General features: G+C 31.7%; 56 protein-coding genes, 1 tRNA gene and 1 riboswitch (2 of these 58 running past the window's edge). Of the genes, 42 read left to right on the top strand and 15 right to left on the bottom strand.

The window, feature by feature from the left end; all coding sequences use genetic code 11:
* Together secA and prfB are read left to right on the top strand one after the other, a co-directional pair.
* Positions 1–1,200 carry the 3' portion of a preprotein translocase subunit SecA gene (secA, locus tag JK636_RS08330; RefSeq protein ID WP_202748361.1) on the top strand. The gene continues 1,305 nt to the left of window position 1, outside the view, so the window shows 1,200 of its 2,505 coding nt (coding positions 1,306–2,505); its start codon lies off the left edge, out of view; it ends in the stop codon at positions 1,198–1,200.
* Between the two features lie 123 nt (positions 1,201–1,323).
* Positions 1,324–2,446 (top strand): peptide chain release factor 2 gene (gene prfB / locus JK636_RS08325; RefSeq protein ID WP_202748360.1). Its coding sequence is split into 2 segments (ribosomal slippage): positions 1,324–1,401 and positions 1,403–2,446, totalling 1,122 coding nucleotides; the frame shifts between segments, so codons are not numbered across the junction.
* Between the two features lie 89 nt (positions 2,447–2,535).
* Here the strand turns inward: prfB and JK636_RS08320 are convergent.
* Positions 2,536–3,885: a M28 family metallopeptidase gene (locus JK636_RS08320; protein ID WP_202748359.1), complete on the bottom strand. Its 1,350-nt coding sequence runs from the start codon at positions 3,883–3,885 to the stop codon at positions 2,536–2,538.
* Positions 3,886–4,087: 202 nt separating this feature from the next.
* On the opposite strand from JK636_RS08320, the gene JK636_RS08315 reads away from it, so the two are divergent.
* Both JK636_RS08315 and JK636_RS08310 read left to right on the top strand, forming a co-directional pair.
* The gene (locus JK636_RS08315; RefSeq protein WP_202748358.1) at positions 4,088–6,259 is read left to right on the top strand and encodes a Tex family protein; all 2,172 of its coding nucleotides are present in this window, start codon (positions 4,088–4,090) and stop codon (positions 6,257–6,259) included.
* 65 nt (positions 6,260–6,324) lie between these two features.
* Positions 6,325–6,451: riboswitch (FMN riboswitch) on the top strand.
* Between the two features lie 136 nt (positions 6,452–6,587).
* Positions 6,588–7,220 (top strand): ECF transporter S component, encoded by a 633-nt coding sequence (locus JK636_RS08310; RefSeq protein WP_202748357.1) that lies wholly within the window; start codon positions 6,588–6,590, stop codon positions 7,218–7,220.
* Positions 7,221–7,363: 143 nt separating this feature from the next.
* On the opposite strand, the gene rimI is transcribed toward JK636_RS08310, so the two are convergent.
* Genes rimI through tsaE form a run of 3 tightly spaced genes read right to left on the bottom strand, consistent with a single transcriptional unit; the run spans position 7,364 to position 8,971 of the window.
* Entirely contained in the window at positions 7,364–7,810 is a 447-nt protein-coding gene (gene rimI, locus JK636_RS08305) for a ribosomal protein S18-alanine N-acetyltransferase (RefSeq protein ID WP_202748795.1), read from the bottom strand.
* Entirely contained in the window at positions 7,803–8,516 is a 714-nt protein-coding gene (tsaB, locus tag JK636_RS08300) for a tRNA (adenosine(37)-N6)-threonylcarbamoyltransferase complex dimerization subunit type 1 TsaB (protein ID WP_202748356.1), read from the bottom strand. The genes rimI and tsaB overlap by 8 nt, the downstream gene beginning before the upstream one ends.
* Positions 8,513–8,971 (bottom strand): tRNA (adenosine(37)-N6)-threonylcarbamoyltransferase complex ATPase subunit type 1 TsaE, encoded by a 459-nt coding sequence (tsaE, locus tag JK636_RS08295; protein WP_202748355.1) that lies wholly within the window; start codon positions 8,969–8,971, stop codon positions 8,513–8,515. The genes tsaB and tsaE overlap by 4 nt, the downstream gene beginning before the upstream one ends.
* A 228-nt stretch (positions 8,972–9,199) precedes the next feature.
* On the opposite strand from tsaE, the gene JK636_RS08290 reads away from it, so the two are divergent.
* From JK636_RS08290 to JK636_RS08275, 4 genes are all read left to right on the top strand, one after another.
* Positions 9,200–10,147: a metal ABC transporter substrate-binding protein gene (locus JK636_RS08290; protein WP_202748354.1), complete on the top strand. Its 948-nt coding sequence runs from the start codon at positions 9,200–9,202 to the stop codon at positions 10,145–10,147.
* A 92-nt stretch (positions 10,148–10,239) separates the two neighbouring features.
* The gene (locus tag JK636_RS08285; RefSeq protein ID WP_202748353.1) at positions 10,240–10,860 is read left to right on the top strand and encodes a CBS domain-containing protein; all 621 of its coding nucleotides are present in this window, start codon (positions 10,240–10,242) and stop codon (positions 10,858–10,860) included.
* A 317-nt stretch (positions 10,861–11,177) separates the two neighbouring features.
* The gene (locus tag JK636_RS08280) at positions 11,178–12,149 is read left to right on the top strand and encodes a peptidoglycan recognition protein family protein (protein WP_202748352.1); all 972 of its coding nucleotides are present in this window, start codon (positions 11,178–11,180) and stop codon (positions 12,147–12,149) included.
* 96 nt (positions 12,150–12,245) lie between these two features.
* Positions 12,246–12,650, top strand: a complete 405-nt coding sequence (locus JK636_RS08275; protein WP_202748351.1) for a hypothetical protein — start codon at positions 12,246–12,248, stop codon at positions 12,648–12,650.
* 57 nt (positions 12,651–12,707) lie between these two features.
* On the opposite strand, the gene JK636_RS08270 is transcribed toward JK636_RS08275, so the two are convergent.
* Positions 12,708–12,875 carry an aspartyl-phosphate phosphatase Spo0E family protein gene (locus tag JK636_RS08270; RefSeq protein WP_202748350.1) on the bottom strand — a complete coding sequence of 56 codons (168 nt, stop codon included), beginning with the start codon at positions 12,873–12,875 and terminating at the stop codon, positions 12,708–12,710.
* 537 nt (positions 12,876–13,412) lie between these two features.
* Here JK636_RS08270 and JK636_RS08265 point away from each other — a divergent pair.
* The gene (locus tag JK636_RS08265) at positions 13,413–14,282 is read left to right on the top strand and encodes a cation diffusion facilitator family transporter (protein WP_202748349.1); all 870 of its coding nucleotides are present in this window, start codon (positions 13,413–13,415) and stop codon (positions 14,280–14,282) included.
* A 144-nt stretch (positions 14,283–14,426) separates the two neighbouring features.
* On the opposite strand, the gene JK636_RS08260 is transcribed toward JK636_RS08265, so the two are convergent.
* The gene (locus tag JK636_RS08260; protein WP_202748348.1) at positions 14,427–15,746 is read right to left on the bottom strand and encodes an APC family permease; all 1,320 of its coding nucleotides are present in this window, start codon (positions 15,744–15,746) and stop codon (positions 14,427–14,429) included.
* A 250-nt stretch (positions 15,747–15,996) separates the two neighbouring features.
* Positions 15,997–16,070, bottom strand: a tRNA-Trp gene (locus JK636_RS08255).
* Positions 16,071–16,212: 142 nt separating this feature from the next.
* Between JK636_RS08255 and JK636_RS08250 the strand changes: the two genes are divergently transcribed.
* The 3 genes from JK636_RS08250 to JK636_RS08240 all read left to right on the top strand — a co-directional run bounded on the left by JK636_RS08250 (position 16,213) and on the right by JK636_RS08240 (position 17,970).
* On the top strand, positions 16,213–16,422 hold the full coding sequence (locus tag JK636_RS08250) for a hypothetical protein (protein ID WP_202748347.1): 210 nt from the start codon (positions 16,213–16,215) through the stop codon (positions 16,420–16,422).
* Between the two features lie 104 nt (positions 16,423–16,526).
* A complete protein-coding gene (locus JK636_RS08245; RefSeq protein WP_202748346.1) occupies positions 16,527–16,853 on the top strand; it encodes a DUF4870 domain-containing protein in 327 nt (108 codons plus the stop codon).
* A gap of 136 nt (positions 16,854–16,989) precedes the next feature.
* Positions 16,990–17,970: an NAD(P)/FAD-dependent oxidoreductase gene (locus tag JK636_RS08240; protein ID WP_202748345.1), complete on the top strand. Its 981-nt coding sequence runs from the start codon at positions 16,990–16,992 to the stop codon at positions 17,968–17,970.
* A 57-nt stretch (positions 17,971–18,027) separates the two neighbouring features.
* On the opposite strand, the gene JK636_RS08235 is transcribed toward JK636_RS08240, so the two are convergent.
* Complete coding sequence (locus JK636_RS08235) at positions 18,028–18,651, bottom strand: RusA family crossover junction endodeoxyribonuclease (RefSeq protein ID WP_202748344.1); 624 nt, start codon at positions 18,649–18,651, stop codon at positions 18,028–18,030.
* Between the two features lie 263 nt (positions 18,652–18,914).
* Between JK636_RS08235 and tsaD the strand changes: the two genes are divergently transcribed.
* Positions 18,915–19,934: a tRNA (adenosine(37)-N6)-threonylcarbamoyltransferase complex transferase subunit TsaD gene (gene tsaD / locus JK636_RS08230; protein ID WP_202748343.1), complete on the top strand. Its 1,020-nt coding sequence runs from the start codon at positions 18,915–18,917 to the stop codon at positions 19,932–19,934.
* 66 nt (positions 19,935–20,000) lie between these two features.
* Here tsaD and JK636_RS08225 read toward each other — a convergent pair whose 3' ends face one another.
* Positions 20,001–21,134: an HD-GYP domain-containing protein gene (locus JK636_RS08225; protein ID WP_202748342.1), complete on the bottom strand. Its 1,134-nt coding sequence runs from the start codon at positions 21,132–21,134 to the stop codon at positions 20,001–20,003.
* A gap of 274 nt (positions 21,135–21,408) precedes the next feature.
* On the opposite strand from JK636_RS08225, the gene asnB reads away from it, so the two are divergent.
* Complete coding sequence (gene asnB, locus JK636_RS08220; protein ID WP_202748341.1) at positions 21,409–23,250, top strand: asparagine synthase (glutamine-hydrolyzing); 1,842 nt, start codon at positions 21,409–21,411, stop codon at positions 23,248–23,250.
* A 106-nt stretch (positions 23,251–23,356) separates the two neighbouring features.
* Positions 23,357–25,114 carry a MutS-related protein gene (locus JK636_RS08215; RefSeq protein ID WP_202748340.1) on the top strand — a complete coding sequence of 586 codons (1,758 nt, stop codon included), beginning with the start codon at positions 23,357–23,359 and terminating at the stop codon, positions 25,112–25,114.
* A gap of 47 nt (positions 25,115–25,161) precedes the next feature.
* Here JK636_RS08215 and lepB read toward each other — a convergent pair whose 3' ends face one another.
* On the bottom strand, positions 25,162–25,695 hold the full coding sequence (gene lepB / locus JK636_RS08210) for a signal peptidase I (RefSeq protein WP_202748339.1): 534 nt from the start codon (positions 25,693–25,695) through the stop codon (positions 25,162–25,164).
* A 211-nt stretch (positions 25,696–25,906) separates the two neighbouring features.
* Between lepB and JK636_RS08205 the strand changes: the two genes are divergently transcribed.
* The 3 genes from JK636_RS08205 (at position 25,907) to JK636_RS08195 (ending at position 29,186) form a co-directional block, all read left to right on the top strand.
* Positions 25,907–26,905 (top strand): phosphodiester glycosidase family protein, encoded by a 999-nt coding sequence (locus JK636_RS08205; protein ID WP_202748338.1) that lies wholly within the window; start codon positions 25,907–25,909, stop codon positions 26,903–26,905.
* A 140-nt stretch (positions 26,906–27,045) separates the two neighbouring features.
* On the top strand, positions 27,046–27,906 hold the full coding sequence (locus JK636_RS08200) for a zinc ribbon domain-containing protein (RefSeq protein ID WP_202748337.1): 861 nt from the start codon (positions 27,046–27,048) through the stop codon (positions 27,904–27,906).
* A 26-nt stretch (positions 27,907–27,932) separates the two neighbouring features.
* Positions 27,933–29,186 carry a DUF5050 domain-containing protein gene (locus JK636_RS08195; protein WP_202748336.1) on the top strand — a complete coding sequence of 418 codons (1,254 nt, stop codon included), beginning with the start codon at positions 27,933–27,935 and terminating at the stop codon, positions 29,184–29,186.
* Between the two features lie 11 nt (positions 29,187–29,197).
* Here JK636_RS08195 and JK636_RS08190 read toward each other — a convergent pair whose 3' ends face one another.
* Entirely contained in the window at positions 29,198–29,866 is a 669-nt protein-coding gene (locus tag JK636_RS08190; RefSeq protein ID WP_202748335.1) for a hypothetical protein, read from the bottom strand.
* A gap of 286 nt (positions 29,867–30,152) precedes the next feature.
* Here JK636_RS08190 and JK636_RS08185 point away from each other — a divergent pair, with 286 nt between their 5' ends.
* From JK636_RS08185 to JK636_RS08125, 13 genes are all read left to right on the top strand, one after another.
* Positions 30,153–30,965, top strand: coding sequence for a hypothetical protein (locus JK636_RS08185; RefSeq protein ID WP_202748334.1), 813 nt, complete (start codon positions 30,153–30,155; stop codon positions 30,963–30,965).
* 20 nt (positions 30,966–30,985) lie between these two features.
* Positions 30,986–31,768: a sugar phosphate isomerase/epimerase family protein gene (locus JK636_RS08180; RefSeq protein WP_202748333.1), complete on the top strand. Its 783-nt coding sequence runs from the start codon at positions 30,986–30,988 to the stop codon at positions 31,766–31,768.
* Positions 31,769–31,909: 141 nt separating this feature from the next.
* Positions 31,910–33,202, top strand: a complete 1,293-nt coding sequence (gene tig, locus JK636_RS08175) for a trigger factor (protein WP_202748332.1) — start codon at positions 31,910–31,912, stop codon at positions 33,200–33,202.
* Between the two features lie 75 nt (positions 33,203–33,277).
* Positions 33,278–33,862 carry an ATP-dependent Clp endopeptidase proteolytic subunit ClpP gene (clpP, locus tag JK636_RS08170; protein WP_202748331.1) on the top strand — a complete coding sequence of 195 codons (585 nt, stop codon included), beginning with the start codon at positions 33,278–33,280 and terminating at the stop codon, positions 33,860–33,862.
* 17 nt (positions 33,863–33,879) lie between these two features.
* Complete coding sequence (gene clpX, locus JK636_RS08165) at positions 33,880–35,172, top strand: ATP-dependent Clp protease ATP-binding subunit ClpX (protein WP_202748330.1); 1,293 nt, start codon at positions 33,880–33,882, stop codon at positions 35,170–35,172.
* A gap of 177 nt (positions 35,173–35,349) precedes the next feature.
* Positions 35,350–37,026, top strand: coding sequence for an ATP-dependent protease LonB (gene lonB / locus JK636_RS08160; protein ID WP_202748329.1), 1,677 nt, complete (start codon positions 35,350–35,352; stop codon positions 37,024–37,026).
* Between the two features lie 129 nt (positions 37,027–37,155).
* Entirely contained in the window at positions 37,156–39,477 is a 2,322-nt protein-coding gene (gene lon, locus JK636_RS08155; protein WP_202748328.1) for an endopeptidase La, read from the top strand.
* A 1-nt stretch (position 39,478) separates the two neighbouring features.
* The gene (gene yihA, locus JK636_RS08150) at positions 39,479–40,054 is read left to right on the top strand and encodes a ribosome biogenesis GTP-binding protein YihA/YsxC (RefSeq protein WP_202748327.1); all 576 of its coding nucleotides are present in this window, start codon (positions 39,479–39,481) and stop codon (positions 40,052–40,054) included.
* 35 nt (positions 40,055–40,089) lie between these two features.
* Positions 40,090–40,836 carry a CPBP family intramembrane glutamic endopeptidase gene (locus JK636_RS08145; protein ID WP_202748326.1) on the top strand — a complete coding sequence of 249 codons (747 nt, stop codon included), beginning with the start codon at positions 40,090–40,092 and terminating at the stop codon, positions 40,834–40,836.
* Between the two features lie 111 nt (positions 40,837–40,947).
* Positions 40,948–41,301, top strand: a complete 354-nt coding sequence (locus JK636_RS08140) for a hypothetical protein (RefSeq protein ID WP_202748325.1) — start codon at positions 40,948–40,950, stop codon at positions 41,299–41,301.
* A 70-nt stretch (positions 41,302–41,371) separates the two neighbouring features.
* The gene (locus JK636_RS08135) at positions 41,372–41,677 is read left to right on the top strand and encodes a hypothetical protein (RefSeq protein ID WP_202748324.1); all 306 of its coding nucleotides are present in this window, start codon (positions 41,372–41,374) and stop codon (positions 41,675–41,677) included.
* A gap of 94 nt (positions 41,678–41,771) precedes the next feature.
* On the top strand, positions 41,772–42,110 hold the full coding sequence (locus JK636_RS08130; RefSeq protein ID WP_202748323.1) for a hypothetical protein: 339 nt from the start codon (positions 41,772–41,774) through the stop codon (positions 42,108–42,110).
* Between the two features lie 275 nt (positions 42,111–42,385).
* A complete protein-coding gene (locus tag JK636_RS08125; RefSeq protein WP_202748821.1) occupies positions 42,386–42,646 on the top strand; it encodes a hypothetical protein in 261 nt (86 codons plus the stop codon).
* Positions 42,647–42,698: 52 nt separating this feature from the next.
* Here the strand turns inward: JK636_RS08125 and JK636_RS08120 are convergent, their stop codons facing one another.
* Complete coding sequence (locus tag JK636_RS08120) at positions 42,699–43,070, bottom strand: bactofilin family protein (protein WP_202748322.1); 372 nt, start codon at positions 43,068–43,070, stop codon at positions 42,699–42,701.
* Between the two features lie 144 nt (positions 43,071–43,214).
* Between JK636_RS08120 and JK636_RS08115 the strand changes: the two genes are divergently transcribed.
* Positions 43,215–44,147 carry a helix-turn-helix transcriptional regulator gene (locus JK636_RS08115; RefSeq protein WP_202748321.1) on the top strand — a complete coding sequence of 311 codons (933 nt, stop codon included), beginning with the start codon at positions 43,215–43,217 and terminating at the stop codon, positions 44,145–44,147.
* Positions 44,148–44,340: 193 nt separating this feature from the next.
* Here JK636_RS08115 and JK636_RS08110 read toward each other — a convergent pair whose 3' ends face one another.
* Entirely contained in the window at positions 44,341–45,291 is a 951-nt protein-coding gene (locus JK636_RS08110) for an FG-GAP repeat domain-containing protein (protein WP_202748320.1), read from the bottom strand.
* 99 nt (positions 45,292–45,390) lie between these two features.
* On the opposite strand from JK636_RS08110, the gene JK636_RS08105 reads away from it, so the two are divergent.
* Entirely contained in the window at positions 45,391–45,819 is a 429-nt protein-coding gene (locus JK636_RS08105) for a ferritin-like domain-containing protein (RefSeq protein ID WP_202748319.1), read from the top strand.
* Positions 45,820–45,833: 14 nt separating this feature from the next.
* Entirely contained in the window at positions 45,834–47,081 is a 1,248-nt protein-coding gene (locus JK636_RS08100) for an extracellular solute-binding protein (RefSeq protein ID WP_202748318.1), read from the top strand.
* Positions 47,082–47,128: 47 nt separating this feature from the next.
* On the opposite strand, the gene perR is transcribed toward JK636_RS08100, so the two are convergent.
* Positions 47,129–47,554, bottom strand: a complete 426-nt coding sequence (perR, locus tag JK636_RS08095) for a transcriptional regulator PerR (RefSeq protein WP_202748317.1) — start codon at positions 47,552–47,554, stop codon at positions 47,129–47,131.
* 223 nt (positions 47,555–47,777) lie between these two features.
* Between perR and JK636_RS08090 the strand changes: the two genes are divergently transcribed.
* The 7 genes from JK636_RS08090 to JK636_RS08060 all read left to right on the top strand — a co-directional run bounded on the left by JK636_RS08090 (position 47,778) and on the right by JK636_RS08060 (position 55,823).
* The gene (locus tag JK636_RS08090) at positions 47,778–49,154 is read left to right on the top strand and encodes a PhoH family protein (protein ID WP_202748316.1); all 1,377 of its coding nucleotides are present in this window, start codon (positions 47,778–47,780) and stop codon (positions 49,152–49,154) included.
* A 183-nt stretch (positions 49,155–49,337) separates the two neighbouring features.
* Complete coding sequence (locus JK636_RS08085; RefSeq protein WP_202748315.1) at positions 49,338–50,372, top strand: phosphodiester glycosidase family protein; 1,035 nt, start codon at positions 49,338–49,340, stop codon at positions 50,370–50,372.
* A gap of 13 nt (positions 50,373–50,385) precedes the next feature.
* Positions 50,386–51,462 carry a hypothetical protein gene (locus JK636_RS08080; RefSeq protein WP_202748314.1) on the top strand — a complete coding sequence of 359 codons (1,077 nt, stop codon included), beginning with the start codon at positions 50,386–50,388 and terminating at the stop codon, positions 51,460–51,462.
* Between the two features lie 347 nt (positions 51,463–51,809).
* On the top strand, positions 51,810–52,463 hold the full coding sequence (locus JK636_RS08075) for a site-2 protease family protein (RefSeq protein WP_202748313.1): 654 nt from the start codon (positions 51,810–51,812) through the stop codon (positions 52,461–52,463).
* A gap of 127 nt (positions 52,464–52,590) precedes the next feature.
* On the top strand, positions 52,591–53,244 hold the full coding sequence (gene trmB / locus JK636_RS08070; RefSeq protein ID WP_202748312.1) for a tRNA (guanosine(46)-N7)-methyltransferase TrmB: 654 nt from the start codon (positions 52,591–52,593) through the stop codon (positions 53,242–53,244).
* A 277-nt stretch (positions 53,245–53,521) separates the two neighbouring features.
* A complete protein-coding gene (locus JK636_RS08065; protein ID WP_202748311.1) occupies positions 53,522–54,811 on the top strand; it encodes a histidine--tRNA ligase in 1,290 nt (429 codons plus the stop codon).
* A 172-nt stretch (positions 54,812–54,983) separates the two neighbouring features.
* Positions 54,984–55,823 (top strand): methyl-accepting chemotaxis protein, encoded by an 840-nt coding sequence (locus tag JK636_RS08060; protein WP_202748310.1) that lies wholly within the window; start codon positions 54,984–54,986, stop codon positions 55,821–55,823.
* A gap of 32 nt (positions 55,824–55,855) precedes the next feature.
* Here JK636_RS08060 and JK636_RS08055 read toward each other — a convergent pair whose 3' ends face one another.
* Entirely contained in the window at positions 55,856–56,740 is an 885-nt protein-coding gene (locus JK636_RS08055) for a DUF2156 domain-containing protein (protein ID WP_202748309.1), read from the bottom strand.
* A gap of 337 nt (positions 56,741–57,077) precedes the next feature.
* On the opposite strand from JK636_RS08055, the gene JK636_RS08050 reads away from it, so the two are divergent.
* Positions 57,078–57,671, top strand: partial view of a hypothetical protein gene (locus JK636_RS08050; RefSeq protein WP_202748308.1) — the 5' portion only. It continues 159 nt past the right edge of the window; 594 of the gene's 753 nt are visible here — the first part of the coding sequence; it begins with the start codon at positions 57,078–57,080; the stop codon falls past the right edge of the window.

The raw sequence follows: 57,671 nt of genomic DNA, 5'->3' as shown, positions 1-57,671 counted from the left end.
ACTGTAAGCATAGAAAAGTCAGAAGTTGTTTCTATGCTTTTAAAGAAAAAAGGAGTACCACATCAAGTATTGAATGCTAAGTATCATGACCTTGAAGCTGAAATAATATCTCATGCTGGTGAAAAGGGTATGGTTACAATTGCTACAAATATGGCAGGTCGTGGTACTGATATAAAGCTTGGAGAAGGTGTGTCTGAAGTTGGTGGCCTCAAGATAATAGGAACTGAAAGACATGAATCAAGACGTATAGATAATCAGCTTAGAGGACGTTCTGGTCGTCAAGGAGACCCTGGAGAATCAAGATTCTATGTATCTCTTGAAGATGATTTAATGAGAATATTTGGTTCTGAAAGACTTCAAGGTATGGTTGAAAAACTAGGACTTGGCGATGATGAGGCTATTGAAAGCAAGATGGTAACTAGTGCAATTGAAAATGCACAAAAGAAGGTAGAAGGTAATAACTTTGATATAAGAAAAACACTATTAGGCTATGACGATGTAATGAACACTCAAAGAGAAATTATCTATAAGCAGCGTTCTCAGGTTCTTGAGGGAGAAAATATACAACAGGAAATAAAAGAAATGATAGAAAACGTAGTTTTCAGTGTTGTAGATTCTCACATATCGGGAATTGATGAAGAATTTGAAAATGACTTAGAAAAATTAATTGCTTATCTTGAAGATATATATTTACCAAAAGATATTATTAATTTAGAAGAGCTTGCAAAGTTATCAAATCAAGAAATTAAAGATAATCTATTAGAAATAGCAATGTCTATATACAACGCTAAGGAAGAAGACTTTGGTTCAGAGCAAATGAGAGAAATAGAAAGAGTAATACTTCTTAGAGTTGTAGATACTAAATGGATGGATCATATTGATAATATGGATCATCTAAAGCAAGGTATAGGGCTTAGAGCTTATAAACAACAGGATCCAGTTCAGGCTTATCAATTTGAAGGAAGCCAAATGTTTGATGAAATGATTTATAACATTAAAATAGATACTGTTAAGTATTTGTTCCATGTTCAAGTTGAAAAAACACCTGAAAGGGAAAAAGTAGCAGTTGAAACTTCAACAAATCAAGATGATTCGCTTCCAAAACAGCCTGTAAAAAAGGAAAATAAGGTTGGAAGAAATGATGCTTGCCCATGTGGCTCCGGAAAAAAATATAAAAATTGCTGTGGAAGAATGGCATAGAAATATAAAATGAAGAATGTAGAATGTAGAATTAATTTTTAGAAAATTCATTAATGGATTTTCTACATACATTCTAAATTCTTCTTTTTTTCATAATAATTATATGGTAAAGGAGAGTATTGTATGTTTGCACAATATGAAGAAGCTATAAACACGGTAGGTAATTTAAAATCAGTTCTATATGAAATCAGGGGGTCTCTTTGACATTGCAGCTCTTAAAAAGAGGATAGATGAGCTGGAAGGTAAAATGCAAGAAACTGGTTTTTGGAATGATTTAAAGCTTGCTCAGAGTATTACTCAGGAAGCAAAAGGCTTAAAGGATAAATATGAGAGATTTACAGACTTAGAAGCAAGAATTGAAGATGTTGAGATTTTAATAGAGCTATCATCTTCTGAAGATGATGATAGTGCAAAATTTGAAATAATTAGTGAAATACAAGCTATAAGCAAAGAAATAGAAAAGTTTAGAATTGAGACAATGCTTTCAGGTGAATATGATAGAGATAATGCAATTTTTACACTTCATGCAGGAGTTGGCGGTACTGATGCTCAAGATTGGACAGAAATGCTTCTTAGAATGTATTCAAGATGGTGTGCTGATAAAGGATATAAGATTGAAACATTAGATTATGAACCTGGAGATGAAGCTGGAATTAAAGGGGTAACAATAAGAATAATTGGGGAATTTGCTTATGGATATTTAAAAGCAGAGAAAGGAATTCACAGATTAGTGAGAATTTCTCCTTTTAATGCCAATGGTAAAAGACAAACTTCCTTTGCTTCAGTAGAAGTTTTACCTGAGCTTACAGAGGATCAAGACATAGAGATTCGGCCAGATGATTTAAAGGTGGATACATATCGTGCTGGAGGTGCAGGTGGGCAGTATGTTAATAAAACCGAATCGGCAATTAGAATAACTCATCTCCCTACAGGAATTATAGTTCAATGTCAAAATGAAAGAAGCCAGCACAGCAACCGTGAAACAGCCTTAAAAATGCTTAAGGCAAAGCTTATTGAATTAAAGGAAAGGGCTCATAAAGAAAAGATTGAAGATTTAAGTGGTGAACTTAGAGACATTGGCTGGGGAAGCCAAATCCGATCCTATGTTTTTCAGCCCTACACTATGGTAAAAGATCATAGGACAGGTGCAGAGGCAGGTAATATTCAGGCAGTAATGGATGGAGACATAGATTTATTTATTACAGAATATTTAAAGCAAAGCAGCAATGGAAAATTAGAGTTGTAAAAGTAGTTTTATATAACTTGTAATTATTATTGTTCTGAGAAATAATAAAAAGAAGGAGCAGTCAAATCACTTTCGATGCTCCTTCTTTTTTATAAGTTCTTTTTTGCGTTGATTAAATATAAAACAGAAAACAATACAATTCCAATTCCAGAAAAAATCATGATATCTTTATAATGTAAAAGCATAGGATTACTCCCAAAAGCATTTTTTATTACTTCCTTAGAAGCTACCTTAAAGCACCTGTCAATAGCTTCATTATCAATAAAATTAATTTTATCTTCGGGAGTATGAATTCTACTCATATCACTATCACAGAAGCTTAATGCATCGATATTATTTTTTCTAAAGGCTTCGTGGTCGCTTGAATCCTCAAAGATAAAATTATAATCTACCTTTTCATTTATGCAGGTTGACATTACAGAACGCAAAAATACTGTTTTGTCATTATCAGACTTGCCTCCCATAATGCTTAAAGGTACAGAAGAGCTTCCAATCATATCAAAATTGTAGACTTTTGCACCCTTAAGAAGTGAAGCGTATTTTTGGGCAAAGTGCTCAGAACCTAAGCAACCAAACTCTTCTGCATTGAAGCCTATGAACATTATTGTTCTCTCTGGAATTCCAAGAGATTTTATGTATTTACTAAATTCCAGCATAAAAGATATACCCGAGGCATTGTCTAGTGCTCCGTTATAAACAGTTCCGGATAGATCACTTCCTACATGGTCAAAGTGTGCGGAGACTATTATCGGGGCAGCACTTGCGTTTTTGCCTTTTATATAACCAACAACATTATTTATAGTTGTGCTTCTAATATCAAAGGGAATGAAGCAAGACACTTTATAACCCTTTGAAATATTTTTAGATATATCTTTCAGAGCCTCTTTTGTGAGCATTATATACATACTTTGTACTTGCGGATTCGAATTAACAAAAGAACTCCTAAAACTAAGTTTATTATCTGAAGGTGTGAAAAAAATAAAACTATCAGTACCTTTGGTTACCTGAATAACATTTTCACTCTGTTTAATGGAATCTTTACTGCTAAAATCTAAGTGATTTTTTTTGAAATTCAACATCTCTTCCTTGTAATCTATACCATACTTATACTGTTTAACTAAGGCTCCCTTTTTATCGATTATTTTAAGGTAAGGATTTTCATCAAGACGATTAGGATAATTTACATCAAATGGATCATAATAATCACCGTTAAAGGGAATAAGATCTAATTTTTGAAATTCTGTTTTTATAAAAGCAGTTACTTCATAATTTTCTGTAGTACCAGCGAGTCTTCCTTTAAAATACTCTGAAGATAAGTAATTTATGTTGTTTTTAACTGAAATATGGTTAAAATTATAGATGTTTTGATATACATTTATGCTGTATGTAAAAGATAAAAGAGATATTATAAGAAAAAAGGATGTAAAGATTTTTTTCAATGGTATACTCTCCTAATATTAATATCTTTAAATAATATGATTTTTTAGATTTTTATATAACTTTTTAATATTAGGAATTAATATTTTGCCCTTTTAATTTTCTTCATATTTCTGTAAAATAGTGTAGTATGGTTAATACTTTTTTACCAAAGGATGGATTTCAAATAAAATTTATCTAAAGAAGAAAGGTCGGATTAATTGAATGAATAATATTAGTGAAAGATTGGCACAGGAATTAAATATACGATTAAATCAAGTAAATAGTGTAGTAGAGCTTTTAGATGGAGGGAATACTGTACCTTTTATAGCTAGATATCGAAAGGAAGCAACCGGAGGACTTGACGATGTTACCTTGAGAAATTTGGCAGAGAGGCTTAATTATTTAAGAAATCTTGATGACAGGAAAGCGGCTGTAACTAAAGCTATAGAGGAGCAGGGAAAGCTCACAGAAGAATTGAAGTACTCTATAGAGTCTGCAGTAACCCTTACTGAGGTTGAGGATATATACAGACCCTTTAAGCCAAAGAAAAGAACCAGGGCAATTATTGCAGAGGAAAAAGGTCTTAAACCTCTGGCAGAAACAATTTTCTGCGGTGAATTTGCTGGAGATATAAAAGAATATTCAAAGAGTTATATAAGTGAAGAAAAAGGAGTAAATTCAGAAGAAGAAGCTCTCCAAGGAGCTATGGATATTATTGCTGAAATGATTTCAGATGAAGCAGATTATAGAAAATGGATAAGATCACTTGTTCAAAGGGAAGGATTAATAGAAACCAGCGGAAGCTCAAAGGAGCCAACTCCTTATGAAATGTATTATAACTATAGCGAGGCAGTAAAAGCTATTCCTTCACATAGAATACTAGCTATAAACAGAGGAGAAAAAGAAAAAATATTATCTGTTAAAGTAACTGTAGATAATGAAAAAATAATACAATACTTAAATGTAAAATGCTTAAAGGAAAATAAGCAAACTGATTATTATATAGCAGAAGCAATCAAAGATGCAGTTAAAAGACTTATATATCCTTCAATAGAAAGAGAAATTAGAGCTGACTTAACTGAAGTAGGAGAGCAGGGAGCAATAGACATATTTAAAGCTAACTTAAAAGCACTTCTAATGCAGGCTCCTATAAAAGGAAAGGTTGTGCTAGGCTATGACCCAGGTTTTAGAACAGGCTGCAAAATAGCTGTACTTGATGATACAGGAAAGTTTATCGAGAATGCTACAGTCTATGCTACAGCACCTCAGAACGATATAGAAGGCTCTATAAAAACCTTAAAACAGTTGGTTTACAAATATAATGTAGATGTAATTTCATTAGGAAATGGGACAGCAAGCAGAGAGTCAGAAGAAGTAATCGCAAGGCTTATTAAAGAAGTCAAGGAAGAAAGGGGTAAGGAACTTTACTATGTAGTAGTAAGTGAAGCCGGCGCTTCAGTTTACTCTGCTTCAGAACTGGCTTCAAAAGAATATCCGGATGTAAATGTATCTATTAGGGGGGCAATATCCATTGCTAGAAGGCTTCAAGACCCATTAGCTGAGCTTGTTAAAATTGATCCGAAATCAATAGGAGTTGGGCAATATCAGCATGATGTTACTCCTAAGAAGCTCGATGAATCTTTAAGAGGAGTCGTAGAAGATTGTGTGAATAGTGTCGGAGTTGATTTAAATATTGCAACACCATCTCTACTATCTTATATATCAGGGGTTAATTCTACAATAGCTCAAAATATAGTGGCATATAGAGAAGAAAACGGGAAGTTCAGAAGTAGAAAAGAGTTATTAAAGGTAAAAAGACTTGGTGATAAGGCATTTGAACAGTGTGCAGGCTTTTTGAGAGTTATGGAAAGTGATGAATCTTTAGACAATACTTCAGTACATCCAGAATCTTATAAAGCAGCTAAGGAACTTTTAAATATTTTGGGATATACCTCAGAGGATTTAAAGGCTGGAAAACTTCATGACATAGATGGAAGAGTTGCAGTAGAGGGTGTTGTAAGCTTAGTGTCAAGACTTAATATTGGAGAACCAACATTAAAAGATATTATAAAGGAAATAAAAAAACCTGGAAGAGATCCGAGAGAAGAACTGCCAAAGCCAATATTTAAGACTGGAGTAATAGATATAACTCAACTGAAACCAGGAATGCTTCTTATGGGAACAGTTAGAAACGTAGCAGACTTTGGAGCATTTGTAGATATTGGAGTTCATCAGGATGGACTTGTTCATAAAAGTCAAATGGCCGATAGATTTGTTAAGCACCCACTTGATATTGTAAAGGTTGGAGATATCGTAGAAGTTAGAGTCTTAGAGGTAGATGAAAAGAGAAAGAGAATATCCTTAAGCATGAAAAAAGAAGACTCTTCTAAGTAATTTTAAATTTAGCTTGCCAAAGTTATAAAAATATTATATAATTAAGTTGTAAAAAAATTAACAATGATAATCTTCAGGGCAGGGTGACTAAGAAATTAGGATTCCCGACCGGCGGTAAAGCCCGCGAGCCGTTATGGCAGATTCGGTGTAATTCCGAAGCCGACAGTACAGTCTGGATGGAAGAAGATGACTAGGTATAGTCTATTTGCCCTGACATTTTTTGTCGGGGCTTTTTATTATGCCGCACTACCCTGGAAGATATCAGTCCTAGGTGTTGAATTAAAATTAAAATTCAACACAAAATAAATATATTGGGAGGGTATCTATTATGAAAAACAAAAAACTTAACACATTGGTAAAGATTTCACTGCTTGGAGCTATGGCTTTTATTCTTATGTTCTTTGAATTTAGGCTTCCGCTATTTCCTGACTTTTTAAAAATTGATATAAGCGATGTTCCAGCGCTGCTTGGGGCTTTTGCTTTAGGGCCTGTAGAAGGAGTTATAATCGAGCTTTTAAAAAATATACTACATGGGGCCATAAAAGGTTCAGACTCAATGTGGGTTGGAGAATTAGCAAACTTTTTAATCGGTTCAGCTTATGTATACGCTGCAGGATTTGTATATAAGAGAAATAAATCAAGAAAAACTGCTATACAGGGAATATTATTTGGAACAATCTCAGCAATTTTAGTTGCTTCCATTTTCAACTATTACGTATTAATTCCTTTTTATGCAGTACTTTTTCACATAGATATTAATGCTATTATTTCTATGGTTACAAAGGTTAATCCAAAGGTTACAAGCTTATGGACATATATCCTTTGGGCTGTTATTCCATTTAATGCTATCAAAGGTTTTGTTATAGCTGCAATAACAGTGCCGGTATATAAAAAGGTATCACCTATATTCCACAAGGAAGCTGTGATTGAAAGAAAAGCTAAGAAGTTGAATCAAATTTAAGTTAATGTAGAATGTAAAATTTAGAATGTAGAATTATTTTTGAAAATCCCTTAGGGGATTTTCTTTGTTTTATATATTATAAAAAGTCCCCTAAGGGACTTTTATCAACAATTCTATATTTTACATTCTTAATTCTACATTCGTTAAAGGTTGTACTTCCACATTATAACACCGTCTTCCTTAGTATCAGTATAATAATTTTTTCTAATTCCTTCCTCGATGAAATCATATTTTTTGTATAAATTTTGGGCAATGGTGTTAGATTTTCTTACCTCAAGAGTCATGGAAGTAATTCGCTCTATCTTGCAGATTTCTATTAAAGCCTCTAATATTGCATTTCCAACACCGATGCCTCTGTATTCAGGATGAACAGCTATATTTGTAATATGACCTTCGTCAAGTATAAGCCAAACACCACCATAACCAACAACCAAATTATCCTTAACAGCTACAACATATCTAGCAAATTTATTTTCTAGTTCTTTTTCAATGGAGTCTCTGGTCCAAGGTGTAATAAAGCTTAATGCACTTATATATAAAACTTCATTTATATGATTTTCGTTAAAAGGAATAACTTCCATATCAATCATTTTTATCAAATCCCATCTTTTTATCATACTCTCTTTCAGCTTGAGATTTCCTTAAGTAAATAGGAGAGGATGCATACAAATCATCATAAACTCCTTCTGAAAGCATTCTATATCCAAGCTCACCTAGTGATGAAGCACGAACAATATTTAAAAATTTAGGAGCAAAGTAAATAGACGAAATATTTTCTGTAAGCTTTTCTTTAAATTTATCTGCTGCATCTCCAAGAAAAGTAACAGTTTCTTTATATTCCTCAAGAATAGTGATTAGTTCATCAATATGTAATGCCATATAGTCTGTAAGTCTGACTAAATTACTATTTTCAAATCTATACAATGCTGTATATACATTATCTCTAAGAGCATCTAGAATAGGACAAATTATTCCGCTTGTATAAGCCATATTATAAGCTAAAGCATCAAGGGAAGAAAGTGAAACAAAAGGCTTTGAACTTCCTTGGCTTAACCCTTTAATCATAGACATGCCGATTCTAAGGCCTGTAAAAGAACCAGGACCCTTGCACACAACAAAACCATCAACATCACTAATAGTAAGCTGAAGGCTATTTAGTAAGTTATCAACCATAGGCATTAGTACTACTGAATGCTGCTTTTTATTATTTAAAACGGCTTCTCCTAAAAGTTTTTCGTCATTTAAAACTGCACAAGTTGCAGATTCAGTAGAAGAATCTATACTTAAAACTATCATAATGATATCTCCTTTATATAATCATATCTTTTTCCTTTAGCCACTATATTTATTCTTCTAAAGTTTTCCCCAAGCTCAGGGAGTTTTTCAAGGCTAACTGAAATATGCTCATCTGGAATTAATTCTTCTATATAGTTTGACCATTCAATTACACTTACTCCATCTGAAAAAATATACTCATCAAAACCTATAGCATAAATTTCATCAGGATCATTTACTCTATATACATCAAAGTGATAAAGTTTAAGTCTTCCCATATATTCATTGACTATTGTGAAAGTTGGGCTTGTTATATGGTCATCAATAGAAAGACCTTTAGCAATTCCTTTTGTTATATGAGTTTTACCTGTACCTAAATCACCTATTAAACAAATTATATCTCCCGGCATAACAAGCCTTCCAAGCATTATGCCAAGCTTAGTTGTTTCCTCAACGCTATCAACAATAAACTCCATATTTTCTCCTCCCTCAAAGAAATGGGTAACTTAAGAGTATTTGCTTATGAAAAATACTTTAACATAACTTTTATAATACCTATTTTATATTAAAACACAAATATAGAAAATGCAATTCATATAATATTATTGACGGTACTAATACAATTAATTTGCATATTATATTCACATTATGTAAAATAATAGATGAGAATGCATATGCGTCATAAAAACAAGGTGGGACGAAAGATGAGAAAGATATTTATATATACTCTTATTTTTATATTCATCTTTGCAGCCACTGGTTGTAAAGGTACAGAAGGAAGTAATCCTAAAAAAATTGAACCACAGGCTGAAGAAAAGGCAATGAATGAAAAGGAGTTAAGCTTAAATATAGTTACTACAGATAAACTTCTTTATAATATGGTAAAGGATATAGTTCGTGACAGGCATTATGTAGATTATATGTTTGTCTCTAAGGAAAAGTTATGGAATTATAAATATTCTGAGGATAGCATAAATAATATAAGCAAAAAAGATTTGTATTTTTATTGGGGATCAGGTATGGAACCGTGGGTTTCGGATTTTGTAGATAAGCTTAGTAAAACTAAGATAGGACCTATTAATATTGCTAGAGGAATTAAAACAATAAGCTTTGATAGAGAACTTAAGTATCAAGATATTACACTTAAAGATAACCCTTATTTTTGGCTAAATATAGATTACTATAAGGTTGCAATGTTAAATATTAAAAATGCCATACAGGATAAGGATTCAAAAGATAGAGTTTATTACGAAGATAATTTTTCAAAGGCAATAAAGGATGTTGAGGTATATCAGAAAAAGCTGAAAGAGGCTGCAGATAAACTTAAAGAGTACACTTTCGTTGTAGATGGAGACAACTTAGATTATTTTTTAAAATATTACGGCTTTAAAACCATAAAAATATATAACTATGGTTATCAGTTAACTCAAACTGATATTGACAACAATTTAAAGCTTACAGATAAATTAAAAGATAATAACAATGTTATATTTTTATATGACAGCGAGCAGAATAAAAAGGCTAATGAAGAAATAATAAATAAATTTTCATTAAAAACAGGGCAGATAAATATTTATAGTAATGATATAAAATACACTGATATGCTTCAGAGCAATTTAATCACTTTAGAGAGCTTTATAAATGCAAAATAAAAACTTTTACAACTAGATGATTAAATTGTTTGAATTTTTGTTCGAATTTATGTATAATATCCATAAGATAGTAATGAGGGGGAGTGTAGAGTATGTTTGTTAAGAATTTAATGCTTCCAGTTGAAAAGCTTATAACAATTACACCTAATGAGACGATAAAGAAAGCACTAGAAGTAATAGAAGAAAATAACTTTTTATCTATTCCAGTAGCTGAGGGGGATAAATTTTATGGTTCTATATCAAAGGACAGAATTTATGCCTTTTACTACGAAAAATGTGTAGATAAGCAATGTCTATTATCAGACTTTAAAGTAGAAAATGTTATGAGGACTGATGTTCCATCAATTCATCCTCTAGAACAAATGGAGAAAGCAGCGCATTTCTTAGAAATTAAGAATATAGCTTTTGTAGCAGTTGTAGATGAATATGGTTCTTTCAAAGGAATTGTAACGCATCATGCTATTTTCCATGAGTTTACAGAACTTTTTGGGCTTAATAAGGGAAGAAGATTAGCTGTAATAGCTTATGATATTCCTGGACAGGTATCAAAGCTTTCAAAGATTATATCCGAAAATGGTGGAGATATAATCAGCTTTGTTGTTGTTGACCCGAGGAGTGTTACAGATGTAAAAGAAATAGTAATAAGAGTTAGAACCGAGAACTTCCAAGAGATCTTAGAAAAGGTCAAAGAATCTGGATTTAAAATACAATAGTATATAATATTTAATCCTCAAGCAAATTGCCTGGGGATTTTATTTTTTTTGATTTTGTTAAAGAAACGTGTTGAAATGCTGCATGTTATTAAAATTCATATTTAAATATAAACCTATAAAAATATTTAAATATTTACTGAAACTATGCTGATTTGCAGTAAATTTGCTTTCTACAATATCAAAGAGCATACTTATATCAAAACTATTATTATGAAGCGCCTACTTTTTATTTATTAATCACAATTATTATATTTAATATACATAAAACTAATTGAGAGCATATTATAAAATATAGTAATTTATATGAGGATGAAAATATGGAATATGAAATTAAACAAAGATTTATTAGTATGAATAGATCAAATCAGTCTCTCAATGCTATTGGTACAGTTGTGCATGAAACTGCTGACCCAGGTGCAACAGATGAAAATGAGTTTAACTACTTTGATTCAGGAAGAAGAGGGGCTTCTGCTCACGCTTTTGTAGATTATGACAGCATAACTCAAACAATACCATGGTATGAACAAGCTTGGCATGCAGGCCCTATAGCAAACAGAACAAGAATAGGTATTGAACTATGCCATTATGATGACGAAGCAAGATTCCAGGAAGTATGGAATAGAGGAGTATGGCTTTTTGCATGGGTGCATGTAAATATAATCAAGCAAACTGCAATAACAACTGAAAATCTTATGTCTCATGCAGAAGTTACCCAAAGGTGGCATGAGAGCACACATATGGATCCTATAAGTTATTTTGCACAATTTGGTAAGACGGTAGATGACTTTAGAAGAGATGTTCAGACAATGATAAATAGTATGACAGGTGATACAGAAGTAGTAACAGTACCAACAACTGATTTCCCAGCTCCGCCACAGCCTGAACCTTCACCAGGACCAAGTGTTGATAGCGGTGTGCTTAAGTTGCAGAAAGCGTTAAACAGACTTCAAATTAGGGACAACAGGGAGGGGGCGCTAGCAGAGGATGGAATACAAGGCAGGAGAACTACAGAAGCTATAAGAAGATTTCAAAGTATATGCGGCATCTCTGTAGATGGAATTGCAGGGCCTCAAACTTTTGGGGCTATAAACAGTATCTTGGCAAAACCACTTATTAGCTCAGGTTTTAGAGGAATACCAGTCAGATATGTTCAATATAGAGTTGGAGTATCAAACGATGGCATATTTGGACCCGATACAAGAAACGCAGTAATAACATATCAAAGTTCACATGGATTATCAGCAGATGGAATTGTAGGTCCAAGAACCTGGGCAAGTTTAATAGCATAGTAGAAGAAATTGAACTTGATTATATTTGTTACCGAATCTAAATCTTCATCATATCATATATTAGAGTAATATTTAATATGATAGGAGGAAGCTAGTTTGAAGGACATATTGATTAATCAAATTATCCCAGATGTTTTGTATTTAGTATTAACCACTATATTTGGCTTAATTGCTTATTATGTTAAACAATATTTAAATTCTCACAGTTCAATGATAGAAACTCAAAAACAGCAAATAGTAGAAAAAATTGGAATGGAACGCTATGAAAATGATGTGAAAATAGCTAAACAAATAATTTTAGCTGTAGAGCAAATGGGGAGAGAATTTAAATGGGAAAGTGAAATTAAGCATACGAAAGCGGTAGAAATGATATCTCAAAGAACAGGCTTAGGTACAAATGATATTTATAATATAATTAAGGCTACTGTAGCCGAGTTTAACAAAGATAGAAACACTAGTATAAATACCGTGCAGACTAATAATGAAACAGCAAATAAATAAAGTTTACTATTAGATAAAAGGGTGGTAAAGCCACTCTTTTATCTTGCAGTAATTCACTTAAATTGTATTTATAGATTTATATTTATCATACATAAATGTACTTATGAGTTTATCAAGCTCCATGCTAACTCTTAGTACTTCTTCATCTAGTAGCTTATCCTTTTTGTTAGAAAGTAAATTATTCAGTATTTCTCTTACAACTTCAATTGCTTCATTCGTGTTCATAAAAATACTCCTTTTGATAAGCATGTACACATCTGATTTAAAAAATATTAATTATAGATAAACAATATGTAAATTCAACTTACAGGTAATAGAAATAGCAAATCTTCAATAATATTATATTGTTTGTAAGTTTATAGTTGGTATTTTTTTATCTATATATATTATTTATTGTTATATTTTGGGAAAATATAACGCTTTTATACAGACACAAGTAATAATTTATCATAATTTTATTGTTACTTCAATATATTTCGTTCCCAACAAATAGATATAAATCGACTAATTTAGTATTAATATTTAAAAATAGAGTCAATTGACAATTATTATAAGGCATAGTACAATTATACTGTTAAAGAAATAACATTTAGTTAAAAGGGAGTAACTGCCTTAAAAAAGGTGATAAAGTCAACATACTGACCTTTGGTCTGGCTTTATTGTAACTAATAATAGTTAAGTGAGACTTTTAGCGCAATGGCTTCATTGTGCTAGAAGTCTTTATTTATTTTGATTAAATTAGAAATTTGGGGAGTGAAAAATATGGAGGAAAAATATAATGACTTAAGGCTGGCAGAAAGAGGTGCGCGTGTAAGTATTATTGCATACATTTCATTATCACTAATAAAGCTTGGAATTGGATATATGTCTGGATCAAAAGCTTTAACTGCTGATGGATTAAATAATACAACAGACATAATAGCTTCTGTGGCTGTTCTGATTGGACTTAAAATATCACGAAAACCTGCAGACGATGATCATCCTTATGGTCATTTTAGGGCAGAGACAGTTTCCTCACTTATTGCTTCCTTAATCATGATAGGTGTAGGTCTTGATGTATTGTATAATGCTGATCACTCCATTATCTTCTTTAAAGCTCAGGCGCCTGATTTGATAGCAGCAGCGGTTGCAGTTTTTTGTGCTTTAGTAATATATTTTGTTTATCGTTATAATAAAAAAATTGCTAGTAAAATAAACAGTTCTGGACTTATGGCTGCTGCCAAAGATAATCTTTCAGATGCTTGGGTAAGCATAGGAACAGCAGTAGGAATAACAGCATCTCAGTTTGGACTACCCTGGATAGATCCATTAGCAGCAGTAATAGTTGGCATACTAATAGTTAAGACTGGCTGGGAGATTTTTAGAGAGGCAGCACATAATTTGACGGATGGATTTGATAAGAATGAATTAGATAACATGACTAAAAGTATAAAGAAGATTTCAGGTGTGAAAAATGTTAAGGATATAAGAGCTAGAATTCACGGAAATAATATTCTTCTTGATGTAATAGTAGGTGTAAGTGCTGATTTAACGGTTCTTGAAGGACACATAATTACAGAGGAGATTGAAAATAATTTAAGAAGTGAGTTCAATATTACAGAAGCAATAGTTCATGTGGAACCCGATGTTTAGGTGATGATTTTGAATTAGATGTATTGATGAATTTTCATATGATATGGTAGATTTTAAACTTGTATAAAAATTAGTAAAAAGTACTCATGGATATATAATAGAGCGATAAGCAATTCTGCTTACCGCTTTTTTAGTATGTTTAGGTTAACGGTTTCGTTTTTTCATATAGAAATATACAGGTATTCCTAAAGCAGCTAGAAGAACCCCGTATAAAACACTTTCAAGTCCTGAACCGTATATAGCCCATAGAGAATAAATAAAAGCAATGGCTGGTATTATGGATTTTTTAATAATATATGTCTTGGAAGGTTTATTATTTATATTTATGGAAAGTCTGATCTCTGCAGCTGCTGTTGAAGCATATACTGGAAGCCCGGCCAAAGTTGCAAGTAATATCATAAAGGTAAATACCTGCTGAAGACTTTTTGTGTAATTAAGTGCTAATAGTATATTCCCAAGTATAGCTGCGATAATAAGTGATACATCAGGTGTTTTATATTTTGGATGCACATTCTCAAAAACTTTAGGAAAAATTTTATTCTCAGCAGCTGCATAAGACATTCTAGCCGTTGTAAGGATACATGCAAAGGTTGTACCTAGTATACTTACCAATTCTGTCACTATTATAACTTTAGTTAATGAGCTGCCAAAGTAAGGTGTTAATATAGCATTCCAATTTCCATCTGCATTTATTAAATCTTTTTGGGATATTGAAGTCATAGCTGTAAAGTTTAGAGTGAAATATAATAGTATTCCTATGATTATGCCGTATATGGTTCCAAGCCTAACATTACGCGCACCATTCTTCACTTCTCCTGCTGTTATTGCAGCTGTTTCAAATCCGGTGAATGCCCATAAAGTAAGAGCAGCGGCTGTTGGTACAGTATTCAAACCCTTTCCCTCGGGAAACATTGGTTTTAGATATTCCGGATTATAATGCTTTAAGGCGGCCACTATAAATATTATAAATAGAACAATTTCAGTTATAACTAAAATTGTTTGAAATATACCTGCCTTTCTAACACCTAGTATATTTATATATGTAAATATCCATAAAATTGCGCTGGTAAATAAGAATGCTGCAAGTCTGCTTTCATTTAATATTGGGAAAAATGCTGCAACATATGCTGTAGTTCCAGTCAAGGAAGCAATAGTTCCTATCCATGAAGAGTTCCAATACAGCCATGCATTTTGAAAACCGATAAAGTGGCCAAATGCTCTTTTTGAATATTCATAAGGTCCTCCGGTTACAGGCATTTTAGAGCCAAGATTAGCAAAGGATAAAGCTATAAACAATGCTCCGGTTCCACTAATAAGCCATCCAAGCATTGTAGCACCAGGGCCAGTTTCTTGTGCTAAAGATGCTAGAAGTATAAATATTCCTGATCCCATCATATTTCCTACCACTAGTGCAGTAGTTATAAATAAACCAAGATCTCTTTTTAATTTTGGCTTTTGAGTCATTGGTAATCATTCCTTTCTTAATTATAGGTACATGGAATATTTTAGCATCTGAAAGCGCAGAAGTAAATGATAATGATTGTTAAATAATTGTTAGTATCATTTATCTGCTACAAAAAAATAAAGCATCCATTGACAGAAGATGCTTTAAATAGTTTAAAGTTAATTAATTATAGAAGAATATACACTAGAGTTTATTATAAATCATCAAAAAATAAAAAATCCGTAGAAATATACATTCTACGGATTTATATGGCAGGGGTACTAGGATTCGAACCTAGGTGAACAGTTTTGGAGACTGTCATCCTGCCGCTGGATGATACCCCTAAGACAAGATTTATTATATAATATGAAATTTAAAAAAGCAACACTTTTTCAAAATAAATTTTATAACTTTAGTATTAAGTGTAAAATATAATTGTGATACAATGTTAATATAAGTTTTTAAATTTTAGCTAAGGAGAATAGCATGGGTGAAAATAATAAATCAAATATATATTCAATAGTTCTACTTGTACTAGGGTTGTTATGCTTAATAGGTGCTGCTGTATTTATGATAATAAGCTATAGGAAAGCATCTTCTGTTAATGAACTTGTAATGCCTTTAATATATGCATTCATACCTTTTTTATTGGGATTCATTCTGTTTAAATTAGGCATAAAGAAAATTGAAAAATAATTGATAAGTTTAGTGGGGTTTCTTAACTTATTACCGTCTATATAAGTGAAACTATTAAATTGAGATAAATACTATAATCTATAGAATTTATAGGGGGTAAGAAAATGATAACTACTGAACAAAAATTATTGTCAGCTCTTTGCCACGGAGGAGTTTTTTTAGCTGCTCCTATACTAATTCCACTTGTAATAATGCTTATAAGCACAGATGATTATGTAAAAACTCAAGCAAAGGAAGCGCTAATGTTTCAAATATTATTAATTGTAGCAGGTGCAGTATCTGGAATATTAGTAATTTTATTAGTAGGTCTTATTGGTTTGGTGGTGGTCGGTATTGCAGCAGTTATTATGCCTATAGTGGCAATAGTAAATGTGGCAAATGGTAATGATTATTCCTATCCAATATCGGGAAAATGGGCAAGAGGTTTATAATCAACTGAGAAGAGTCAACTAGTTTGGCTCTTTTTACATGAATAAAAATATATGATGCAATAATTATATTGTGGTAAAATAATATTGTATTACAGATAATAATATTTGATATATTACCACTGAAAGGGGAGTATTAATGCTTTATTATGACATAATTATAGTAGGTGGAGGAGAATCTGGCATGTTAGCTGCTATGGCGGCTAAAAGAAATGGTGCTCAGAATATCTTAATAATTGAAAGAGAAGAGCAGCTTGGTGGAGCGCTTAATCAATTTATACATACTGGCTTTGGAATATATACTTTTGGCGAGAATTTTACTGGTTCTGAATATGCACAAAGATTAATTGATGAAGTAGATAGACTTAATATAAAAGTTAAATTAAAAAGTTTGGTAATAGAAATAAGCAAAGATAAAACAGTAACTGTTGTAAATGAAAAAGGTATCGATGAATATAAAACTGAGGCAATTGTCCTCGCAATGGGGTGCAGAGAAAAGCCTAGAGGTGCTGTTAATATTCCAGGAAGTAAGTGTGCAGGTATTTTTACTGTCGGAACAACACAAAAGTTTATTAACATAGAAGGTTATATGCCAGGGAAACAAGTGGTTATGGTTGGATCTTCAGATATTGGACTTCTAATGGCTAGGAACATGGTACTTGAGGGGGCTAATATTAAGGCGGTGTTAGAACCTATGTCCTATTCCGGCGGATCTGAGAGAAATATAGAGGAGTGTATAAAGGATTTTAATATACCTCTTAAACTAGGATATACCATAACAGATATTTTAGGGCATGATAGAGTAGAAGGAGTAGTTATTTCGAGGGTTGATAGTAATTTCATACCAATAGTTGATACTGAAGAACACATTCCTTGCGATACTCTTTTGTTGTCTGCCGGTTTGCTTCCTGAGAGTGAAATAGCATTAAAAACAGGTATTTTAGTATCCAGTGTAACAGGTGGTGTTATGGTAGATAGAAATCAGGAAACAAATGTAGAAGGAATTTTCGCTTGTGGTGATATATTATATGTACATGACATAGAGGAAGATATATCTTTAGAAAGTATATCTGCAGGAAATAATGCTGCAGGATTTGTATTAAATAAAGATAGCAGGTAATAAGGAACAGGGTTTAGGCTTTAATTTAAGAACTTAACCCCTGTTGTTTTTTTTATATCAAAAAAGTTTTTTAAAACAATTTTTGCAAATAATTAGCTTTCCTGCATTAGCAGATACTGAATTTTCTTTAGATATGGCTTTATTACAAATCTCGCATGTTAGATTATCATTATTTTTAGAAACTTTAGATGGCTTTTTTATCAAAGAAGTTTTTTTATTGCTTGGAGGTGCATACTCAATAGGTGTATCAGAAATTTCTTTTTTTGATATAGTGTAGCTCATAAAATAGCTGCTTTCAGCAAATAATTCAAGCTCAAATCTAGGATTCAAGGAATCATAAAATTCTTCTATTATAAGGCGTCTAACCTGTGCATCGTTAACTATAATACCACTTTTTTCGATTCCGTCAAAAATACTTTTTGTAATATTGTTTGTATCAGGGTGCCTTTTTTTACTCTTATAAAAAACTTTGAGAACTGCAATTAAGCTTTCTGAGAGTACAATATTTGGATTTTGGGATCTAGCCTCGTAGGCAATTTCTTCTTCATAAAGAGCATATCTGTCATGATACTTTCCAGAATTGTAAGGAAGAATGGCTCGCCCTTGAATATTAAAAAGCTTAAAGTTGGATTTCGATATCGGTGAACCTTTTACTACGACCTTTGCATAATTATTTAACATAAATTACTCCTTCTTATAGAATAAGAATATGTGCTTGCATTATTGATTATATCATAAGTTTCTGTGTATAATAAAGTCTAGTTAATAAATGTTTGAGGGAGAACAAAAAACGCAAAGAGACTTTAGAAGGTTCCATGCGAGCAGAAGCAAATGTGGTGGGTAGGCAGATTCAAACATAAGTCTTTGATGAAGCATATCCAGCAATTGGTTATCGAGAGAGAGATTTATACTATAAGTGTTTTCCACTATAAGGAGGAATAATAATGAAGGATATAAAAATACTTGCCATTGAGACAAGTTGTGACGAGACATCAGCGGCGATTGTTGTTAATGGAAGAGAAGTACTTTCAAATATAATAGCATCACAGATTGATATACATACAAAGTTTGGCGGAGTTGTTCCTGAGGTAGCTTCTAGAATGCACATAGAAGTTATAAGTGCTGTTGTTCAGGAGGCCTTGGACAAGGCAGAGTTAAAGCTAACGGATATAGATGCAGTAGGAGTGACTTATGGGCCAGGTTTGGTTGGAGCTCTTCTTGTAGGTATGCAGTATGCAAAATCTTTAGCATATTCTATAGGTAAACCTCTTATTGGGGTTAATCATATAGAAGGGCATATTTGTGCTAATTTTATTGAGCATAAGGATTTGAAGCCTCCATTTGTATGTCTTGTGGTTTCTGGAGGACATAGTTTTATTGTCTATATGAAGGCCTTTGGCGAGTTTGAAGTTATAGGGCAAACAAGAGATGATGCCGCTGGAGAAGCTTATGATAAGGTTGCCAGAGCTATTGGACTAGGATACCCTGGTGGACCTAAAATAGATAAGCTTTCTAAGGAAGGAAATGCTGATGCAATCAAATTTCCTAGAGCGAACTTTCATGATGATACTCTGGATTTTTCTTTTAGCGGACTTAAATCTGCGGTTTTAAATTATCTTAACAAAGCTGAGATGACGGGACAGCAAATAAACAGAGCAGATGTAGCTGCTTCGTTTCAAAAAGCCTTAGTTGATGTGCTGGTTGATAATGTTATAAAGACCTGTAAGATGAAAGAAGTTGATAAAATAGCTATAGCAGGTGGAGTTGCTTCAAATTCAACATTAAGAGCTACACTTATAAAAGAAGGACAAAAACATGGTATTAAGATTTTATTCCCAGCACCAGTGCTTTGTACAGATAATGCAGCAATGATAGGAAGTGCAGCCTACTTTGAGTATGTAAATGGAAGAACAGCAGATTTAACTTTAAATGCAGTTCCAAATCTTAAACTGGGTGAAAGATAATCTTATAGAAAGTAGATAAATATTAAGGACTGAGTTTTCACTCAGTCCTTAATATTTTTTGAAAGTCTATTTGCTGAAATCAGGAATATCATATTGAACTCCCTCAATTACAAGGCTTAAATCATCCATTAAATCTATACTAACATTCTTATGGGTGCCATCGATTGACTTAACAATTCGTATAATTGGTCTAAGAGGAAAATTGGGACGATTTTTTTCAATTACAGCTATATCTTCATTAGTAAGTACAACGAGTGTGCCTTCTGGATAGGGAACAACAGCTTTTGAAAACGCAAGAACCATATCATAATCGAAAAGCGTATCACCACTTGCCATGATATATTCAAGAGCTTCATTAGGACTAAGTGCTCTTCTATGAGGCCTGTCAGAAGTGAGAGCATCGTATACATCGGCTATAGCAACAATTTTTGCAAGCTTGTTTATTTCGTTTCCACGTCTACCTTCAGGATAACCTTTTCCATTAATACGTTCATGATGCTGGAGCGCTATAATTCTTGCCGGGGCAGAAATATCAGGACTGCCTTTTAAGTAATCGTAGCCCTTTTGAGAATGTTCCATAACTATGGCGAATTCCCTCTCAGTAAGCTTATCATACTTTAAAATAATTTCCTTAGGAATAAAAACTTTTCCTATATCATGCATTAAAGCTCCCATACATAAAGAATAAAGCTCATACTTATTTAGTTGCAGCTGAATGCCTATTATTAGCGATAATACAGCTACATTTACACTGTGCTGATAAGTATAACTGTCCATATTTTTTATATCTACAACATTAATTAAAACATTTTTTTGGGATAGTAATTCATCTAGAATAGTGTCTGCTATATCACCTATGGATTGAAAGTATTTTTGTTTCTCCTTTATAAAATCACTTTCTTTTCCTGAATTAAAACTCCTTGTTGAACTGTATAAATTATATTTTTCAAAGCTTACAAAAGTGTCTTTAATGGTTTGTACAGCCTTTTGTCTTAACTCTGGTTTTATAACATCTTCAATAATATTATCGCTATATTCATCATTTATGTAAACTGAGAAAACCTTTATTAGCTTTATTCTTCGTATAAATAGTTCATTAAGCATAACGCCTTCTCTTAGCAATACTCTTCCATCATTATCATAAATTGTTTTTGCCAAATAGGCTCCTTCTCTAACGCATTCAATTGGAACAAGTCTCATAGTTTATGCCTCCAAATTGATCTTGGGAGTTGTAATAACAAATTAGTTTATTAATGCACTGACTATATTAAATTCTACAATGAATCAAATAATCCTTCTGATTTTCAAGCTTATTTGTAAAATATGCAAAAAAGGTAGGTCAAAAATATTAAATTTCGATTGTATGAAATTTACATTAAGTTTATGTTAAGTGCTAAAAATGAGGCACAGGTCAATAAAGGCTTCATAAAATGATAATGAATAATATGAAATTTGAATTTCAGGAGATGATCTTATGTGTGGTATAGCAGGGTGGATTAACCTTGAAAGACAGCTTACGAATGAAAAGTATATAATGGAAAACATGATTAAAACATTAGCAAAGAGAGGTCCCGATGATGGAAATGTTTATAGCGCAAAGCACGCTTTGCTGGGACATAGAAGACTAGTGGTAGTGGACCCATCAGGTGGAGCTCAGCCTATGACAAAAACATTAGGTAAAAATGTATATACTATAGTATATAATGGTGAATTATATAATACAGAGGAAGTCAGGGATAAGCTTAAGGCTCTAGGACTTCATTTTAAATCTTATTCAGATACGGAAGTTCTTTTAACGGCATATATAGCATGGGGAACTGACTGTGTAAAATATGTTAATGGAATTTATGCTTTTGGTATTTGGGATGAAAATAGGAATAGTTTATTTCTAGCTAGGGATCCCCTTGGCGTTAAGCCTCTATTTTATACTAAAAAAGATAATTCTCTAATTTTTGCTTCTGAAATTAAGACTTTATTGACTCATCCAGAAATAGAGCCTATTTTAGATAGAGACGGATTACTTGAAATGTTTTCTTTAGGACCAGCTCGTTCTTTAGGCAGCGGAATATTTAAAGGTATTAAAGAAATACCTCCAGCTCATTGTATGGTTTATAATTCGGCGGGAATAAATATGTGGGAATACTGGAAGCTCGAAAGCAGGCCTCATAATGAAAGCATTGAGCAAACAGTAGAGCATACAAGAAGTCTTCTAATTGATGCTGTTGAAAGGCAGCTAGGAGCAGATGTGCCCGTTTGTACTTTTTTATCTGGAGGACTTGATTCAAGTGCTATATCTTCTATAGCCTCAAATTATTTTAAAAGAAATAACGTTGATGTTTTAAATACCTATTCCATTGATTATGTTGATAATGATAAATATTTTAAGGCAAGCGAGTTTCAACCAAATTCAGACGGAACTTATATACAAATGATGAGTAAGTATATTGGCAGCAGACATCACAATATATTAGTAAGTAATGAAGCTGTGGCTGCTGCCCTAAATGAAGCTGTACTTGCAAATGATTTGCCTGGAATGGCAGATATAGATTCATCTCTGTATCTATTTTGCAGGGAAGTAAGAAAAGATGCTGTAGTTGCCTTATCAGGCGAATGTGCTGATGAAATATTTGGTGGATATCCTTGGTTTAGAAGAGAGGAAGATATAAATGCTCATAATTTTCCTTGGTCCAGATATGTCAACACAAGGAAGGATATACTTTCAAAGGAGTTTAAGTCTCTTCCTCTAGAAGAGTTTTCCAAGGCTAAATATGAAGAATCAATTAAGAAGGTTGAAAGGCTTGAAGGAGAATCTGATAGAGAATACAGGATGAGAGAAATGTTCTATTTAAATATAAAGTGGTTTATGATAACACTTTTAAATAGAAAAGACAGAATGAGTATGTCAAACAGCTTAGAGGTTAGAGTTCCTTTTGCAGATCATAGAATTGTAGAATATGCTTATAATATTCCTTGGGAAATAAAATACTGTGATAATATTGAAAAAGGCCTATTAAGAAGAGCGTTAAAAGACATACTGCCCAATGAGGTTTTATATAGGAGAAAGAGTCCTTATCCTAAAACGCATAGTCCTGAATATTTAAGAGTTGTGCAAAATTGGATGAGAGAAATACTTGATAACAAAAATTCACCTATACTAAATCTAATTGATAAGGAAAAGGTAAACGAAATAATTGCTACAGGAGGAAAATCCTTTGAAAAACCATGGTATGGACAGCTTATGACCGGGCCTCAGCTGCTTGCATATTTAATTCAAATTAATTTATGGCTTGAAAAATATAAAGTAAGAATACAGTAATTCTATCAGGCAGTCTTTATGACTGCCTTTTTATTGCAAAGTTAATCATATTAGTATATAGTTATTGTATGTAAATTTTAGGTAATATAATTTAAGGGGTAATACTATGGATAAAAATCAGGTTTTATTGACAAAAGAAAAAAATATGAAAATTTTTATGTGGGGTTTTATTGGTTTATCTGCATTTACAGCCTACTTTTCATATATCATGGGTGAACAATTGGGAAAGCAGTACTATTATGGTTTCATTTTGATAATTCCATTCTTATTTATGTCATTTTACTTCAGAGGCAGAATGCTTAAATACAGAGCTTTATATCATATAAAAAGCAGCTGGGGGAAGAAAGAAGATAGGAAGAGAAATTTTAAAGATATTAAGAAGTTATATGAATACTTATGTGTTGAAAAATCAAATGAATTTTTTATAGACAATCAAACTTTTGAAGATTTTACCTTGGACAAAGTCTTTGAAGTGCTTGACAGGACTCTTTCTACTCCAGGAGAGCAGATCCTTTATAGGATGCTAAGAAATCCTATATTCGATGAAGACATCTTAATAAGAAGAAAGCAAATAATAAATTTCTTTCAAAACAACAAAGATTTAAGGGACAAAGTACAAACAGAATTATATTGGATGGGAAGACAGCGTAAAAATACAATAACAGAATTTTTATGGGGAAAGCTGCCCCCTAAGAGCAACTTGAAATACCTTTTCAATCTAATGGCTATAATTCCAGTTATTCTTATAATTCTCATACCTTTCTACGGCGGTGTTTTTGGATTTTACTTAGTATTTGTACTTATAATAAATATGTTTATCCACAATAAGTTTAGAGATCAAATAAGCTGTCATGTAGACTCTATGACTTATCTAGGCAGTTTAGTTAATACTGCAAAAAAACTTGGTACTATTGACGATAACCTTCCAAGCTATTATAAAGATATATTTCTAGATAACACTAAAAATATTAAGTCTAGTAAAAGTGCTGCAATAGTAGCCTCTGTTGAAGGCGGAGACGTTATAGTCGAATATTTAAACATACTATTTTTAACTAAAGAAAGAAAGTTTTATTCAGTTATTGATGAGCTTACCAAATTTAGAGATGAACTTAGAAAAGTATACATTGCTCTAGGAGAACTTGATGCATTAATATCAATTGCTTCCTATAGAACAGGTCTTACTTATTATTGCGAACCTGTACTTAATAAGAAAGAGAGAAACATGGATATTATTAATATGTATCACCCTTTGATTGATAATCCTGTGGCTAACTCTATAAAGATAGAAAACGGTGGAATTGTGCTGACTGGTTCAAATATGTCAGGTAAGTCAACTTTTTTACGAACTCTTGGAATAAATGTTTTGTTCGCACAGACTATATGTACATGTCTTTCAGAAAGTTATACAGGAAGTTATTTTAAAATATTATCCTCTATAAGTCCTAGCGATAATTTACTGGTAGGTAAAAGTTATTATTTAGGGGAAGCAGAAGCGGTACTTAGAATAATAAAGGCCTGCAATGAAGAACTGCCATGTCTATGTATAATTGATGAGATATTTAGAGGAACAAACCCTATAGAGAGAATTAGTGCCTCAGCTGAAATACTAGATTATCTTATTAAGCATAATTCTTTACCAATAGTTGCAACGCATGATTTGGAACTGACTGAAATAGTAGACAGCAGATACGAATGCTACTATTTTACTGAAGATGTAGATGATGAAGGATTAAAATTTGATTATTTAATAAGAAAAGGGGTATCTCCAACAAGAAATGCTATAAAACTTCTTAAGTATTTAGGGTACCCTGAAGAAGTAATTAACAACACAAATAAAAGGGTAGATATATTATTCAATAAATAAAACATGGAGCTTATGTAATTTTTTATGCATAAGCTCCATGTTTTATACTAAAATAACTTAAATGTGTTGAAAGGATAAACCCTAACTACTACATGCCCTTTTAAAGCTTTAGTACTAATAGGCCCTAACATTCTGCTGTCAACGCTGTTGCCCCTGTTATCACCAAGTACAAATACATAACCTTCAGGAACTTTATACTTTCCACTCTGAGTTAAAAAAGGGCCTGGATTTGTTACTGTATTTTTGTCCAAATAACTTTCTTTAAGTTCTGTTCCATTTAAATAGACCTTTCCATCTTTAATTTCTATTTCATCACCTGCTACTGCAATTACCCTTTTAACATATATATCTTTATTTAAGCTTCCCGAATCGAATATAACTATCTGACCATGTTTAAAGCTGTGAGTCAAAAGACTTATCTTTTCAACAAACAATACATCCTTATCATTTAAAGTTGAGTACATAGATTTTCCTTCTACATCAGCCCTTGCAAAAACATAGGTTCTGAAGGTAACCGCTATAATAATTGCTGCAATTATTGATATACCATATTCTCTTATAATATTTTTCTTTTTACCCATTTTGTTCTCCTTTACTTATAGTCAAAACATTGAATATATTATATAGTTTATTATTATTTAATCTATGTGTCAAATTATGTTATTTTATTAAAATAAATTTATATAGATAGCTTACCTGAAAAATGATATTATTTATGTATGATTTGTTTGACCAAGAGCATATATTAAAATGGAAAACTACTAGTATGGGGGGATTTGTATTAAAAGGCTATTGAAAATATTAAAAAACTTGGTTATATTTATTTGCATTCAGCTTGTTGTAGTATTTACTTTTGACTTGGTTATGGTTTATTACGGTCCCTTTACTAATATTAGAGATATGATTGTAACTACTGCAATGACCACCTTTAGCCATCAGTATATTGCTAAAGCATTTTTAAGCGATAAAACTATAAGTGAAATAATGGATAAAAATAAAATTGATGATAAAAATAAATATTCAAATGAAGAGGCAATTCAAGTATCTGCTGCTCAAGAAGAAGAGGGTAGTTCGCAGGATGAAAAAACAACTAATACAAAGGAAGTTAAAGATACTGTAGAACTTAAAAATGTAAGTACGGAAAAATACAAAGCTTATATGTTAATCGTAAGCAATCCAAAGAGAATCAGCGTTGTTACTTCTGACAAACTTGGCAAGATAGGAATGAAGCTATCTGAAATGACAGAATACTATAATGCAATAGGAGGTATAAATGCCGGTGGCTTTGCTGATGAAGGGGGACGTGGTTCTGGTGGTACACCAACCGGTTTTGTTATACAAGATGGCAAAGTTGTGTTTGGAAAAGAGAATGAGAGACTTGGGTTAATTGGATTTAATCAAGATTCTGTTTTGGTATTAGGCCAATATACACTCAAGGAAGCAAGAGATAAAAAGATAAGAGATGCGGTTTCCTTTGGACCTTTTTTAATTGTAAATGGAGAACCTACAATAAAATCTGGAAATGGAGGCTGGGGAATACAACCAAGAACAGTTATAGGCCAGAAAAAAGATGGTACTGTTCTTATGCTTGTGGTAGATGGAAGAAGAGTCGACAGTGTTGGGGCAACTTTAAAGGAAGTTCAGGATGTTATGCTTGAGTATGGAGCGTATAATGCTGCTAATTTAGATGGTGGATCATCTACTACAATGATATATAAGCATAAATTAGTAAATAAGCCAAGTACGCCTGCAGGACAGAGATTTCTTCCTTCAGCCTTTATAATTAAATAACAAATTTAGAGTTGGATTTCCAACTCTTTTTAGTTTTTTGGAGGAATTAATCAATAATTGTAGAATACATAATTAATTGAATTCATGTTAAATAATAGAAAATGATCTTTTTAATTATTCATTATTTTGAGAGGTGCAATATGTATACATGCCGTAAGTGCAATAAAACTTTAGAAGATACCGATAGGTACTGTTATAATTGCGGTGCTTATATAGGAGAACCAATTAATTTAGAAGATAACTGGGAAACGATAAGTTACATTTCTGATGTTATAGAGGATAAAGTACAAAATCAGATACAAGAGGAAGTTACAGTTGAAGAAAACAATATAAATGATTTATCCATGATTGACGGAACTGATAACCAATATGGAACTCATAAGAAAGAAAGTTATACCTTGAAGGATATTATACTACTTATAAAGTCTCCTGTACTTGAAGGTCATAAACTTATAGACATAGTTGCTTCTAATTTATTATTATTCACAGCGTTTATTTACATATTTTTAACTTTATTAATATCATGTATAGTGAAATTTACTTTACCAATTCCAAATGATCTGCTAAAAATAATTTTTCCAATCGAACTGGTTAATAAGGATTTCTATAATCGAATCAATATACCATCGGCATTTGGGATGACATTTACATACTCATTATTTGGTATAATTTTAGTTTCGACTATTTTGTTCTTAATCATGAGTATAATTTTGAAAATACTAAAAATTTCTGTTGATTCAGTAAAGCTTTGGAGTTCTCTGGCTTTACCTTGCTTATACTACGCACTATTTTTATTTTTATTTTTTATAGTAGGTTTTATAAGTAGTATGGCGGCAAATGTTTTACTTTGTATAGGAATTATCTATTATATTATAAGTTTATATAATTATCTTGGACGTATAATTACGGGTAATAAGGCAGCAATCTTTACGGCAGCTGCTATAGTGCTGGATTATGCTGTAACATATATTTATATATTCTTATATTTATCTATTAGGTAAAAACAAACGAGGGGGTGATTAGTCATATGTTTAGATGTAAAGAATGCGGCAATGAAGTCTTTAAAGAAGATATATATTGCAGAAGTTGCGGGAAACAGATAGATTTTAATAGCCTAATTAATGTTGAAGCTGAAGATACTAAAAAGGAAAAGCTGGTTATAGAGGGAAAACCTAAGAGAAAAGCTTTTAAGGCTATAAATAAAGATAGATTGAAAATAATAAAGAAATTTAAGATAGAGTTTAAGAATAATGAACTAATTATTTGTATCTTAATAATTTTACTTTTTGCAGCAGGATATTTTATTAATAAAAATATTTACAATGACAATATAAGTACAGGGAAAGTTGTAGACTATTCCTTCTTTGCTAAAAGTGGTCAAGAATTGTACTTTCCTTTTAGTACTACTAATAATGAACACGAAATAAAAGGTGGTATATACAAAATTACCGATAATAGTGCTAAGGCTATAAAAATAAGCGATGATATTGCTGGAATGTTAAAAATAAAAGGGGATTGGATATACTTTGTTAACTATAAGGATGAATTCAAAATTTATAAAATGAAAAAAGATGGAACTCAAAAAAACAAACTATCAGATATTGGAGTTCAAATGATGACAATGCAAGGTAACCATATATATTTTTTAGCTTCTAGTGATGAAAACAAACTCTATAAAATGAATCTGGATGGAAGTAAAAAACAAAGACTTGAAGATAGAATAAATAGATATTTTTTGACAGGAAATAAAATCTATTACACTAAAGCAGATAAATTAGGAACATTATTTAGTATGAACTTCGATGGAAGCTTGAAGAAAGAAGTTTGCAAGCTTAACGGAAGAATAGTATATGCAAATGACAATTTTATTTATTTTACAGAGCCAAGTCTTCAGCAAGTTCGAGAAAATAAGGATGAACCTATTGATAGTCTTTCTATTTATGGTAATGGAAATTTATATAAAATAAGAATTGATGGTCAAGATAAAAAGCTTATTATTGATGAAAATGTTGAGCAAATATTTTTTAGTAATAAAAATATTTACTATAATACAAATTCAGTATCATCAGGATCAGCAGTAACATCAACAGTATTTCATTCCTACAAAGTAGATTTGAAAGGAAAAAATAAAGTAGATCTTAAATTTGATGGACCGATTATAAGTATTATAGATAACTGGATGTATTATGTTAATTTTGCTAATAATGAAAGTAAGCTTTTCAGAACTAATTTAGGAAATAATAGAACCGAGACTATTGAAAGTGATATATTTGGGCAATAAGAAAAGCTCCCTTATTTAGAGCTTTTCTTAACAATTTCGTGAATAAATAAAGAGTCTCTATTGTCTCCTGGTTTATTGATATATTCAAAATCCTGATTAGCCCCTGAAGCAAATGCTGAAAGCCAGCTAAATCTTAATTTATACAATTTATCTATGTCAGCACCTGCTTCCTTCCAATAATTGCGATGAAGACATTCTGTAGTTTTCCATACTAATTTATCATCGCTGTTTTCAATTATGAAATTTACTCTATCGCAAGGCATACCCTCAAGCATATAGTCATTAATTGCCTGATAAATATCTGAAGGTGTCTTTACTACAGCATTATTTCTTGCTTTTTCTCCGCATTCTCTTCCTTGATTCGTATATTCTTCTAGAGCTATCTTAAAGGCCTCACCTCTATGTCTTCTAAATACTTCAGCTAATATGTATGCAAGCCTTGTTTCTGTTTTTCCTATAGTTGTATTAAGCCACTGGTGAATATTAGTTAGGTCAATTTGATCTTCCAAAGGTTTATTTCTTAAAGGTTCTCCGTAATACTTAACGGAGTTATTAACTATTTCATCAATTTCTGTTCCATACTTATTTTTATATAGTTCTATTAATCTTTTTTCAAGCTCCTCATGGATACTTATTTTATTAAACAGCCAGTGATGAATAGGACCTAAAAATGCACTCATTAAAATCACACTCCAATAAATTTATTTTAAATATTATATATATTATTGCATTTAATTATATATTTCTATGATCTAAGTCACATTATACTGTTAAAATTTAATTAATTTTGAATTATAGGTTGAAAATATACTATGAAATTACTTAAAATATTTAAGAGGAAGAAAATATTATTATGCAAAATTTAATTTATATAAATAATTTTATTATTTTAGTTTCTGTTGAGGTATAATAAATAATGGAATACTATTAAATTCAGCTTATTAAAACTTAAGGAGGGGTTTTAGAATGGTAAAGCCGAGCATATTCAGTAGAGAATATGAAAAAAGAATGAAAAGAAGAAAGAAAGCAGTTGCAGCAGTTATTGTGGTAATAATAGCTTCTTTAGGCATTTTCCTTGCAAGTGGAAGCTTGAAAGATACATTAAAAAACAAAAGTGTAGGTCTTACAGGTTTTATTAAAAAAACAAATAAAAATGAATTAGAAACAGATAAGAAAATTGTTAAAGAAGAAGATAAAAAACAAAATGATAATCAAAATAATTCAGAAGCCGCTCCAAAGCCTGTTGAGGAGAAGGGGTATGAAGTTAATTTAAGTGATGGTACAAAGATTAAAGCAATTTATGAAAATAAAGACGGATCTAACAAATTTAAGTACGTAACACCTCTTGATGCAAAAATTAACTTTAGTGTGAATCCATCAGGCAATGCAATAGTTATACTAGATACTAAAGCTCAAAGCTTAATATATATCGATATAAATGGACAACAGCAGGATATAACTAACAAGAGCTATAAATCGAATACTAAAGAAGGAGTGCTTGAAAAGATACCTCAATATGTATGGTGTACTTCTCCAAAATTTATTGATGAAAACAATATAGCATATCTTTCACAGCTTCCATATATATCAAGCAAAGTAACAAAAAAGTTTTTATGGGTTACAAATATAGAAGATAAAAGACATATAAACAAATATAGTATCAGCGGAGAGAATATTAAATTTGGAAATATTGAAGATAAAGGTTTAGAAGTAACTCTTGATGATAGTTCAGTAGTTTATATTAAAATGAAAGGCAGTTCTATAAGCGTATCAGAATAAGAGAATTAAAGGAGAATTATATGAAGATTGGACTTTCCTCAGCGAGTTTTTATCCTGAGGTAAATACTGAAGACAGTATAAAACTCATGACTGATATAGGGTTTAACAGTGGTGAAATATTCTTAAATACTCCTAGTGAATATGAGGAAGATTTTATATATAAATTACTAGAAGAAAAAAGCAAGTATAATTTTAATATATCCTCTATTCATTGCTGCTCTTCCCAATATGAACCGTTTATTTTTGACAAATATAAGAGAAGAAGAGAAGATATGCTTGTTTATTATAAGAAGCTTTGTAAGGCAGCAAAGCTCTTAGGAGCTTCATGTTATACTTTTCATGGAATGAGATTTGCGGATATTAATACTATAGATAGAAAATTTATAATTGAGGTTTATGATGAGTTGTCATATATAAGCTTAGAACAGGGAATTAAGCTGGCCCAGGAAAATGTTTCATGGTGCATATCCAGCAATTTGGAGTTTATAAAGCTACTAAATGAAGAATGTAAATATCCTGTTTATTATACTTTAGATATTAAACAAGCTTATAAAGCCTCTATAGAGCCTGAAAAATACATAGAGGCTATGGGAAAAAATATTATAAATTTTCATGTTAACGATAGAGACAAAGAACATATATGTCTTCTGCCCGGCAAAGGCGAAGTTGATTATGAAAAAATTATTTCACTGCTTAATAGTATGGAATATGATGGAATGGCTATAATAGAGGTGTATAGGGAAAATTATACATATTATAACGAAATCTGTGAGTCAAAGGATTTTTTGTTAAAGCTTCTTTAATTAAATATTACTTGTAAACTTTAGTCTGTTTGGTATATAATTATTAATACGAGAAAAATAATCAATTATGTTTGAAAATTTACAGGTTGATATGCTATAATATTGTGGTTAATACGCATGAACCTGAGGAGGAATAGTATAATGAACGTTAAAATGGAAAAAATAGAACAGAATATTGTTAAACTTGAAGTAACTGTTGAGGTTGAAAAGTTTAATGAAGCATTAAAGAAATCTTATGCTAAAAATTCGAAGAAATTCAATCTTCCTGGATTTAGAAAGGGTAAAGCTCCAATAAATATGATTAAAAGATATTATGGAGAAGGTGTTTTCTTTGAAGATGCTATAAATTTCTGTTGTGATGATACATATCCAGAAGCAATAAAGGAAAACAATTTAAGACCAGTTGATTATCCTAAAATTGATATAGTTCAAATTGGAGAAAATCAACAATTTATATACACCGCTGAAGTTACACTATATCCAGAAGTAGAACTTGGAGAATACAAAGGTGTAGAAGTTAAAAAAGTTGAGTATAATGTATCAGACGAAGAAGTTGAAGCACAATTAAAGTCATTACAAGAGAAAAATGCAAGAGTTGAATCCAAGACAGAAGGAACAGTTGAAAAAGGTAACATAGCAGTAATTGATTTTAAAGGCTTTGTTGATGGAATTGCTTTTGAAGGCGGAGAAGGAAAAGATTATTCTCTTGAAATAGGTTCAGGAACATTTATAGATACTTTTGAAGACCAATTAGTTGGAATGCAAATAGGAGAAAATAAGAATGTAAATGTTAATTTCCCAGAGCAGTATGGAAGAGAAGAGTTAAACGGAAAGCCTGCAGTTTTTGAAGTTACAGTTAAGGAAATTAAAGTTAAAGAGCTTCCAGCAATCGATGATGAATTTGCTCAAGAAGTTTCAGAATTTGACACTTTAGAAGAGTTGAAAGCTGATACAAGAAAGAAAATGCAAGAAGCAAATGATACAAGAGCAAAGAGAGAATATGAAGAAGCTGTTATAGATGCTGTATGCGAGAATGCTAAAGCAGAGATACCAGAAGTTATGGTAAACAAAGAAATAGATAATATGGTAAAAGATCTCGAAATGAGATTAAAATATCAAGGACTTGATCTTCAAACATACTATGAATACACAAACAGCAGTGAAGAAAAAGTTAGAGAATTCATGAAAGAAAGTGCTGAAAAGAGAGTAAAGACAGAATTAGTTCTTGATAAAATTTCAAAGCTTGAAAATGTTGAAGCAACAGAAGAAGAGCTAAAAGAAAAAGCTTTGGAACTAGCTAAGCAGTATGGAGAAAAAGAAATAGAAAAGACTGCTGAGTTACTTCTTCAAGTTCAAAAAGACTATATAAAATTAGATATTGTTAACGAAAAAGTAATAAAATTATTAGTAGATAGCAGCAAAGCTACAGCATAATATAAAAGGGTAATTAGTTGCCAGATTTAATTCTGGCAATTAATTTTATAAATAATGCAAATAGGAGGAGATTTTATGAGTTTAGTTCCAGTAGTAGTTGAACAGACTAATAGGGGAGAAAGATCTTACGATATTTATTCTAGATTATTAAAGGACAGAATAATATTACTTAGTGAAGAGGTAAATGATGTTACCGCTAGTTTAGTAGTTGCTCAGCTTTTATTTTTAGAAGGTGAAGATCCAGATAAGGACATATATCTATACATAAACAGTCCAGGAGGATCTATTACATCAGGTATGGCAATTTATGATACTATGCAGTATATTAAACCAGATGTTTCTACAATTTGTATAGGAATGGCTGCTTCAATGGGAGCATTTTTATTAGCAGCTGGCGCAAAGGGAAAGAGATATGCGCTTCCAAACAGTGAAATCATGATACATCAGCCATTAGGTGGCTTCCAAGGTCAGGCTACTGATATAGGTATACATGCAGATAGAATTCTTAAGATAAAGAAGAACTTAAATACAATTCTTTCAGAGAGAACTGGTCAGCCATTAGAAAAGGTTGAAAAAGACACAGAACGTGACAATTTTATGACTGCAGAAGAAGCAATGAAGTATGGCTTAATTGACGAGGTTATAACTAAGAAGAAATAACCCAGCGAGGTGTAATGATGGCAAAAAATGAAGAAAAAAAACAATTAAAGTGTTCTTTTTGCGGTAAGAATCAAGATCAAGTTAGAAGACTTATTGCTGGTCCTGGAGTTTATATATGTGACGAGTGCATCGAACTGTGTTCAGAAATAATCACTGATGAGTTTGATGAAAATATTCAGGTTGATACTGGTTCGCTGCCAAAACCTATGGAGATAAAAACTTATCTTGATCAATATGTTGTAGGTCAGGATGATGCAAAAAAAGCACTTGCAGTAGCTGTATACAATCATTATAAGAGAATAAATTCAAATAATGATTTTGAAGATGTAGAATTACAAAAGAGTAATATTTTACTGCTTGGTCCAACAGGATCTGGTAAGACATTACTTGCCCAGACTTTAGCTAAGCTTTTGAATGTACCTTTTGCTATTGCAGATGCTACAACACTTACAGAAGCTGGTTATGTTGGTGAAGATGTTGAAAATATTCTTTTAAAGCTTATTCAAAATGCAGATTATGATATTGAGAGAGCTGAAAAAGGTATCATATATATAGATGAGATTGATAAAATAGCTAGGAAGTCTGAGAATCCATCCATAACTAGAGATGTTTCTGGTGAAGGAGTTCAGCAAGCACTATTAAAGATTCTTGAAGGGACAGTTGCTTCTGTACCTCCTCAAGGCGGAAGAAAGCATCCACACCAAGAGTTTATACAAATAAATACTACTAACATACTATTTATTTGCGGTGGAGCTTTTGATGGTGTTGAGAAACTAATTGAAAGAAGAACCAGACAAAGTGCTTTAGGCTTTGGTGCAGAAATACAGTCTAAAAAAGAAAAAGATATAGGAAAACTTCTTAAGGATATAATGCCTGGAGATTTATTAAAGTTTGGATTAATTCCTGAGTTTGTAGGCAGACTGCCTATTGTTGTAACCTTAGAAGCTCTTGATAAGAATGCTCTTATGAGTATTCTAACAGAACCAAAAAATGCTCTGGTTAAACAATATAAGAGACTTTTAGAGATGGATAACGTTGAGCTTGAATTTAATGAAGAGGCTTTGCTAGCCATTGCAGATGAGGCTATTAAGAGAAATACTGGTGCAAGAGGGCTTAGAGCCATAATTGAAGACATAATGAGAGATATAATGTTTGATATACCTACTAAGGAAGAAATCTCCAAGGTGGTTGTCAACGAAGCTACTGTTAAAGATAAAAAACCAGAACTTATATTAGCTGAAGATGGAAAAAGAACTCCAATTAAAATAGCTAAAAAAGGTAGAAACAAAAAAGGAATTGAATCAGCATAAGAGCAGAGAAATCTGCTCTTTTTTACTTTCTTCCAATTCAATAATAAAATAAATTTTAATGGAATATATTGCTTGAAAGATGTAAATAATACAGAAGGATAAATTTACTAATAAGGTGATTTGGAAGGGAGGTTTCTAGTTTAATACATTTATATAGGTATTAGGCTGGGTAAAATTATGACAAATTTTTTGATTTTCATTGAACTTTTAGTTACGGTTATTATGGGGTTGTATTTTTTTAATGCTTTAAAAGGTCAGACCTCAACTAAAGTAGTAATTGATAAAGAAAATAAAAAAGAAATGGATAAGCTAAAAAGTTTACGTAGCATAAAGCTAACAGAACCGCTTACAGAAAAGAGCAGACCAACAGACTTTGAGCAGGTTATTGGGCAGGAGAAAGGAATTAAAGCTCTGCAAGCAGCTCTTTGCGGTCCAAATCCGCAGCATGTTATTATTTATGGACCTCCAGGTATAGGTAAAACAGCAGCTGCAAGGCTTGTATTAGAGGATGCTAAAAAAAGAGCTAATTCTCCATTTAAAACTAATGCAAAGTTTGTTGAGATTGATGCAACTACTGTCAGGTTTGATGATAGAGGAATAGCAGACCCTTTAATAGGCTCTGTACATGATCCTATTTATCAGGGAGCAGGACCTCTAGGAATAGCAGGGGTGCCTCAGCCAAAACCAGGTGCTGTTACTAAAGCTCATGGAGGAGTTCTATTTATTGATGAAATAGGAGAACTTCATCCTATAGAAATGAATAAACTTTTAAAGGTATTAGAAGATAGAAAAGTATTTTTAGATAGTGCTTACTACAATGCTGAAGATAATAACATGCCTCTTTATATTAAAGATATATTTGATAATGGGCTTCCAGCAGACTTTAGGCTTATTGGTGCCACAACAAGAAGCCCTGAGGAAATAGTTCCAGCATTAAGGTCTAGGTGTGTTGAAATATTTTTCAGAGGATTACTCCCAGAAGAAATTAAAAAGATAGCTAAGAACTGCTTAGATAAGCTTGAATTGAAAATAGAAGAAAAAGCGTTAGAACTTGTAGGAAAATATGCTACTAATGGAAGAGAAGCTGTAAACTTAATTCAGCTTGCCTGCGGTATATCAACAAATGACAACAGAACTGAAATAACTGTTGATGACGTTGAATGGGTTATTGAGAATGGACAATATTCTCCTAGACCAGATAATAAAGTAAATGATAAACCACAAATTGGTTTTGTTAATGGCTTGGCCGTATATGGCGCAAATATGGGTGCTGTGATGGAAATTGAAGCTAGTGCTCAAAAAAGCAAACTTAGAAAAGGACATCTCAAAATAACGGGTATAGTTGAAGAGGAAGAGATAACCAGTTTCAATAGAAAGATGGTTAGAAAAAGTATGGCAAGATGTTCTGTTGAAAATGTTATTACTGTATTAGAGAACGTATATAATCTAAATTGTGATAAATATGATATACATGTCAATTTTCCAGGAGGATCACCAGTAGATGGACCATCTGCAGGAATCAGTATAACTACAGCTATATATAGTGCTATAATGGGACTATTAATAGATAATGAAGTAGCAATGACCGGAGAAATATCTCTTTACGGAAACGTTAAGCCCATTGGCGGCGTAAATGCAAAAATCTCAGCTGCAGTTAAAGCTGGAGCAAAAAAAATAATTATACCGAAGGATAATTGGCAGGACAGCTTTGCTAATATTGAGGAAGCAAAGGTCATACCTGTAAATCATATAGACGAAGTATTAAAAGAGGCATTATTAAAAGAAGAAACAAACAATGGTACAGTTACAATCGATACCAGCAGCAGTATTTTGTCTGCTAAATCTCTTAGTTAAAAATATAAAACAAAAATAATTTATAATAATTGAAAATAAACTATTTTATGGTTATAATATATTAAGTCTAGCCAAGTATTCTTAGAGGATACTTGGCTGTAAAATATTATTTAAAGTGAGGGGAGAAAAATGGAACAAGACAATAAAAATCTTCCTCTAATTCCCTTAAGAGGGATTACAATATTTCCTTACATGGTAATGCACTTTGATGTAGGCAGAGAAAAATCTATTCTTGCATTAGAAGAGGCTATGTTAAATGAACAGGAAATCTTTTTAGTTTCTCAAAAGGATGCAAAAATTGAGGAACCTAAGGTAGAAGAGATATATTCAATTGGTACAATCTGTACTATAAAACAGATTTTAAAACTTCCTGGTAATACTGTACGCGTTCTTGTAGAGGGTATATCTAGGGCGAGAATAATTAAATATATTCAAGACGAACCTTTCTATAGAGGGGAAGTTGAGCCTTTAGTTGAGGTAGAGTACAGCAGCGATAAAAAGTGTGAAGCTTTAATGCGTAAAGCTAAAGATATTTTTGATGAGTATATAAATATGTCAGGCAATATGACTTCAGAACTTCTTATCTCAATGGATGATTTAGAAAGTCCGGGAAGGCTTGCTGATATTATAAGTTCATATTTGATGCTTAAAGGTGATAAAAAGCAGGAACTTTTAGAAGCTTATGATGCAGAGGAAAGACTTGAAAAACTTATTTATATTTTGAATAATGAACTTGATATTTTAAAAATCGAGAGAAAAATAGGAGTCAAAGTAAAGAAGAATATAGATAAGGTTCAAAGAGAATATTATCTTCGCGAGCAGTTGAAAGCTATTCAAGAAGAATTAGGTGAAGATGATGAGGATAAAAAAGAAATAAATAAATATAAGAATAAAATTAATAAAGCTAAGCTTCCCAAATCTGTAAAAGAGAAGGCTCTATATGAGTTAGACAGACTAAAAAACAGCGGTTCCTATTCTGCTGAGGGCGGAGTTATAAGAACTTATTTAGATTGGATGCTAGAACTTCCATGGAATGCAGAAACAGATGATAATTTAGATGTGAAGCGTGCAAGAGAAGTTCTTGAAAAAGAGCATTATGGTTTAGAAGATGTAAAAGATAGAATTATTGAATACCTAGCTGTAAGGAAGATGAGTAATTCCTTAAAAGGACCTATATTATGCCTAGTAGGACCTCCAGGCGTAGGGAAAACCTCTATAGCTCGTTCTATAGCTAATGCTTTAAATAGAAATTTTGTTAGAATGTCTTTAGGCGGAGTTAGAGACGAAGCTGAAATAAGAGGTCACAGAAAAACTTATGTAGGTGCAATACCTGGCAGAGTAATATACGGAATGAAGCAGGCAAAAACCAGGAACCCATTATTCCTTCTTGATGAAATTGATAAAATGAGCAATGATTTTAGAGGTGATCCTGCAGATGCTCTTCTAGAGGTTCTTGATGCAGAGCAGAATAGTACTTTTAGAGATCATTACCTTGAATTGGATTTTGATTTATCAAAGGTACTGTTTATAACTACAGCAAATAGTCTGGATACTATACCAAGACCTTTACTTGACAGGATGGAAGTTATAGAAGTATCAGGATATACCTATGAAGAAAAGTTTCATATTGCTAAAAATCATTTAATACCAAAGCAGTTAAAAGAGCATAACATTGAAGAACAATCTATAACCTTTGCTGACAGTGCGATTTATAATGTTATTGAAAATTACACAAGAGAATCAGGAGTAAGATCTTTAGAAAGAAAGCTTGCTGCTGTTATTAGAAAAACAATAGCTGAAATGGTGGAAAAAGACAAGAAGTCTATTAATATAACCACAAATCATATAAAGAAATATTTAGGGCCAGTTATATACACTTACGATAAAACAGATAAGGAAGATAAGCTTGGAGTAGTAATGGGGATGGCTTGGACGGGTTATGGAGGAGATACATTGCCTGTGGAAGTTACTGTTATGCCTGGAAATGGAAAGCTTGAGCTTACAGGGCAGCTTGGTGATGTTATGAAAGAATCGGCAAGGGCTGGTTTTAGTTATGTAAGAGCTAATGCTTCAAAATATGGCATATCGCCTGATTTTTATAAAGATAAAGATATTCATATTCACGCTCCTGAAGGAGCTGTTCCTAAGGATGGTCCATCTGCTGGAGTAACTATGATTACTGCTATGATATCAGTTTTAAGCAATAAAAAGGTAAGACATAATGTGGCTATGACTGGTGAAATTACATTAACAGGAAGAGTACTTCCAATAGGAGGATTAAAGGAAAAGTCTCTTGCAGCGTTTAGAGCTGGAATTGATACGGTTATTATTCCTAAGGACAATGAGAAGGACATGCTAAAAATTCCAAAGAGTATTAAAAGCAAACTTAAATTTATATTAGCTGACAAAATAGATGATGTGCTGACAAATGCACTAATAAGTGAGGAATAAAATGGAGATAAAACAATCAGAGTTTATAACTTCTGCTGTAAGTCCAAATCAATATCCAAAGGATGAGAGGATGGAATTTGCCTTTGTAGGGCGCTCAAATGTTGGGAAATCCTCGATTATTAATAGTCTTACAAATAGAAAAAGTTTAGCAAAGGTTAGTTCTACCCCAGGTAAAACAAGACTTATAAACTTCTTTCTTATAAATAATACGTTCTATTTAGTTGATTTGCCAGGTTATGGTTATGCTAAGGTTTCAAAAACAGAAAGACAAAGCTGGGGAAAAATAATAGAACCTTATTTATTTAAAAGGCCTCAACTTAAAAGAATTGTGCTATTAGTAGACAGCAGGCATAAACCAACCGAGGACGACATATTGATGTATAAGTGGATAAAACATTATGGATATGAAGTTATAGTCGTTGCAACAAAAAAAGATAAACTCAAAAAAAGTGAAATATCTAAAAATGAAAAACTTATTAGAGATACATTGGAACTTTCCAAAGATGAAAAAATAATGTTTTTCTCTTCATTATCTAAAGAAGGTAAAGAAGAACTGCTGGATGTATTATTCATATAGCATAATGTAATATTGATTTTGGGGAAGGGGCTAACATGACTAAAAGCTTACAGAATATTTTAGTATTTATATTCTTATATATACCTCCGCTGCTTTTCTTTTTAAAATATTCATTAAGGAGAAATATAAATAAAATATTGCTTTTTATAATAAGTGTATTATATATTATCCTTGCAGTATACACGCAAAATATTTTGCCATTTATATTAGTTTTAATTAATATCAGATATATAAGAGTAAATGACACATATGGCATTTATAATAGTAATGATAGTTACTATACAGATTTAAGCAAAGATTACTACAGATATAATTTTAGTCTTAAAAGTTTTAATATATTCAAGGGGCTAAAATATGCAGCAGAATCTTATGGTTTAACCATAGCTGTGAATATTATTGTTGCTTTGATTATATCTCTTAGTAAATCAAACCTTAAGGAACAAGAAATAGTCAGGCAATTAATGGATACTTCTATAAATAAATTTGTATATATGATACCTGTAATGGTTATATTTGCACCCATAGTAGAGGAATTTACTTTTAGGTGGCTTTTATTTGAAAAGATATTTAAACCGCGAATAGGGATTTGCTTTTCTGCCATACTTTCAAGTATTCTATTTTCAATGGTGCATTTTAATATCAGAGTTTTTCCAGTACTTATAACTATAGGACTCATTAACTGTTATCTTATAGAGAAAAAGGGATATTGGTATGCAGTATTCAATCACTTGATTTTTAATACAGTATCTACTGTTGCTATGCTAATGCAAAAAATAAGTTAAGCTTAAAATTAATAAGCTTAGCTTATTTTTTTTGTGTCAAAAAGTAATTATGAGAATAGTATATAGTAGAAAACAAAAGAAAGATGAATCTTCTGGAAGGGAGGAAGTAGTATGGGCAGTGCACTAAACGAAATAGCAGTTACAAGGCAAATTGATGCCGTAGGTATAGGTGGAAGACGAAACAACAATATTTGGATATGGGTACTAGTCATTATCGTTATCTTCTGCCTAAATGGCAACAATGGCTTCTTTGGTAACTGGGGAGGTGGATGTGATAGCCGTAGAAAGCACCATCATCACCATCATCATCACCATCATGACGATGGTAATACTAATATATTCTTTGGTGAAAATTGGTGGTTCATACTAATCATATTCGCTATATTTTTCCTATTCAATGACGGCATAGGAGGGGCAAACACTAATATTATCAATGTCGATACAGATGATCCAAATGCATGTTAATTAGCTAAAGATGGAAAATAAATAGCCTGGGCTTAAGGAAAGCCCTTAATGAAAAAGGAGGATATATTTTATGAGTAAAAAAAGTTATTGCTGCAAACAAGAGAATAACTGCTGTGAAAACAAAGGTACATTTTTAGGATTAGGAAACTGCTGCTGTGATTTTCCAACCCTTATTATATTGATACTGATTATACTTCAGTTCAATAGAAAAGGCGGTTATGGTGTGGTTTCACCAGTTGTAACTGGCGGAGATGAGTGCGGAGCACCTGCACCAATAGCACCAACATTCTTGGGTGGATATGGTTCAATTGACAACAGTATCCTGTTCATAATTGCATTGTTTTTCCTTTCCTGCTGCAACCCTTGCAGAAGATAGATTAAGCTTGGAGGGCTCACTGCAGCCCTCTTTAACATAAGTCTAAAAGAACTTGCTACTTTTAGAACATATTTAACATTTAGGGGGTGAATATATGAGCAAGCATAATAGAAAACATAATAGGCAGCAGGATAATAATGGAATGAATAATTTTGACTTAGGTAACTTTGATATGAGTCAGATGGGTAGCTTATTAAATAATATAAATCCTAACCAGCTTTCTGGACTTTTAAATAATGTAGATTTAAACCAGGTAACTTCAATGCTTCAAGGAATGAGTGGAAATAATTCACCTAATGTTGAACAGCCAATTTCCAGCGACAAGAGATTAGAACTTCTTAATGCTATAAGACCTTTAGTTGATGCAGATAAATCAAAACTTATAGATACTATGATTCAAATCTATAATATAAGCAGAATTGTAAAAAAGTAGGTATATAGCCGTAGATGATTAAATTTCCATCTATGGATTATATAAATAAAAACATATGAATTGCTTATAAAAAACATAAGAGCAGCTTAGCACCAAATTTAATCTAATGAATAGTATATATTATAAACAAAAGAAGGCAACGCCCAAGAAACAGCAGACTCCATATATCCCAATATACAACAGAAATAAGCTGTTTCAAAATACTTCCTTTGTTTAAAAGCTAAAGATAAAGAATAGATTACATTAAACCATTGCCCAAGAAAGGGGGGTTTCATATGAGTAAAAAGCACGGACATGAATGCTGTTATGATGAAAAGCCATGTTGCAAGGAACGCGACAATTGCTGCTGCAGCTTCCCAACTCTAGTTGTATTAATTCTTATAATTCTTCAGTTCAATAAGCATGGTCACGGTTTATACGGAGCAAATGCTGTTGAAGGAGTTGGAAACTACAACGGATTATTCGGATCAGACAATAGCATACTATTCATCATTGCTCTATTCTTCTTATCCTGCTGCAATCCATGCAAAAGATAGCTAATTAATAAGATAAAAAAGAGAAAGGGAAGCCTGAGGGTTTCCCTAATTTTTATTCTATTAATTCCTCTGCATTTCTAGAAGCAATCATAGTGCATTTTCCGTCAAAGGAGCCTCCTTCTTTTACAATTAAATTTTTCACGGTTATATCACCAGTAATTTTCCCATACGGTTCTAAGGTTAGTGAATTTTCACATATAACATTACCTTCTACCTTGCCATTTATAAAAGCATTTTGACAGGAAACATTGCTTTTGCAATAAGAGGATACACCTATAATTACATCATCCTGCCAAAATATATCACCTTCTACAGAGCCGTCAATTTTCATTAATCCCTCTCCTCTTAAAGATCCAATAATTGAACATTTTTCTCCTATAAGAGTTTCAATTTTATTAAGGTTTTTTTCTTTTTCATTAAACATAGTACTTCCTCCATTTAGGCTTTTACAATTTATTATATTATATTGAAATTACATATATTCCATAATTTAAGTGTGAAAAATCTTTAAAATATTACGATAATAATAATAAATATATTCTAAGGCATAAATACAAGGAGAAATAAAATGTCTAAGTTATCACATCTGGCTGAAATTTTAATTACGCTTCAGTATAAAAGCTTTGTTACAGCTTTAGAACTATCTGAAATTCTAGGAGTTGATAAGAAAACAGTATATAGGTATATAGATAATTTGATAGAAGCAAATATACCGATTCAAACTCGTAAGGGTAGGAATGGGGGGATTTATCTTGAAGAAGGTTTTTTTATGAAAAGTCCTAGGCTTACAATTGAAGAGTTAGAGTCTTTGCTTTTAGCAGAAAAAATTTTAACAAAAGAAAATGGATTTGCGTATGAGGATACTTTGAAAAGTGCAGTAGGTAAAGTTAAAAATGTTTCTCGGCTTAAGATAGACAAAAAATTAAGCAATGGAATAATGGAAAATCTAGATAGTATAGATGATAAATTTTACAATATACTTCTAAGCATTGAAAAAGGACGGGCTGTTGAAATAGAATATCTAACTGCAGCAAAGGATAGCCTGGTAAAGGCAAAGGTTGATCCATATACAGTTATATATAGAATGGGTGAATGGCACTTGATAGGATATGAGCATAATACAAGTGTTGTTAAGAGCTTTTATGTAAGACTGATTAGCAAAATAAAAATAACCAATCTAGTATTTATAAAGCCGGCAGATTTTTCTCTGGGTAATTTTATTAAGGATTATTTTGGTGTTTTTTATGGTAATAATATAGAAGTGAAAATTAAGTTTAGTGAAAGCTTAAAAAGTTTTATAAGTCGTACTAAATGGCATGCCAGCCAAGAAGTTCAGGAGATGGAGGATGGAAGCTTAATGTTAAGCTTCTTTCTAGATGAGTTATCTGAAATAAAAAATTGGGTGATGGGTTTTGGTTCAGCAGCAGAGGTTATTGAACCTCTGCTGCTAAGAGAAGAAATCAAGCATGAAATCCATAAGCTTAGTGTTTTATATGATTAATCAATATGATTGATTAAAAATTTTAAAAATGGTGTATAAAACTACTAATAATGGTCAATATTAATAATGTAAATTGGAGATTAAATCTCCAAAGCATATAATGAAAGCATTACGCTTTCATTTAATGCTAGAACCCCCCATCCCCCTTGGGACCGCTAACCACGGTCCCTTTTGTTTTTATTTAAAAAATATCTTATTGCTCTAAATTTATTGAATTAACTTTATAATAATTATTTTCATCAGCTTTTCCTTGAGGTTTTAAGGTTACGTTTAAAGCGTAATTTTTAATCTTATCCTTTGATATATTAGATACGGCCTTAAAGTTTAGTGTCCAAATAATTTCTGAAATTTCACCATTTTTATCAGATTTATTATCTTTAAAAACACAATTTTGGAATATGTATGTATTATTTTCTCCTGAAAGCTTGCCAATAACTGATATATCCTGACCGCTTAAACCAGGATAAAATATATTAGAAGGTTTATTCCCTTCGCTTCCTGGAAGAGCTTCAATATATTTGATAAGTGAAAATATACTATCTCTTCCCATAAAATTATCCTTATAGTTGAATACTACATTTTCTAATTTTTTCTTATCATGCATGTACATATATGTAGCAATTTCAATTTTATTTGCGGTTAATTTACCAGATAAAAACTTGGGAGTTTTATTATTACTTACATCTGCAAAGCCGATAATGCTATTTGAGCTGCAGAAAATATCTTGAAATCCACCATTGTTCCAAAGAAATACATGTTGTACAGGTGTTTCCTTTTGAGCAGATTGTATAAAAATTTCTGGTGTCTTATCTCTAGTTATATCCATTAAAGTAACCTTAAGTGGATTAAATTCATCGTAAGTTCCTGAGGTAGGAAGCTTTTTGTCTGGTTCTAGATAAAGGCTTTTTTCTCCTGTGTTCACTTCCATATAATATTTATCCTTTTCTGTCTTAATATAAAGAATGTCTCTTTTGCCGTCACCATTTAAATCAGCTTGTACCAACTTATTATTGGCAACAAGTGTATTAAAGGTTGGAGTAGTCTTTTTGGTTAGAAGAAGGATTATTAATAGGATTAAAATGATTGATGTTAAAACTGCATAATAAATATGTTTTTTCTTTAGAAATATTACCCTTAATTTCATATAAATCACCTCCATTTAATTATATGAAAGAATTATATATTTAATTATTCTACACAAAATAAATTTATAGGTTTATAAGAAATACGAGGAGGTATTTGTATGAATAATGATGAAATGTATTTGACTAAAATGCTCAGGGGTGAAAATATGGGGATAAACATATATGAAAAGTATATTAAAAAGCTTCCAGAAGGAAAATATAAAAAAGAAGTTGAGAGTTTTCAGAGTGAACATATAAGGCATAAAACAAGACTTGAAAATATAATGAAGCATAGAGATATAGAAATAGGCAGCGAAATAGGATTTCAGGGGAAAATGGCAGAACTTATGACCTCCGTAAAGTTAATGTTTAAAAGTGATCCAAAAGCTGTGTTAAAGGAGGTTCATAAAGGAGAGTTAATGGCTGCAAAGTACACTGAAAAATATTTATCAGAGTTTAGCGAAAGTATACAACCAGATATTGAAAAATTATTAAAAGAAGATAGAGAAAGAATAAATAAGATTAATAAAATACTTAAAACAATTTAAAACAGGAGGGGCAGGTGAGTTGTAAGTTGAGAATAAATAAATCAATTTCGCTTATACTGGTTATTTTTCTTTGTATAACCTCAAATGGCTGCCAAAAGAAAAGTAGTTCTGGAGAAAGCAAGGAAAAGTCGTTAAATGTATATGTAGATATTAAAGATAAAAATTCTCTAAATATAATTAAGTTTTTAACCGAAGAGTATAAGAAAGAAAATCCAAAGTCAAATCTTAAAGTCAATGATGTACTAGGAACTGATGGAAGTATTGAAGAAGATATAAGTAAAGGCACAGAAGCTGATGTAATAATAACAAATAGAAATACAATGATGGAATTAGCTAGAAAAGGACTTATTAGTGATATGGGGCAATATTATGAAAAAAATAAAATAGGAGATAAATTTTATAAAGTTGTTACAAGTTACGGGAGAGTGGGGGAAAAGTATTATGGTTTAGGGATGATTCCTTATACTATGGAGATTTTTTATAATACAGATGCATTAAATAAACTAGGTGTATCTCAACCTACTAATATAAAAGACATGGAAGCTGTGATTAAAAAATTAACCGCAAATAACATAAAAATTCCTGTAGTAGTGGGGGAGGATTTAGATATTAATACTGCATTATCTACAGTTGCTGCTAGTAATATAATTAAAGTATCAGACTTAGATAATATTTATGATAATAAAGAAGAGTATAAAAATAAAAAGGAAATGCAGGGGATTTTTGATGGGATCAATGCAGCTGTTAAATACTTATCTATAAATAAAAGTTTATTTGAACTAGGCAATGACAGTACCTTTACTTCTCTTACTAATGGATCAGTACCTTTAGTTATAAGTACCTCTTATTATTATAATGAGCTAAAAGACGGAAAGATTGGAATAGTAGAGGATTACTCAGTATTAAATAACCAAAAGGGTACAGTTCCGGTTATAATAAACAGTATAATGTCTATTCCAAGCAATGGGAAAAATTCAGAAGAGGCAGGAAAACTTGTCAAATTTATACTTGATGAAAAGACGCAAGAGAAACTTGTGAAGAAAGGTTTTGTTACTGGCAGCAAGAAGAGTAATGAAAAGTTATCAGGAATTGGTGCCAGTATAGAAAAACATCTATTAAGTTCAAGTGATAATAATATAGCCTATATTTATAGCCTTCCTAAAAAATTCAGAGGCGCTATATCTTCAAAAGTAGATAATATACTAAGTGGAAAATATAGTGGTAGTGAATGGCAGGATATTGTAAATGAGGTTTATAAATAAAAAAAGGATATGTTAGATTTAAACTTAATCTGGCATATCCTTTTGATTTATTCATCTTTTTTGTTGTTTTTGCAGTCTCTGCATAATCCATAAAAATATACCTGACTAGTCATTACCTCATAATCTGTTTGTCCCTTAACGGTATCATTTAAATCATTAAAGCAAAAACCTGCAATGTCATCAACTCTTCCACAGCTTAAACACTGAATGTGAGAGTGTGGACAAACCATTCCATCGTATCTGAAATTGCCTTCACCAACATTAATTTCTTGAACTAAACCTACTTCTACAAGAGTTTTTAGTGCTTTGTATACCGTAGCAAGGCTCATTGTAGGATATTCTGGCTGAAGAGCTTTATATATAACTTCAGCAGATGGATGTTCTTTTGTTGATTTTAAATATTTATATACTGCAATACGCTGAGGAGTCAACTTAAGCTTTTTTTCTTTAAATACTTCAGATAAGTTATTCATATACACCATCCTTACTATATAGTTAATTATATTATATAATAAAAATTATTTATTGTCAAAGAAAAGGTTTTTTAAATTTAAGTTTATAATTTATTTATTTTAACAATTATTTTACTCATTTTATTTACTTAATCATATTATAGTAGTAATAAAGATTTTTCTCAATACTCCGCCTAAACAAAAATGCGCATTTCAATAAAGCTTAAAGAAAGGGGATTATATATTGAAAAGAACTTATGTTTTAGATACTAATGTTATTCTTTATTCACCTAATGCTATTTTTTCCTTTGGTGAAAATGATGTGGTTATACCTGAGGTAGTGTTAGAGGAATTAGATGCTTATAAAAAAGATAAAAGTGATTTAGGGGCAAATGCAAGACACTCAGCAAGAATAATAGATAAACTTAGAAAGCAGGGGAAATTAAATAAAGGTATTGAGCTTCCGGGCGGAGGTAAACTTAGAGTTGAAATGAATCACTTAAGTGCCGAAATACCTCCGGTGTGGAACAAAAATAAACCTGATAATAGAATAATTCAAGTATGCAAGGGACTTCAGGAACAGGGGGAAGATGTTTGTCTTGTTACTAAAGACATTTTTGAGAGAATTAAAGCAGATACGGTTGATATAGATGCAGAAGATTTTTATGAAAAAATGGTTCCTGAATATGAAAGTCAATATACAGGGAGAATTGAGGTTTTCACTTCTTCAGTTAAGCTTGATGAATTTTATCAAAAGAGAGTTTTGTTACCTGAAGATTTGATGTACTATTGTTCTGATACTGGTCAGTATTCGATGCCTGAACTTTTTGTTAATCAGTTTTTAATTATTCATTCTATAGAAAATCAAAGGAAAACTGCTTTAGCAAGATATGATGGAAAAGAAATAGTACCACTGATTTTCAAAGAAAATAGTCCGCTAGGAATATCGCCAAGAAATGTAGGACAAAAGTTTATGCTTGAAGCTCTTTATATGGATGCTGATAAAGTTCCCCTTGTTATAGTTAAAGGTCCCGCTGGGACTGCTAAGACATTGTTTTCTTTAGCTGTAGGACTCCAAAAGGTAATGGAGGAGAACACAGGGCAATACAGAAGAATACTGGTATGCAGGCCAAATGTAACTATGGATGAGGAAATAGGTTTTCTACCAGGAACAGAGCAAGAGAAAATATCACCATTCATGAGACCGATATTTGATAACTTGCAAATTCTTGTAGATTCTGATGAAAAAGAAAGATATAAGGATGAAAAAGAGCTTGATGATAAAGTAAGAGAGCTATTTGATAGAAAGATTATTACTACCGAAGCTGTTGCATTTTTGAGAGGTCGTTCAATAGTTAAAAATTGGGTAATAATAGATGAGGCTCAAAATCTCTCACCTAAGCAAATTAAAGCAATAATAACAAGAGTTGGTGAAGGAACTAAACTTATATTAATTGGAGATCCAGATCAGATTGATCATGCATACTTAGATTCCAGATCAAATGGATTGTGTTACGCAGCAGAAAAAATGAAAGGCAGCGAACTTTGCTGCCAAGTAACGCTTAAATACGATGAGTGTGAGAGATCGCCGCTTGCATATGAGTCATCAAGAAGGTTATAATGATAAAGACATGCTTTAGCATGTCTTTATTGTTTCATAAAAAGCATACTTTTAACAATAAATACTTATAAACACTATTTAAAATATAATAGTTTTATAGTAGAATAGAGTTTGTATTTTAATTAACATAAAAGCTGAGTTTTAAAAATATAGATATTAAATTATATTAGGGGATGGTGAACAATGGCACAAAATAGAGATAGTATTAGTAAAAATACTAAAAAAACTAAAAGAAAAAAGTTTTCATGGAGATTGTTTATATTTTTCATAGCATTTGAAGTTATATTTACTGCATTTACAGGACCGTTTATGTTATACTACGGACCATTTGAAAATGTAAAAAAATCCATGGTAGCTGCTATAATGCAGACAAGAACACATCAATATTTTGCTACAATATTTTTATCAGATAAAAAGATAAACCAGATTTTAGGAAGAGATACATCAAATGCTGGCAGCTGGGTAAATGTAAGTTCAGAAGAACAGCATGTAAGCGACATTAAAATATCCAACCAGCACGATAGTTCTATAACTAGATATGATATTCCAGGAAAGAAATTCGATGGATATATGTTGGAGATAAAGGACCCGTCTCGAGTAAGGGTTGCCATGACTAAAAAGCTTGGAAAAGAGGGAGAAAGAACAAGTCAGATGGCTAAAGAGAATAATGCAGTTGCAGCAATAAATGGAGGAGGTTTTACTGATAAGTCTTCAGATGGAACTCTTTGGGCTGGAACCGGTGGATATCCTACTGGACTTGTTATTTCAAATGGACAGGTTCTTTATAAAGATCAAAGCGAGAATACAAAAGGTAGTGTAATGGCTTTAACAAAGGATGGTTTATTAATAGTTGGAGAAAAGAGTCTTTCTGATTTAAAGAAGGCTGGGGTAAAAGAAGCAATAAGTTTTGGTCCTCCTTTGATAATTAATGGAAAGCTTCAAAAGGGTTTAGATCCAGGACCAAATCCAAGAACTGCAATAGGACAAAAACAGGATGGAACAATTTTGATGCTTGTTATAGATGGAAGACAAGGCACAAAGTTAGGGGCAAGTCTTCAGGACGTACAACAAATTTTATATAAAGCAGGAGCATGGAATGCAGTTAACCTAGATGGAGGCTCTTCTTCTACAATGTATTACGAAGGTGAAGTAATAAATGAGCCTAGTGATCCACTTGGTGAGAGAACTGTAGCTACATCAGTTTATGTTGAGAAGTAAAGGAGAGTGAAGCATGAAGAAGTTTAAAAAAGTAGGGGTATGGATTTTAATATCTATATTTTTACAAGCTGGGGTTCTTTTTTATTTAGATAGATTTTATTTTGTTACTGAATCCAATGTTGATATAAAGAAAGTAGAAGAACCTGCTAAACAAGTAATAGCAAATAAAGATATAGAAATAAATATACCTGAAGCTGCAAAGAATATTAATATTTCTTCTGATGGAAAGTATGTTGCATATTTTTCAGATGAAACATTATATGTTGTAAATACTATAACTGGAGATAAGAAGCAGGTTGAGTTTGATAGTGATAAAAAATTCTCTTACTATATGTGGCTTCCAGATGTCAATAATATACTTATAGCTGAGAAAAAGTCCACATCAAAACAATCAACTATAACCTTTTCTAATTATGATGCTGAAAAGAATAAAAAGAAAGATATTGCTAACGATAACAGCGGCAAGCCAACTTTAATAAATCTTTCTGACAAGCAATCAGATGTTGATGATTTAGAAATGTCAAGACTTACTGGAGTTATCTATATAAAAATTTCTAATAAGAATATTAAAAATGGTAGAAGCAGTTTTTATGAAATGAATAGAATGGCTCAAATAAGCAGTTTAAAAGTAAACAGTAACTCAGTTGGCAATATAAATACATTTCCGCATCAAGCAAGGCTCGCGTATGAAGACTTAACTTATCATAAGGTTTATACTACTGGTATAAATAAGGCAATAACTATAAAGGGAGTTACTAACACTTGTTTAGTTGGAACAGATGACGAAGATAAACTTTATATAGGTGCGGTTGAAAACAATAAGATAAAGAAAGTTTATTACGGACTTGTTAAAGACAGTATGGATACTTGGAGAAGTATAGAGTTAAAGAATGTGGTAGATAAGAAAGATATATTTGTATCTAGTAATGGTGACATATATGTAAATGACAACTTAAAGGGTACTATCACTAATATCATGAGCAACAAAGAAATAACTTATAAAGGAAAGCTTATTCAAATGTATGAAAATGGTGCAATATCTCTTTCGGACGGAAAACTTTACAAAATAAGCTTTAATTCTAAGGAGTAAGGCGTAGGCCTTGCTCTTATTTTACATTTTGACTATACAATTTACAGGAAAAATTATAAAATAAACTTATTACTATTATAGATGATAAAAGTCTTAATTGTACTTTAACGAGCAATTAGCGAGCGGAAGCGAGTAATCTTTAATTGCTCAGTGCTTCCGACTAAAAGGAGGTTGAAGTCCTAAATGGACTTCAACGGGTAGTCTGCGAAGTGGAACGAGCGTCTGAGACTACCCTGTGTTTCGAGTAAAAGGAGGTAAAAGTCCTAAATTGACTTTTACGAGTAATTTTCGAGCGGAAGTGAGAGTTATAAATTACTCAGTGTTTCCGACTAAAAGGAGGAATAAATTTGACCTATACAGCATTACAAGATAAAATATTGCAAATACTGCTTCTTCTGCCGGGTATACTGGCAGGATTTACATTTCATGAATATGCTCATGCTTATGTGGCAGATAAACTTGGAGATAAAACACCTAGATTTCAAGGAAGACTTTCATTAAATCCATTGGTTCATATCGATCCAATAGGATTTCTAATGATACTTATAATTGGCTTTGGATGGGCTAAGCCTGTACAAACAAATCCTAGTGCCTACAAAAAGTATTACAAGGATGATTTGAAAGTTTCTTTAGCCGGACCTGTTGCTAATTTAATACTAGCTTTTATTTCAGCAGTATTTTTAGCGCTTTTTATAAAATTTACTGGAAGTATGAGCATGAATGAAAATTTAAGATGGATTATCACAAGAATATTCATACTTTCAGCAAGTATAAATTGTACTTTATTTGTTCTAAATTTAATACCTATACCCGGTTTTGATGGATTTCATATATTAAGAGATTTATTTCCTAAATTCTTTTATAATATTGCAGATACTATATATAGATATCAGCTCATTATTATGGTTTTATTTTTAGCTAGTCCATTAGCAAATTATGTAATAGGTGTACCTTCAAGGTATATACTTTCTTTTATTTTTAATATTGTTGGGAGAATTTAAAACAGATATTTTTTAAAGAAGTGCAGTGCATAGCTGCATTTCTTTCTATTGTATAGATTTAGTTAGAAAAATTATATATAATCAATAATGTAGTAAACGATGAAGCTATTTTAAATTGGAGGAAGAAATGAGATTAAGAAAAAAATGGTGGGCAAGACCAGAACTTGAAAGCAGCACTATATTTATAACAAATCCAAAGGATAACTTTGGAAGATGGAACGAAGAATTTAAAAATAATAATGAAATTCATCTGGAGCTTGGCTGCGGAAGAGGTAAATTTATCAGCGGAAAAGCTAAACAAAATCCAAATATAAATTATGTCGCTATAGATTTAAAGGATGAAGTGCTTATATTCACTTTAAAAAACGTTATAGAAGCGGAGGTTTCTAATGTTAGAATAGTGCCATTAAATATACAGCTCATTGAAGGTATATTTGTTGAAGATGAAATTTCAAGGATATATATAAATTTCTGCAATCCCTGGCCAAAGGACAGGCATAAAAAGAGAAGACTTACTCATACAAGATTTTTAACGGAATATAAGAAGTTCTTAAAACCAGGTGGAGAGATTTGGTTTAAGACTGATGATACCGAACTATTTGAAGAATCAATTGAATATTTTAAAGAAAGCGATTTTAGTATTGAATATCTAACCTATAATCTTCATAGCAGTGATTTTAAAGAAAATATTGTTACCGAGTATGAGGAAAAGTTTACTTCAAAGGGCATGAAAACAATGTTTTTGATTGGAAAATTAAGTTCTGTTAATGAGAATAAATAAAATACGAAATTTTGTTGATTTGTGTATATAGTAATGTTAAAATATAACAAAATTTATGAGGTGATCATATGTTTATAAATTACTTTTTAAGTAAAAAACTTCATCACCATCACAGGAAGCACTTGAAGCCTTGAATTTAATTCACAGGTACAAGTGCTGTTAGTGCTTGTACCTGTGGTGCTGTTTATATGGAACTCTACAGGTATTTAATAAGTACCTTGCAGAGTTCTTTTATTTTTTGAAATAAATTATTTTAAAGTGAAAAGGAGAGATTTATATGTCAGTAGAATTAAAAAACTTAAAAGGAACGAGAGATTTTTTGAAAAATGAGCAAAAGTTAAGAAATGAGATTATTAGAAAGCTTCAACAGGTATTTGAAAGTTATGGCTATGAGCCCATTGAAACACCAATAATATGTAGATATGATATTCTAGCTTCAAAGTATGCAGGTGGTGATGAAATATTAAAAGAAGTATATAAGTTTAAAGATCAGGGACAGCGAGAATTAGGGTTACGGTATGATTTAACAGTTCCTTTTGCGAGAGTTGTAGGAATGAATTCTAATATGAGAATGCCTTTTAAAAGATACGAGCTAGGAAAGGTATTTCGAAATGGCCCTGTAAAAGCTGGAAGGAGCAGGGAATTTATTCAATGTGATGTTGATGTAGTAGGAGTAAAGTCAATGATGGCAGAAGCAGAGCTTATGATTATGGCAAATGACATATATAAAATGCTTGGACTTGATATTTATATCTCTTTTAGCAATAGAAAACTTCTGTCAGGAATAATTAAAGCTACAGACATAAGCGAACGGCTCGAAGGAACTGTAATATTAAGTTTAGATAAACTTGAGAAGTTAGGAGAGAAAGGGGTGAAAGATGAACTTTTGAATAAAGGATTAACCCCTGAAGAGATATCAAAGTTATTTTCAATTATAATGATGAATGAGGAAAAACTGCTAGAAGAACTCCGAAATAATCCTCCTAATAATTTGATAAAGCAAGGAATAAATGAGCTTGATGAGCTTATTTACTTTATGGAGTCAGCAGGTATAAAAGATATTTGCAGGTTTTCACCATGTCTTGCAAGAGGTCTTGAAATATATACTGGTACAGTTTTTGAGATATTTTTATCAGATGGAAGCATAAGCTCAAGTTTAAGCGGCGGTGGGAGGTATGACAAGATAATAGGCGCATTTTTGAATAATGGCAATGAATATCCGGCAGTTGGAGTAACCTTTGGTCTTGATGTAATATATTCAGCCATAGAAAATAAGTATACTGAAATGGAGACACCAGCAGCACAAGTATATATCATACCAATAGGAACTGAGGCACTGTCACTTAACTTATTAACAAGATTAAAAAGAAAAGACATACAAGCTGATATTGAGATGGATAAAAGAAAACTAAGAAAAAGTATTGAATATGCAGGGAAGCAGAAAATACCTTTTATAGTAGTTATAGGTGAAGATGAAGTGAAAAGCGGAAAAGTTAGAGTTAGAAATATGAAAGATGGTATTGAAACAGAGATGGATATAAATAAGCTTGAACTTTTCTTTAAATAGCTTAAATAAAAAAAATATGCATGCTGCACATATTTATAATGGTGAATATTATTTTTATGTAGATAGAAATCTTTAAAACAGTAGATAATGTTTATAAAATTATGTATAATTAGACTTGAGTGGATATAATTCTACAAAAGTCTTTTTATTTTATAAAAACAGGGGGAAAATCATGATTTTTGGTAAAAAGTATGCAGAAGAGATTGAAGCACTGAGGAAAGAGCTTGATATAGAAAAAGCAGAAAAAGAATCGTTAATTGAGAAAATTAATAAGCTTGAAAATAAGGTTAATTCTTTGGAAGATGAAAAAAGCTCTTTAGAGAAAAGATTACACGAAAAGGAAGAAAGCTATAGTGAAGCAGCAGCTGTTGAATACAGTAGTGTTATTTTTGATTTAAATGGTCTTTTAAAGAAGCTTGTTGGACAAGATGAGAATGTTATTGCAAATATTAATGAAATAAACAATATTGGATTAAATGTAAAAGAAATAGCTAAGAATGCAGGAGATACATTAAAGAATATGACTCAAACTACAAAGGAAACAGGAAGTGTTATTAATGATTTTACAACTTCCTTTGAAGAACTTTTAAACAGAGTTAAATCGATAGAAAATATATCTTCTCAAATAAATGGTATAGCTTCTCAAACTCAACTCTTGTCATTAAATGCTTCTATAGAATCAGCTAGGGCAGGAGAAGCAGGTAGAGGCTTTACAGTAGTTGCAGAGGAAATAAAGAAGCTTTCTGAGAATACTTCAAGACTTTTAAAGGATATTCAAAATACTGTTAAAGAAACCTATGATATAGCTGTTAAAGCTAAGGAACAAGCTGTTGAACTTAACGAAGGAAAGTCGGAAACAGTATCAGTAGTTAAGGAAGCTAAGCTTGGTTTTAATGAAGTAACACAAAGAATAGAAGAAATTACAACTAAGATATCTGAAATTAAAAAAACTGGAGATGTTCATCTTAGTTTAAGTCAGAATATTATTGATAAAGTAAATACAATTGCCTAATATAAAATCCTGAGGAGCATTTTCTCAGGATTTTATGATACTATAAATTTGGGCTCAAGTTTAATAGGTTGATAAGACAATTTGGCTTTTCTCAAGCCTTCTTTACCTAAGTCTTGTTCTCTATTTATATATGGTATATTACTAAAGTGCTTTTCTATAAAGGCTCTATTTACAAACGCATATAATCCATTTATCTCAGTGGAAGCTTTTTCAATATGGATTATTGCCATATTTTCATTCATTTTTTCACCTATAGTGAAAGCAGAAATCTCTTCATCTACATAAACAGCCATTCCAATAAAATCAAGCTCCTCATTATGAAGAAGAAGTTCTTGAATAGCTTTAAGCTCATACTTAAGATATCCCTTGCATTCATTAATTTTACACCAATCACAGGCTGTTTTCATGCAGTCTTCTATAATCTTATTATTAATTTCAACAGTTTCATATCTATTATTTTTTATAAAGTTATTATAATGATTTTTCTTGCTATGAAGTTTTTTTCCAGATAAGGAGATAAGCTTAGAACTTTCGTAAATATAGTCAAAATTATCTCTATCCTCTTCAATATTATAAGTATTTCCAAATATACTTTTTATTTCTTGAACAAAATCTGCTTCAGTATCTTTAAACAAATATTTCATATTATTTTTATTCCTGTATGAATCCAAAAGTTCCACAATTTCTTTTAAGTTATCCTTAGTATAACCAATTGGCTGCATGAAATGGTAATCTTCATCGAAACCTTTCTTTTTGATAATTAATATATCCTTAAAGATTGTATATTGTATATCTAAAGCTTTACGCCAAATAAACAAATTAGTAAAGGAATATTCGCTTGTTTTAAAGTTATAGGGCTTTAAATATTTATTAAATATATTTTTATCTTCAAGACCAAGAGGTTTAAATTCAAACATAGTATTTTCTCCTTTCAGTCGAAATTCTGGGCAGCCTAACTAGCTCGTTCCCACTCTCTAGTCTGCCAATAAAATTTCATTTAGGCTTTTACTTCCTTTCATTGAAGAACTTGACTGCTTAAGAGCAGTAGTTTATTTAGGACATCTAACTTCTTATAATCACAAATAAAGTAAAAATATTATCTATAGTATTAGCTAAAACTATGGAAGTTATATGGCTGTCTTACTAAATTATCAAAGTATAAATACTATATGATTGGTTAATTTAAATATGAAAGTAAATTTAATTTTACAATTATTTTTAATCAATAATCTGCAATTAATGGAGGTAACTAATATGAAGAAGGTCGCTAGTTTAGTTATGACAGCTTTATTAATTAGCACTCTATCTGGATGTACAAATAGAAATACAGCTTTGAGAAATGATTATAATAGAGTCATGCATCCTGGAACAACTCAAGGAACAAGAACAGGTTATGAAACAACTAATCAGGGAAGGACTCAAGGAACCTATAGAGATGGCGTATATACTGGTACAGGTAACCCAGGATCTAATGGAAATCAGATAGCAACTGTTACTATAAGTGGTGGGAAAATAATAGATGTGGCTTTAAGAAGTGTTGATACGCAGGGAAAAGAACTAGGAAATAATACAGTACCACCTGGAACGACAATAGGAAAAATAACTGGAAATACAGCGAGTACGACAGCAGATACTCCGGGAACAAGGAATGCGGGTACTCCAGGAGTAACAACAGGAGGTATGGCTGGCGGAATGGCTGGAGATATTACCGGAACACCTAGAGGAAATACAAACTATGCTGCTGGAGACTATAGCTATCAAGGTTATGGTGGAAATTCAGGGCCAATGCCTGGAAGTATGCCAAACGGAATATCAGGAAGAACAAATACAGGTACAACAACAGGAGGA

The organism is Clostridium rhizosphaerae (genome assembly GCF_016765585.1).
GTDB lineage: Bacteria > Bacillota > Clostridia > Clostridiales > Clostridiaceae > Clostridium_AT > Clostridium_AT rhizosphaerae.
Note: the sequence above shows the minus strand (reverse complement) of the source record. Positions and strands in the feature narration are given on the sequence as shown.

Bases quoted from the DNA above. Each gene is read 5' to 3' on its own strand.
- JK636_RS08315 (WP_202748358.1), top strand. From the start codon at position 4,088: ATGAATAATATTAGTGAAAGATTGGCACAGGAATTAAATATACGATTA.
- JK636_RS08310 (WP_202748357.1), top strand. From the start codon at position 6,588: ATGAAAAACAAAAAACTTAACACATTGGTAAAGATTTCACTGCTTGGA.
- rimI (WP_202748795.1), bottom strand. From the start codon at position 7,810: ATGATTGATATGGAAGTTATTCCTTTTAACGAAAATCATATAAATGAA.
- tsaB (WP_202748356.1), bottom strand. From the start codon at position 8,516: ATGATAGTTTTAAGTATAGATTCTTCTACTGAATCTGCAACTTGTGCA.
- tsaE (WP_202748355.1), bottom strand. From the start codon at position 8,971: ATGGAGTTTATTGTTGATAGCGTTGAGGAAACAACTAAGCTTGGCATA.
- JK636_RS08290 (WP_202748354.1), top strand. From the start codon at position 9,200: ATGAGAAAGATATTTATATATACTCTTATTTTTATATTCATCTTTGCA.
- JK636_RS08285 (WP_202748353.1), top strand. From the start codon at position 10,240: ATGTTTGTTAAGAATTTAATGCTTCCAGTTGAAAAGCTTATAACAATT.
- JK636_RS08280 (WP_202748352.1), top strand. From the start codon at position 11,178: ATGGAATATGAAATTAAACAAAGATTTATTAGTATGAATAGATCAAAT.
- JK636_RS08270 (WP_202748350.1), bottom strand. From the start codon at position 12,875: ATGAACACGAATGAAGCAATTGAAGTTGTAAGAGAAATACTGAATAAT.
- JK636_RS08265 (WP_202748349.1), top strand. From the start codon at position 13,413: ATGGAGGAAAAATATAATGACTTAAGGCTGGCAGAAAGAGGTGCGCGT.
- JK636_RS08260 (WP_202748348.1), bottom strand. From the start codon at position 15,746: ATGACTCAAAAGCCAAAATTAAAAAGAGATCTTGGTTTATTTATAACT.
- JK636_RS08250 (WP_202748347.1), top strand. From the start codon at position 16,213: ATGGGTGAAAATAATAAATCAAATATATATTCAATAGTTCTACTTGTA.
- JK636_RS08245 (WP_202748346.1), top strand. From the start codon at position 16,527: ATGATAACTACTGAACAAAAATTATTGTCAGCTCTTTGCCACGGAGGA.
- JK636_RS08240 (WP_202748345.1), top strand. From the start codon at position 16,990: ATGCTTTATTATGACATAATTATAGTAGGTGGAGGAGAATCTGGCATG.
- JK636_RS08235 (WP_202748344.1), bottom strand. From the start codon at position 18,651: ATGTTAAATAATTATGCAAAGGTCGTAGTAAAAGGTTCACCGATATCG.
- tsaD (WP_202748343.1), top strand. From the start codon at position 18,915: ATGAAGGATATAAAAATACTTGCCATTGAGACAAGTTGTGACGAGACA.
- JK636_RS08225 (WP_202748342.1), bottom strand. From the start codon at position 21,134: ATGAGACTTGTTCCAATTGAATGCGTTAGAGAAGGAGCCTATTTGGCA.
- asnB (WP_202748341.1), top strand. From the start codon at position 21,409: ATGTGTGGTATAGCAGGGTGGATTAACCTTGAAAGACAGCTTACGAAT.
- JK636_RS08215 (WP_202748340.1), top strand. From the start codon at position 23,357: ATGGATAAAAATCAGGTTTTATTGACAAAAGAAAAAAATATGAAAATT.
- lepB (WP_202748339.1), bottom strand. From the start codon at position 25,695: ATGGGTAAAAAGAAAAATATTATAAGAGAATATGGTATATCAATAATT.
- JK636_RS08200 (WP_202748337.1), top strand. From the start codon at position 27,046: ATGTATACATGCCGTAAGTGCAATAAAACTTTAGAAGATACCGATAGG.
- JK636_RS08195 (WP_202748336.1), top strand. From the start codon at position 27,933: ATGTTTAGATGTAAAGAATGCGGCAATGAAGTCTTTAAAGAAGATATA.
- JK636_RS08190 (WP_202748335.1), bottom strand. From the start codon at position 29,866: ATGAGTGCATTTTTAGGTCCTATTCATCACTGGCTGTTTAATAAAATA.
- JK636_RS08185 (WP_202748334.1), top strand. From the start codon at position 30,153: ATGGTAAAGCCGAGCATATTCAGTAGAGAATATGAAAAAAGAATGAAA.
- JK636_RS08180 (WP_202748333.1), top strand. From the start codon at position 30,986: ATGAAGATTGGACTTTCCTCAGCGAGTTTTTATCCTGAGGTAAATACT.
- tig (WP_202748332.1), top strand. From the start codon at position 31,910: ATGAACGTTAAAATGGAAAAAATAGAACAGAATATTGTTAAACTTGAA.
- clpP (WP_202748331.1), top strand. From the start codon at position 33,278: ATGAGTTTAGTTCCAGTAGTAGTTGAACAGACTAATAGGGGAGAAAGA.
- clpX (WP_202748330.1), top strand. From the start codon at position 33,880: ATGGCAAAAAATGAAGAAAAAAAACAATTAAAGTGTTCTTTTTGCGGT.
- lonB (WP_202748329.1), top strand. From the start codon at position 35,350: ATGACAAATTTTTTGATTTTCATTGAACTTTTAGTTACGGTTATTATG.
- lon (WP_202748328.1), top strand. From the start codon at position 37,156: ATGGAACAAGACAATAAAAATCTTCCTCTAATTCCCTTAAGAGGGATT.
- yihA (WP_202748327.1), top strand. From the start codon at position 39,479: ATGGAGATAAAACAATCAGAGTTTATAACTTCTGCTGTAAGTCCAAAT.
- JK636_RS08145 (WP_202748326.1), top strand. From the start codon at position 40,090: ATGACTAAAAGCTTACAGAATATTTTAGTATTTATATTCTTATATATA.
- JK636_RS08140 (WP_202748325.1), top strand. From the start codon at position 40,948: ATGGGCAGTGCACTAAACGAAATAGCAGTTACAAGGCAAATTGATGCC.
- JK636_RS08135 (WP_202748324.1), top strand. From the start codon at position 41,372: ATGAGTAAAAAAAGTTATTGCTGCAAACAAGAGAATAACTGCTGTGAA.
- JK636_RS08130 (WP_202748323.1), top strand. From the start codon at position 41,772: ATGAGCAAGCATAATAGAAAACATAATAGGCAGCAGGATAATAATGGA.
- JK636_RS08125 (WP_202748821.1), top strand. From the start codon at position 42,386: ATGAGTAAAAAGCACGGACATGAATGCTGTTATGATGAAAAGCCATGT.
- JK636_RS08120 (WP_202748322.1), bottom strand. From the start codon at position 43,070: ATGTTTAATGAAAAAGAAAAAAACCTTAATAAAATTGAAACTCTTATA.
- JK636_RS08115 (WP_202748321.1), top strand. From the start codon at position 43,215: ATGTCTAAGTTATCACATCTGGCTGAAATTTTAATTACGCTTCAGTAT.
- JK636_RS08110 (WP_202748320.1), bottom strand. From the start codon at position 45,291: ATGAAATTAAGGGTAATATTTCTAAAGAAAAAACATATTTATTATGCA.
- JK636_RS08105 (WP_202748319.1), top strand. From the start codon at position 45,391: ATGAATAATGATGAAATGTATTTGACTAAAATGCTCAGGGGTGAAAAT.
- perR (WP_202748317.1), bottom strand. From the start codon at position 47,554: ATGAATAACTTATCTGAAGTATTTAAAGAAAAAAAGCTTAAGTTGACT.
- JK636_RS08085 (WP_202748315.1), top strand. From the start codon at position 49,338: ATGGCACAAAATAGAGATAGTATTAGTAAAAATACTAAAAAAACTAAA.
- JK636_RS08080 (WP_202748314.1), top strand. From the start codon at position 50,386: ATGAAGAAGTTTAAAAAAGTAGGGGTATGGATTTTAATATCTATATTT.
- trmB (WP_202748312.1), top strand. From the start codon at position 52,591: ATGAGATTAAGAAAAAAATGGTGGGCAAGACCAGAACTTGAAAGCAGC.
- JK636_RS08065 (WP_202748311.1), top strand. From the start codon at position 53,522: ATGTCAGTAGAATTAAAAAACTTAAAAGGAACGAGAGATTTTTTGAAA.
- JK636_RS08060 (WP_202748310.1), top strand. From the start codon at position 54,984: ATGATTTTTGGTAAAAAGTATGCAGAAGAGATTGAAGCACTGAGGAAA.
- JK636_RS08055 (WP_202748309.1), bottom strand. From the start codon at position 56,740: ATGTTTGAATTTAAACCTCTTGGTCTTGAAGATAAAAATATATTTAAT.